The following is a 53,101-nucleotide window of genomic DNA, read 5'->3' on the forward strand; positions in this document are numbered from 1 at the left end:
CACGTGGTAGCGGCGCACCTCGGCGGGCGCGCCGTCGAAGTCGGTGACGGTGACGCCTTCCCGGGTGAGGGCGACCACCTGGTCCTGGCCCAGCTCGATCGCCTCGCGGGTGTGCTCGATGAACGCGGCGACGTCCGAGGCGAGAAACGCCTCCTCGTCACCGACGCCGACGACCAGCGGCGAGTTGCGCCGGGCGCCGACCACCGTGTCCGGCTCGTCCGCGTGCACCGCGACGAGGGTGAACGCGCCCTGGAGGCGGCGGCACACCTGCCGCATCGACTCGGCCAGGTCGCCGCAGGAGGAGAAGGACTCCGCGAGCAGGTGGGAGACGACCTCGGTGTCCGTCTCGGAGTTCAGCGTGTGCCCGCGCTCGGCCAGCTCGGCGCGCAGCTCGGCGAAGTTCTCGATGATGCCGTTGTGGACGACGCTGACCCGGCCCGCGTTGTCCAGGTGGGGGTGGGCGTTGGCGTCGGTGGGAGCGCCGTGCGTGGCCCACCGGGTGTGGCCGAGGCCGGTGGTGCCGCTGGGCAGCGGGCGCTCGTCCAGCAGCTTGGTGAGGTTGGCGAGCTTGCCCGCCTTCTTGGCCGAGGCGAGGCCGCCGTCGGCGAGCACGGCCACTCCGGCGGAGTCGTAACCCCGGTACTCCAGCCGCTTCAGACCGGCGATGACCACTTCGAGGGCGGACTGCCCTCCCACGTATCCGACGATGCCGCACATGGGCGGCAGCCTACGCGGTGCGCGCTCCGCCAGGGACGACGGCGCCGCCGGGGCCGGGGCGCGGGTAGCCGAGGCCCCGGGGGCCGCGCGTCCCGGCCCGTCGGCACGGTGCGGGCTCGGGCGGTGGGCGGTGGGCGGTGGGCGGCGGGCGGGCCGGGGGCCAGCGGCTGGCCGGGTGCCGGGGCCTGCCGTGCCCCCGGATGAGGGTGCGGGGGCGGCGGGCGGACAATGGGCGCGTGTCTGTCCCCTCCGGCTCTCCCGCCACCGCGACACCGCCCGTGGGCGGACGCCGCCGCCCCGCCGACGTCACTCCCTACGTGGACCTCAGCCGCGCCGAGTGGAGTGCGCTGCGCGAGCGCACGCCGCTGCCGCTGACCGCCGCCGAGGTCGAGGAGCTGCGCGGCCTGGGCGACGTCGTGGACCTGGACGAGGTGCGTGACGTCTACCTGCCGCTGTCGCGCCTGCTGAACCTGTATGTGGGCGCCACGCACGGGCTGCGCGGCGCGGTGAACACCTTCCTCGGGGAGGAGGCGCAGCCGGGTACCCCGTTCGTGATCGGGGTGGCGGGCAGCGTCGCCGTCGGCAAGTCCACGACCGCCCGGCTGCTGAAGGCGCTGCTCGCGCGCTGGCCGGAGCATCCCCGGGTGGAGCTGGTCACCACCGACGGCTTCCTGCTGCCCAACGCGGAGCTGCACCGGCGCGGGCTGATGGCGCGGAAAGGTTTCCCCGAGTCCTTCGACCGGCGGGCGCTCACCCGGTTCGTCGCCGACGTCAAGGCGGGCCGGGCGGAGGTCACCGCACCGGTCTACTCGCACCTGATCTACGACATCGTCCCCGGTGAGCGGCTGACCGTGCGGCGTCCGGACATCCTGATCGTGGAGGGGCTGAACGTGCTGCAGCCCGCGCTGCCGGGCCAGGACGGCCGCACCCGGGTCGCCGTCGCGGACTACTTCGACTTCTCGGTGTACGTGGACGCGCGGACCGAGGACATCCAGGGCTGGTACCTCGACCGCTTCCGCAAGCTGCGGCAGACGGCGTTCCAGAACCCGTCCTCCTACTTCCGCAAGTACACCCAGGTCTCGGAAGAGGAGGCGCTGGAGTACGCGCGCGGCACGTGGGCCGAGATCAACGGGCCGAACCTGGTACAGAACATCGTCCCCACCCGGGGCCGCGCCAGCCTGGTCCTGCGCAAGGGCCCGGACCACACCGTCCAGCGCCTGTCGCTGCGCAAGCTGTAACCCGCACGGGGACGGCTTCGCGCCGGGGCCGCACGGCTCCGCGGGCAAGCCGGTGGCGGGCCGCCCCCGCCGGCTTCCGGAAGGGGCGGGGAGCGCTCAGCCCAGCGCGGACTTCACCGTGTCGGCCAGCCGCTCCGCGACCGCCCGCGCCTGCTCCTCGTCGGCCGCCTCGACCATGACCCGCACCAGCGGCTCCGTGCCGGAGGGCCGCAGCAGCACGCGCCCCGTCTCGCCCAGTTCCCGCTCCGCGTCGGCGACGGCGGCGGCCAGTTCGGCGGAGGTGGCCACCCGCGACTTGTCCACGTCCCGGACGTTGACCAGCACCTGCGGCAGCCGCCGCATGACGCCCGCCAGCTGGGCCAGCGGCTTGTGGGTGGCCGCGACGCGGGCGGCCAGCAGCAGGCCGGTCAGCGTGCCGTCGCCCGTCGTGGCGTGGTCCAGCGCGATGACGTGGCCGGACTGCTCACCGCCGAGCGAGTAGCCGCCGCGCTTGAGTTCCTCCAGCACGTAGCGGTCACCGACGGCGGCCTGGAGCAGCGTGATGCCCTCGCGCTCCATGGCCAGCTTGAAGCCGAGGTTGGACATCACCGTGGCCACCACGGTGTCGCCGCGCAGGGTGCCGTTCTCCTTCATGGCCAGTGCGAGGACGGCGAGGATCTGGTCGCCGTCCACCTCGTTGCCCTCGGCGTCCACGGCCAGGCAGCGGTCGGCGTCGCCGTCGTGCGCGACGCCCAGGTCCGCGCCGTGCTCGACGACGGCCGCGCGCAGCCCGTCCAGGTGGGTGGAGCCGCAGGCGTCGTTGATGTTCAGCCCGTCCGGTTCGGCGCCGATGGTGACGACGTCGGCCCCGGCTCGCGCGAACGCCTCCGGGGAGACGCGGGCGGCCGCGCCGTGCGCCCCGTCGATGACGACCTTCAGCCCGTCCAGCCGGTTCGGCAGCACGCCGATCAGGTGGGCGACGTAGCTGTCGAACCCGGCGTCGTGGGTGCGCACCCGGCCGACCCCGGCGCCGGTGGGCCGGTTCCACGGCTCTGCGGCGGCGTGCTCGCGGTAGACGGCCTCGATGCGGTCCTCGATGTCGTCGGGGAGTTTGTGCCCGCCGCGCGCGAAGAACTTGATGCCGTTGTCCGGCATGGGGTTGTGGCTGGCCGACAGCATGACGCCCAGGTCGGCGCCGAGCGAGCCGGTCAGGTAGGCGACGGCGGGCGTGGGCAGGACGCCCACCCGCAGCACGTCCACGCCCGCGCTGGCCAGGCCCGCCACCACGGCCGACTCCAGGAACTCACCGGACGCGCGCGGGTCCCGCCCGACCACGGCCACGGGGCGGTGGCCCTCGAACGTGCCCACCTCACCGAGCACGTGTGCCGCCGCGACGGACAGCCCCATCGCCAGCTCAGCCGTCAGGTCCGCGTTGGCGACGCCGCGCACGCCGTCCGTTCCGAAGAGTCGTCCCACCGTGGTTCCTCCGAGAGTGTGGTGCGGCCGCCGCAGCGGGCGGGCGTGGTGCGGGGTACGCCAGGAGTGGCGCGGCGCCGCGCAGGCGCTCTACCGGTGTATGCCCGGAACGGGATGGTTCCGACCGCCGGGCCAGGTGCGCCGGGGGCCGCGCGTTCAGCCGGGGGGCCGGGCGCCGCCGGGCCAGGCGCCGCCGGGCCAGGCGTCCCCGGGCCGGGCGTCCCCGGGCCGGGCGGAAACGGGAACGCCCCGCGGCACGCAGGGTGCCGGCGGGGCGTCCGTTGGGCGCAGGCGCCGGGTCAGCGCTTGCTGTACTGCGTGCCCTTGCGGGCCTTCTTCAGACCGGCCTTCTTGCGCTCGACGGCGCGAGCGTCCCGGGTGAGGAAGCCCGCCTTCTTCAGCGGGCCGCGGTTGTTCTCGACGTCGGCCTCGTTCAGCGCCCGGGCCACGCCCAGACGCAGCGCACCGGCCTGGCCGGAGATGCCGCCGCCGTTGATGCGGGCGACGACGTCGTAGCGGTCGTCCAGCTCCAGCACCTTGAACGGCTCGTTGACTTCCTGCTGGTGCACCTTGTTGGGGAAGTAACCCTCCAGGGTGCGGCCGTTGATCTTCCACTTGCCGCTGCCCGGCACGATGCGGACGCGGGCGATGGCGTTCTTGCGGCGACCGGTGCCGGCACCCGGCTGCGGGTCGCCGAAGCGGGACGCCATCGACTCGGTGCTGTACTCGCCCTCGACGCCCTCGGGGGTCTCGGTGCTGTAGTGCTCGGTGTTCTCGGCGTTCTCGGCGTTCTCGATGCCGTCGACGGGGATCTCAGCGGTGGTCTCGGCCACGATGCTCCTCGGTTCTCTTCGTTCCGGTAGTGGCCGGACTTACTGGCTGATCTGGGTGATCTGGTACGGCTGGGGCTGCTGCGCGCCGTGCGGGTGCTCGGCGCCACGGTAGACCTTCAGCTTCGAGAGCATCTGCCGGCCCAGGGTGTTCTTCGGGAGCATGCCCTTGACGGCCTTCTCGACGGCCTTCTCCGGGTTCTTCTCCAGCAGCTCCTCGTAGCGGACGCCGCGCAGACCACCGGGGTAACCGGAGTGCCGGTAGGCCAGCTTCTGGGTCCGCTTGTTGCCGGAGAGGTGCACCTTGTCGGCGTTGATGATGATGACGAAGTCACCAGCGTCAACGTGCGGCGCGTACACCGGCTTGTGCTTACCCCGCAGGAGAGTGGCGGCCTGCGAGGCCAGACGGCCCAGGACCACGTCCTGCGCGTCGATGACGTGCCACTGGCGCTTGATGTCGCCGGGCTTGGGGCTGTACGTACGCACGGTCGTATGCCTTCGCTTCTTCTGGGTGAGTCCTGACTGGGCCACCAGACAGATCACGACAGCCTTCTACCGCGCGGGCTGACGCGGGCCACGCGCGGATGCTGGTCATCGACCGGTGAGCCGGTGTAGGCCCCCCTCACGTGAGAATGAGGCAGACCGGTACACAACGATCTCGCAGAATACCGGCCCACCCCTGACCGGGTCAAAGCGAGCCCGTCACGGGGCAGTGGGGAACGCCGACGTGTCCAGCTCCACCGCCTGCCCGTCACCGAGCCGCAACCACACCGGCTCCCCGAACGGCGTTTCCCCCCGCGCCCCGTACCCCGTCGGCCCCGGATTCTCCAGCAGGACGCACGAGGCGGCGTAGGGATCGATGATCAGGCAGGCGCTCACGCCGAAGCGAGCGTAGACGGCCGGTTTGGTCCCAAAGTCGAATACGTCTTGCCGTACCGAGGCGTACTCGACCACCGCACGCAGATCCACGCAGGAGTAGGTGTGGCCGTGGGGCGTTGCCCCGGGCGCCAGGACGGCGAGGTCCGGGGCCAGAGCCGTGTCCTGGGTGAAGTCCACGAGCACGTGGGAGATCGTGTCCGCCTCCGGCCCCAGTCGCTCGTGCAGCTGACCACGGACAGCGAACAGGGTGCGGTCCTGGTCCGGGGTGTTCGGCGTCATGACGACGCGGCCAGCGATGACATCCACCACATACCCCTCCGTGGGCAGCGCCGCCGCCGGATTGGTTCGCAGCACGTTCAGGAGGGTCACGGGGTACTTCTACCACTCACCGCGCCCGGGTGACGCGGGATTCGTCCCAGACGGGGGCGGGGGTTTCGCGGACGTGGCCGTCGGCGCCGAAGACCAGGTAGCGGTCGAAGGCGCGGGCGAACCAGCGGTCGTGGGTGACGGCCAGCACCGTGCCCTCGTACGCCTCCAGCCCGGCCTGCAACGCCTCCGCGCTCTCCAGGTCGAGGTTGTCCGTCGGCTCGTCCAGCAGCAGGGCCGTGGACCCGGCCAGCTCCAGCAGGAGGATCTGGAAGCGGGCCTGCTGGCCACCGGAGAGCCGGTCGAAGGGCTGCTCCGAGGCCCGGTCCAGCTCGTAGCGGCGCAGCGCGGACATGGCCGCGCCCCGGTCCAGGGCGTGCTCCTTCCACAGGATGTCCCGCAGCGGCCGGCCCGCCAGCTCCGGGTGGGCGTGGGTCTGCGCGAAGTGCCCGGGGACGACGCGGGCGCCGAGCTTCCAGGCGCCGGTGTGGGCCACGGGCCGCTCGGGGTCGCCCGCCAGCAGCCGCAGGAAGTGCGACTTGCCCGACCCGTTGGAGCCCAGCACCGCGACCCGCTCGCCGTAGAAGACCTCCAGTGAGAACGGCCGCATCAGCCCCGTCAGCTCCAGCTCCTGGCAGGTCACCGCCCGGACGCCGGTGCGGCCGCCGCGCAGGCGCATGGTGATCCGCTGCTCGCGCGGCGGCTCCTGCGGCGGCCCGGCCTCCTCGAACTTGCGCAGCCGGGTCTGCGCGGCCTGGTAGCGGGAGGCGAGGCCGTCGTTGAAGGCCGCCTTGGTCTTCAACGTGTTCACCAGCTGCTTGAGCTGCGCGTGCTTCTCGTCCCAGCGGCGGCGCAGCTCCTCGAACCGGGCGAACCGCTCGCGCCGCGCCGCGTGGTAGGTGCCGAACCCGCCGCCGTGCACCCACACGTCGGAGCCCGCCGGGCTGGGCTCGACGCTGATGATCTTCTGGGCCGAGCGGGCCAGCAGCTCGCGGTCGTGGGAGATGAACAGCACCGTCTTGCGCGTCTCGCGCAGCCGCTCTTCCAGCCAGCGCTTGCCGGGCACGTCGAGGTAGTTGTCCGGCTCGTCCAGCAGCAGCACCTCGTCCGGGCCGCGCAGTAGCGCCTCCAGTACCAGGCGTTTCTGCTCGCCGCCGGACAGCGTGCGCACCTCGCGGAACTGGGCGCGCTCGTAGGGGGCGCCGAGCGCGGCCGTGGTGCAGATGTCCCACTGGGTCTCGGCCTCGTAGCCGCGCGCCTCGGCCCAGTCGCTGAGCGCCTGCGCGTAGTCCAGCTGCGCCGTCTCGTCGTCCCGTTCGATGATCGCCAGCTCGGCGGCGTCCACGGCGGCGGCGGCCTCGCGGATGCGGGCCGGGGCGACGGAGACCAGCAGGTCCCGCACGGTGCGCTCGTCGCGGACCGAGCCCACGAACTGGGGCATCACGCCGAGCCCGCCGGAGACGGTCACCGTGCCGCCGTGCGGCTGCACCTCCCCCGCGATGATCCGCAGCAGCGTCGTCTTGCCCGCGCCGTTGGCCCCGACCAGCGCGACGGCCGCGCCCTCCCCGACGCGGAAGGAGGCGTCGGCGATCAGCAGCCGCCCGTCCGGCAGGTAGTACTCGACGTGCGCGACTTCGACGTGACCCATGGCCCGGATTGTGGCCGCCACCGCCTGCCGGAACCAACCGGTTTTCCCCGGCGGTCCCCGGCCGCCGTCGCCCCTGGCCGTCCTCCCGGTCCGGCCCGACGCCCGCACACCTGCGCGAAGACGGCGGTTTAGGATGCCGCCCATGAGCTATGGGCACGGGGGGCCGGGCTGGAACCCCGGGGGCGGGCAGACGCCGGACTGGAACGCGCTCGCCGAGAATCAGGAAGCGAGCCGCGCGCGGCGGCGGCGCTGGCTGCTGATCGGCGGTGGCGCGGCGGCGACGGCCGCGGTGGCCGCCGTCGTGGCGTTCGCCGTGGCGACCGAGGGCGGCGGCAGCCCGTCGGACGGGCCCACCACCGCGCTGCCCACGCCCGAGAACCTGCCAGCGAGCCCCGACCAGCCGGACCCGGACTTCACCGAGGCGCCCCCGCCGCCCAACCCGCGCGAGTTCATCACCGACCCCGAGCGGGACACCGCGCCGCGCAGCGCGCAGACGCTGTTCCCCGCGGCCTCGGTGCGGGCCGACGGCGGCTCCTTCGCGCGCACGGGGCTGGAGTCCACCGAGGAGTGTGCCTCGGCGGCGTCCAACGCGCTGGCGGCGGTGCTGAACGAGGCGGGCTGCACTGAGCTGCACCGGGCGACGTTCACCCGGGACGGGGTGGCCGTCACCGTCGGCATCGCCGTGCTGCCTTCGCAGGAAGCCGCCACCCGGGTCAAGGAGGACGCACAGCCCTACGTCTCCCCGCTCACCGGCGGCGGCGTGCCCACCGACTTCTGCCGGTACAGCGCGTGCCGCTCCAGCGCCAGCTCCCTGGGCCGCTACGCCTACTTCACCGTGGCCGGATACCTGAACGGCACCAGCGTCACCGCCGAGGAGGAGCAGGCGCTCGCCGCGAGCCGTGCGCTGGCCACCTACGCGGCGGACCGCCTGTACGCCCGCGCCGAGGAGCAGGCCGAGGCCGCCGCCACGGCGACCCCCGCGAACTGACGGCGACCCGCCCCCCAGTTCGCGGGCCAGCATCCACCACCTGCCGGGGCCGTCCTCCGTCGCCGGTGCTTCGGGCGGGGAAGGCGCGGGAAGGGGCCGGAAAGAGCGGACCCTCAGCGGATGGGGGACAGCGTGCGCAGGCGGCGGGCGGCGGCGTTGCGGGCGGCCAGTTCGGCGTCGGCGGGGTAGCCGACCTCCTCCAGCGTCAGCCCGTGCGGACGCACCACGTGCACCGCCGAGTCGCGCACCCCGGCCGCCAGCACCGCGCCGGGCCACTGTGGCGAGCGGTGGCCGTCGCCGACGAAGAGCATGGCCCCGACCAGCGCGCGCACCATGTTGTGGCAGAACGCGTCGGCGCGCACGGTGGCTTCCAGAACGCCGTCGGCGCGGCGCTCCCAGTGCAGGTCCAGCAGGCGGCGGATCGTCGTCGCGCCGTCGCGCCGCTTGCAGTAGGCGGCGAAGTCGTGCTCGCCCAGCAGGCGCTCGGCGGCGGCGTTCATCGCGTCGAGGTCCAGCGGCCAATTGTGCCACAGCACGTGGCCGCGCCGCAGCGGATCGACGCCGCCGGGGTGGTCGCTCACGCGGTAGCGGTAGCGGCGCCAGATCGCGGAGAAGCGGGCGTTGAAGTGGGGCGGCGCCTCGCTCACGCGCCACACCCGCACGTCCTGCGGCAGGCGCCCGGCCAGGCGGCGCAGCAGGTGCTCACCGTGCTCGGCCCACAGCTCGCGCGGCAAATCGACGTGGGCGACCTGGCCCCGGGCGTGCACCCCGGCGTCCGTCCGCCCGGCGACGGTCAGCTCGTGCGGCTCCGCCGAGCGGGTGACGACGCGCAGCGCCTCCTGTACCTCGCCCTGCACCGTGCGGCGGCCGCGCTGCACCGCCCAGCCGGAGAACTCCCGCCCGTCGTAGCTCAGGTCCAGCCGCACCCGGACGAACCCGGGCTCCACCTGGTCACTCACCTCTCGCGTCCTCTCCACTGCGGCTCGGGGCGGCGGTATACGAAGCAAGCCCGCCCCTGCGTCACAGGGACGGGCTTGTTCGCTCCTGCGGCGCTCAGGCGTCCTTGGACTCCTCGGCCGGAGCCTCGGCGGACTCGTCCGACTTGGTCTCCTCGGCCTTGGTCTCCTCAGCCGCCGGGGCCTCCTTGGCCTCGGGGGCCTCGGTGGCCTGCTCGGCGTCCTTGGCGGAGCGCTTGGTCGCGGCCTCGGCCTCACCGACAGCGGCCTGCTGCACGGTCAGGGCCTCCACCAGCTCGATGACCGCCATCGGCGCGTTGTCGCCGCGACGGTTACCGATCTTGGTGATCCGGGTGTAGCCGCCCGGGCGGTTCTCGTAGCGCGGGCCGATCTCGGTGAAGAGGGTGTGCACGACGGACTTGTCGAGAATCGTGCGCATGACCTGGCGACGGTTGTGCAGGTCGCCCTTCTTCGCCTTGGTGATCAGGCGCTCCGCGACCGGACGCAGGCGACGGGCCTTGGCCTCGGTCGTGGTGATGCGGCCGTGCTCGAAGAGGGCCGTGGCGAGGTTCGCCAGGAGGGCCTTCTGGTGCGCGGCGCTGCCGCCCAGACGGGCGCCCTTGGTGGGCTGCGGCATGGTGTTTCTCCTCGTGGTCTGCACCGGCCGTATCAGGTACCGGTGTCAGGGTCCGGTCGGGCTTGTGCCCGCCGGAACCCGGGACCCGCCTCGCGACGGGTCCCGGTCGTATCGCGGAAGCGGTACTGGGCTCAGTACTGCTCGGTCTCGACGAAGCCCTGGTCGGCGTCGTCGTCGGCGCCGTAGGCGTCGGCGGCGGCGGTCGGGTCGAACCCGGGGGGGCTGTCCTTGAGCGCCAGGCCCATGCCGTGCAGCTTGGCCTTGACCTCGTCGATGGACTTCGCGCCGAAGTTGCGGATGTCCAGCAGGTCCGCCTCGGAGCGGGCCACCAGCTCGCCCACCGAGTGGATGCCCTCACGCTTAAGGCAGTTGTAGGAGCGGACGGTCAGCTCCAGCTCCTCGATCGGCAGCGCCAGGTCGGCGGCGAGCGCGGCGTCGGTCGGGGAGGGGCCCATGTCGATGCCCTCGGCGTCCACGTTCAGCTCGCGGGCCAGGCCGAACAGCTCGACCAGGGTCTTGCCGGCGGAGGCGACGGCGTCGCGCGGACGCATCGACTCCTTGGTCTCGACATCGACGATCAGCTTGTCGAAGTCGGTGCGCTGCTCGACACGGGTCGCCTCGACCTTGTAGGTGACCTTGAGCACCGGGCTGTAGATGGAGTCCACCGGGATGCGGCCGATCTCCTGGCCGGCGGCCTTGTTCTGCACGGCGGAGACGTAGCCACGGCCGCGCTCGACCGTCAGCTCCATCTCCAGCTTGCCCTTGCCGTTCAGCGTGGCCAGGACCAGGTCCGGGTTGTGCACCTCGACACCGGCCGGCGGCGCGATGTCGGCGGCGGTGACCAGGCCCGGGCCCTGCTTGCGCAGGTACATCACGACCGGCTCGTCGTGCTCGGAGGAGACGACGAGCTGCTTGATGTTCAGGATGAGGTCGGTGACGTCCTCCTTGACGCCCGGCACGGTGGTGAACTCGTGCAGGACGCCGTCGATCCGGATGCTGGTGACAGCCGCACCGGGGATCGAGGAGAGGAGCGTGCGACGCAGGGAGTTACCGAGGGTGTAGCCGAAGCCCGGCTCCAGCGGCTCGATCACGAACCGGGAGCGGAACTCGTCGACGACCTCTTCGGTCAGGGAAGGACGCTGAGCGATCAGCATGGGGATGTGCCTCCAGTCTTCGGCAACCGCTATTTGATGCCGGACTCCCCGGGCCGGTACCGGAACCCGGGGTCTACTGCAAGGGTACGGGCGGCCCGCCGTGAACGAACACGCGGCGGACCGCCCGGACCGCGAGCGCTACCCGGATTACTTCGAGTACAGCTCGACGATCAGCTGCTCCTGCACCTGGGTGTCGATCACCGGGCGCTCGGGCAGGCTGTGCACGAGGATGCGCAGGCGGGAGGGGATGACCTCCAGCCACGCCGGGACGGTCTTGTCCCCGGCCTCCGCGACGGCGACCTGGAACGGCGTCATGTTCCGGGAGGCTTCGCGGACCTCGATGATGTCGTTCGGGGTGACCCGAGCCGACGGGATGTCCGTCTTGCGGCCGTTCACGTTGATGTGGCCGTGCCGCACCAGCTGACGGGCGTGGTCGCGGGACTTGGCGAAGCCAGCCCGGTACACCACGTTGTCCAGCCGGGTCTCCAGGATGCGCAGCAGGTTCTCACCGGTCTTGCCGGACTTCCTGTTGGCCTCGTTGTAGTACCCGCGGAACTGCTTTTCGAGGACACCGTAGATCCGCGCGCACTTCTGCTTCTCACGCTTCTGCAGCAGGTACTCGCTGTCCTTGGTGCGCCCGCGTCCGTGCTCACCCGGGGGGTAAGGACGGATCTCGATCGGGCACTTCGCGCTCTCGCACTTAGCTCCCTTGAGGAAGAGCTTCTGCTTCTCCCGACGGCAACGCTTGCAGTCGGCCCCGGTGTAACGCGCCATTGTCGATGATCTCCTGTTTCAGCTGGTCAGACGCGGCGACGCTTCGGCGGGCGGCAGCCGTTGTGCGGGGTCGGGGTGACGTCCTGGATGGAACCGACCTCCAGGCCGGTGGCCTGGAGCGAGCGGATCGCGGTCTCCCGGCCGGAGCCGGGACCCTTGACGAACACATCGACCTTGCGCATGCCGTGCTCCTGCGCGCGGCGGGCGGCCGACTCGGCGGCCATCTGCGCGGCGAACGGCGTCGACTTGCGCGAGCCCTTGAAGCCCACGTGACCGGCCGAAGCCCAGGAGATCACGTTGCCGGTGGGGTCGGTGATGGACACGATGGTGTTGTTGAACGTGCTCTTGATGTGAGCGTGCCCGTGGGCGACGTTCTTCTTCTCCTTGCGGCGCACCTTCTTGGCGCCGGCCGTACGGCCCTTCGGAGGCATAGAGGTTTACTCCCGTGGAGGTGGTCGGTCCTACAACTCGGACCGCTTGTCAGCGTCCGGTGCGGACTACTTCTTGCCCGGCTTCTTCTTGCCGGCGATGGCGCGACGCGGGCCCTTGCGGGTGCGGGCGTTGGTCTTGGTGCGCTGGCCGCGGACCGGCAGGCCCCGGCGGTGGCGCAGACCCTGGTAGTTGCCGATCTCGACCTTGCGGCGGATGTCGGCCTGGATCTCGCGGCGGAGGTCACCCTCGGTGCGGAGGTTGGCGTCCACGTATTCGCGGATCTTGACCATCTCCTCCTCGGAGAGGTCACGGACGCGGGTGTCGGGGTTGATGCCCGTCGCGCCCAGAATCTCCCGGGACCGGCTGCGGCCGATGCCGAAAACGTAGGTGAGACCGACCTCCACGCGCTTTTCGCGCGGAAGGTCAACGCCTTCGAGGCGTGCCATGGATGTGGCTCCTGATGTGTGTCTCGGAGGTCTTCCGCAGCACCGTTCCCGTAAGGCCCGCACGGGGGCTCACGAGCCGGGTCCCCGGCCTCCGACCGGGGGTGTCGTCCCCACGCGCTGGACGCGGGGGGTCGGGTGACTGCGTATGTACGTGTCGCGTGCGTCGCGCGAAGAACTGCGGGTGCGAGGTAACGGCGGCGTGCGTCAGCCCTGGCGCTGCTTGTGGCGCAGGTTGTCGCAGATGACCATGACCCGGCCGTGGCGGCGGATCACCTTGCACTTGTCGCAGATCTTCTTGACGCTCGGCTTGACCTTCATGGAATTGAGGTTCTCCGGGTCAGGCCACCACCTCGTGGGCGAGGTGAGGGCACGATCTACTTGTAGCGGTAGACGATCCGTCCACGCGTCAGGTCGTAGGGAGACAGCTCCACCACGACCCGGTCGTCAGGAAGGATACGGATGTAGTGCATCCGCATCTTGCCGCTGATGTGCGCGAGGACCTGGTGACCGTTCTGAAGCTCCACCTTGAACATCGCGTTCGGCAGAGACTCGACAACGGTGCCCTCGATTTCGATGGCCCCTTGTTTTTTGGCCATGCTTGAGGCTTTCACCTTCCGGGATCGGCTACCTGGGCTCGGCCCCGGGCATACGGGTACACCGGGACCGACGCATCAGTCTACGCCACCGCCCCGCGATTCCCGAAATCGGGAGTATCCCCACCGCAGGGGCCGCCGAAACGGGAAGCCCGGGGCCGGGAGCCGCCGACCGGGGCACTGGGGGCGGGCGCCCGCAGGCCGGGGAGCTGGGGGCGGGCGCCCGCAGGCCGGGAGCCCCCGCCGCAGGCTGGGAAGCCCGGGTGGTCAGCGCGCCCCGGGCTTCCAGCGCACGCCTTAGCCCAGCGGGTCGGGCGCGGCCGTCACGCCCAGCTCCGCCAGCTTCGCCTTGCCGCCGTCCACGGCGGTCAGCACCAGCGGCCCCCGCTCGGTCAGCGCCACCGAGTGCTCCCAGTGGCTCGACCACGACCCGTCGTCCGTCTTCACCGTCCAGTCGTCACCCAGGACGTGCGTCTTCGGCGTCCCCAGTGACAGCATCGGCTCGATCGCCAGGCACATGCCGGTGACCAGCTTCGGGTTGTGCCGCCCGACCAGGCGCCGCCGGTCCACGTAGTTCAGCAGGTGCGGGTCCATGTGCATCTCGCTGCCGATGCCGTGGCCGCCGTAGTCCTCGATGATCCCGTACTTGCCGCTGGCCGGACGCGGCTGCCGCCGCACGTAGCCCTCGATCGCGCGCGTGACCTCCATCAGCCGCGCGCCCCGCCGGAACGCGGCGATCCCGGCCCACAGGCTCTCCTCGGTGACGCGGCTCAGCTCCACCAGCTCCGGCGCGTGCCCCTCCCCCACGAACACCGTGAGCGCGGCGTCCCCGTGCCAGCCGTCCACGATCGCGCCCGCGTCGATCGAGACGATGTCACCGGACTTCAGTACCGTCTCCCGGTCCGGGATGCCGTGCACGACGACGTCGTTCACCGACGTGCAGATGTTGCCGGGGAAACCGCCGTACCCCAGGAAGTTCGGCTTGGCCCCGTGCTCGGCCAGCACCTTCGCCGCGACCTCGTCCAGGTCCTTCGTCGTGGCGCCCGGTACCGCGGCCTCCTTACAGGCCCGGTGCATGGCGGCGACCACCAGCCCCGCCGCCCGCATCTTCGCGATCTGCTCCGGGGTCTTGATCTCCACCATCGCGGCTGACGCCTTCCTGCTCACTCACCACGGCCGCGCTCGTTTGGCGGCCACATTCTCTCCACCATACGGCGCCCCGCCCATCCGCCCCTCCCCGGAACCCCGGGGGCCGCCGCAGTCCCGGGCTCCGACCGCTCGGGGGTGTCGCCCCGGCTGTGGTGCGCAAACGCCGGACGGGCTGAACACCGCGTGGTGTTCAGCCCGTCCGGCGTGCGGGAGCGACGGCGCGGTCAGTCCCGCAGCGCCTTCAGCGCGCGCTGGGTGACGTCGGCCACGGGGCCGAGCGCGGAGAGGGTGGTGACCAGGCCCTGGGCCTTGTAGTAGTCGATGATCGGCTCGGTCTCGCTGTGGTAGACCTCCAGCCGGCGCCGCACCGTCTCCTCGCGGTCGTCGTCACGCTGGTACAGCTCGCCGCCGCACGTGTCACACACGCCCGGCTCCTTCGGCGGCGTGTACGCGACGTGGAAGATGTGCCCGCTGTCGTTGCGGCACATGCGGCGGCCCGCGATGCGCTTGACCACCTCGTCCTCGGGGACCTCCAGGTCCAGCACGGAGTCCAGCGCCTGATCGGCGTCCCGCAGCAGCCCGTCCAGCGCCTCGGCCTGGACCAGGTTGCGGGGGAAACCGTCCAGCAGCCAGCCGGCGGCGGCGTCCGGCTGCTCCATGCGGGCCTTCGCCATGCCGATCGTGATCTCGTCCGGCACCAGGTCACCCGCGCGCATGTACTCCTGCGCGCGGCGGCCCAGCTCCGTGTCCTGCGAGATGTTCGCGCGGAACAGGTCGCCGGTGGAGATGTGCGGAATGCCGAGATTCTTGGCGAGCAACGCGGCCTGCGTGCCCTTGCCCGCACCAGGCGGCCCGACGAGGACGATACGCATCAGCGGAGGAACCCTTCGTAGTTGCGCTGCTGGAGCTGGCTCTCGATCTGCTTCACAGTCTCCAGGCCGACACCCACGATGATGAGGATGCTGGTACCGCCGAAGGGGAAGTTCTGGTTGGCGCCGAAGCCAATGAGCGCAATCGTCGGGACCAGGGCGATCAGACCGAGGTAGATCGACCCGGGCCACGTGATGCGGTTCAGTACGTAGCTCAGATACTCCGCCGTGGGGCGACCGGCCCGGATACCCGGGATGAAGCCACCATACTTCTTCATGTTGTCTGCAACTTCTTCGGGGTTGAAGGAGATGGCGACGTAGAAGAAGGCGAAGAAGACGATGAGCAAAAAGTACACACTGACGTAAATCGGCGACTCCTGGCTCGTCAGGTTCCGCTGAATCCAGTCCGCCCAGCCCGATTGCGACCCGCTGAACTGAACGATGAGCGCCGGGATGTAGAGCAGCGACGAGGCGAAGATGACGGGAATCACACCCGCCTGGTTCACCTTGAGCGGAATGTAGGTGGACGTCCCACCATATGAACGGCGGCCGATCATGCGCTTCGCGTACTGCACCGGAATGCGGCGCTGCGCCTGCTCCACGAAGACCACCAGGCCGACCATCGCCAGGCCCACCAGGATGACGACGCCGAACTCGATCCAGCCGTTCGCCAGCTCGCCCTGTTCCTTGATCGCCCACAGCGCGCCGGGGAAACCGGCCGCGATGGAGACGAACATCAGGATCGACATGCCGTTGCCGATGCCGCGGTCCGTGACCAGCTCACCCAGCCACATGACGAGCGCGGTGCCGGCGGTCAGGACGATGACCATGGTGACGATCGTGAATACCGAGTCGTTCGGCACGATCTGGTCGCCGACGGGGCAGCCCTGGAAGAGGGTGCCGCTGCGGGCGGTGGCCACCAGGCCGGTGCCCTGGAGGACGGCGAGGGCCACCGTCAGGTAGCGGGTGTACTGGGTGATCTTGGCCTGACCGGCCTGGCCCTCCTTCTTCAGGGCCTCCAGCCGGGGAATGACCACGACCAGCAGCTGCAGGATGATGCTCGCCGTGATGTACGGCATGATCCCCAGGGCGAAGATCGTGACCTGCAGCAGTGCGCCGCCGCTGAACATGTTCACCAGGCCGAGCAGATCGCTACCGCCGTTCTGCGCGGCGTCCAGACAGATCTGAACGTTCTGGTAGCTGACCCCGGGGATGGGGACCTGGGCCCCCAGCCGGTAGAGCACGATGATGCCCAGCGTGAACAGCAGCTTCTTGCGCAGGTCGGGCGTCTTGAACGCCCGGGTGAACGCGCCGAGCACGGTACCTCCTGCGGCTCCCGCGCGGCGGAGCGCGAGAGGGTGACGGTCTGTTAAGAACGGATACGACGGTGGTGACTGCGGCGGCCCGCGACGGGCGGCCGCGTGCCGTCAAGGGCAGTGCCCGTCACCTTACCGGCGCGGAGCCCGCCCGTGGAACGACCAACCGGGGATGCCTGTTCCCAGACATCCCCGGTCGCGTCATCGTGTCACCGTGCTCAGACGAGCTCGGTGACGGTACCGCCCGCGGCGGTGATCTTCTCCTTGGCGGAGCCCGAGACCTTGTCAACGGTCACGGTCAGCGCCACGGAGATCTCGCCGGTGCCCAGCACCTTGACGAGGTTGTTCTTGCGCACGGCACCCTTGGCGACCAGGTCGGCCACGGTGACCTCGCCACCCTCGGGGTAGAGGGAGGCGAGCTTGTCCAGGTTGACGACCTGGTACTCGGTGCGGAACGGGTTCTTGAAGCCCTTGAGCTTGGGCAGCCGCATGTGCAGCGGCATCTGCCCGCCCTCGAAGCGCTCGGGAACCTGGTAACGGGCCTTGGTGCCCTTGGTGCCACGACCAGCCGTCTTACCCTTGGACGCCTCACCACGACCGACGCGGGTCTTGGTGGTCTTGGCACCCGGGGCCGGACGGAGGTTGTGGACCTTCAGCGGCTTGCCATCCTGAGCAGCCATCTTCAGTCAACCTCCTCGACCGTCACGAGGTGACGCACGGTGTGCACCATGCCGCGCACCTCGGGGCGGTCCGCCTTGACGACCACGTCGTTGACGCGCTTGAGCCCGAGGGACCGCAGCGTGTCACGGTGGTTCTGCTTCGTGCCGATCACGGAACGGCTCTGAGTGATCTTGAGCTGAGCCATCACGCGTTCACCCCGGCACGGGCCCGCAGCAGGGCGGCGGGCGCGACGTCCTCCAGCGGCAGGCCACGGCGGGCGGCGATCTCCTCGGGACGCTGCAGGCCCCGCAGAGCGGCCACCGTGGCGTGCACGATGTTGATCGGGTTGGACGAGCCGAGCGACTTGCTCAGCACGTCGTGAATGCCCGCGCACTCCAGCACGGCACGCACCGGGCCACCGGCGATCACACCGGTACCGGGGGACGCCGGCTTGAGCAGCACGACACCGGCCGCCTCCTCACCCTGGATCGGGTGCGGGATGGTGCCCTGGATGCGGGGGACCTTGAAGAAGTGCTTCTTGGCCTCCTCAACGCCCTTGGCGATGGCGGCCGGCACCTCCTTGGCCTTGCCGTATCCGACACCCACGGTGCCGTCACCGTCGCCCACCACGACCAGCGCGGTGAAGCTGAAGCGACGACCACCCTTCACAACCTTGGCGACGCGGTTGATCGCGACGACCCGCTCGACGTACGCGGTCTTCTCGGCGGCAGCGCCACCGTCCCGCCGGTCCTTACGGTCCCGCCGCTCGCCGCCACCGGCGCCGCCACCGCGGCGCTGGGGTCCAGCCATTGGAATTACCTCTCTCTTTGTCCGCTAGCTACGGAAGCGACCCGCGGTCGCTGCCGAGACGGGCGGCTTTAGAACTTGAGCCCGGCTTCGCGGGCGGCGTCGGCCAGGGCGGCGATGCGCCCGGCGTACTTGTTGCCACCGCGGTCGAACACGACGGCCTCCACACCGGCGGCCTTGGCCCGCTCGGCGACCAGGGCGCCCACCTGCTTGGCCTGGGCGCTCTTGTCGCCCTCGGCGCCGCGGATGGAGGCGTCCATCGACGAGGCGGAGGCCACGGTGTGGCCCGCGATGTCGTCGATGACCTGCGCCACCATGTGCCGGTTGGACCGGGTCACGACCAGGCGCGGACGCTCGGCAGTTCCGGAGACCTTCTTGCGGACGCGGATGTGGCGCCGCTTGATGGCGGCCCGCTTGTAGGCGTCGCCCTTGGCGATCTTCACGCCGAATGCCATGGCTTACTTACCAGCCTTTCCGACCTTGCGGCGGATGACTTCGCCCTCGTACTTGACGCCCTTGGCCTTGTACGGGTCGGGCTTGCGCAGCTTGCGGATGTTCGCCGCGACCTCGCCGACCTTCTGCTTGTCGATGCCCTCGACCTGGAAACGGGTCGGGGACTCCACCTTGAAGGTGATGCCCTCGGGGGCCTCGACCAGCACCGGGTGGCTGTAGCCGAGTGCGAACTCCAGGTTGGAGCCCTTGGCCTGGACGCGGTAACCCACACCGCTGATTTCCAGCTTCTTGACGAAACCCTCGGTCACGCCAGTGATCATGTTCGCCACCAGCGTGCGGGACAGGCCGTGCAGGGCCTTGTTCCGGCTCTCGTCGTTCGGGCGGGAGACGGCGACCGTGCCGTCCTCGCCCTTGGCGACCTCGATGGGCGCGGCGACCGTGTGCGTGAGGGAGCCCTTGGGGCCCTTCACGCTGACCGTCCGGCCATCGATGGTGACGTCCACACCGGCGGGAACCTGGATGGGGAGCTTGCCGATTCGCGACATGGCTTTTCCTCCGTTCCCTTCCGTTACCAGACGTAGGCGAGGACTTCCCCGCCCACGCCCTTCTTGCCGGCCTGCTTGTCGGTGAGGAGCCCGTGCGACGTGGAGATGATCGCCACGCCCAGGCCGCCGAGCACCTTCGGCAGGTTGGTGGACTTTGCGTAGACCCGAAGACCCGGCTTCGAGATCCGCTTGATGCCGGCGATCGAGCGCTCGCGGTTCGGCCCGAACTTCAGCTCCAGGACGAGGTTCTTGCCCACCTGGGCGTCCTCGACCTTCCAGCCGGTGATGTAACCCTCCTGCTGGAGGATCTCCGCGATGTGCGACTTGATCTTGCTGTGCGGCATCTCGACGGTGTCGTGGTACGCCGAGTTCGCGTTCCGCAGACGCGTCAGCATGTCTGCGATCGGATCGGTCATGGTCATGTGATGGCCTTCGGCCTCTCTCGCCGGGGTTTCCTGTCTGCTCCATCCCTCTCCCCACTCAGTGGCGGGACGGGTGCGGTGCGGGGACCTACGGCGTAGTAAGCGTTCATAGCGGGCTCCGCCCGCGGGCGGCCCGTGCGGCGGGCGCCCAACCCGCACAGCCTAAGCCATGCGGGCCGGGCCCCCGCCGTCCAGATGCTTACCGAGAGCCCTGGGGAATCCCGTGCGGGATTACCAGGAGCTCTTGGTCACGCCCGGCAGCTCGCCGCGGTGCGCCATCTGGCGAAGGCACACGCGGCACAGGCCGAACTTGCGGTAGACGGAGTGCGGACGGCCGCAGCGCTGGCAGCGGGTGTACGCGCGCACACCGAACTTCGGCTTGCGAGCGGCCTTGGCGATCAGAGCCTTCTTCGCCATGTCAGTTCTCCTTGAACGGGAAGCCGAGGTGACGCAGCAGGGCGCGGCCCTCCTCGTCGTTGGTCGCCGTGGTGACCACGGTGATGTCCATGCCCCGGACCCGATCGATCTTGTCCTGGTCGATCTCGTGGAACATGACCTGCTCCGTGAGACCGAAGGTGTAGTTCCCGCGTCCGTCGAACTGCTTCGGGGACAGACCGCGGAAGTCGCGGATGCGCGGCAGCGCGAGCGACAGCAGGCGGTCGAGGAACTCCCACATCCGGTCGCCGCGCAGCGTCACGTGCGCGCCGATCGGCTGGCCCTCGCGCAGCTTGAACTGCGCGATGGACTTGCGGGCCTTGGTCACGGCCGGCTTCTGGCCGGTGATCGTGGTGAGGTCGCGGATGGCGCCCTCGATCAGCTTGGAGTCGCGGGCGGCGTCGCCCACACCCATGTTGACCACGATCTTGGTAAGACCCGGGATCTGCATGACGTTGCCGTAGCTGAACTCGTCACGCAGCTTGTCCTGGATCTCGCTGCGGTAGCGCTGCTTGAGGCGCGGGGCGTTCGTGGTGGTGGCAGCCATCAGATGTCCTCACCGGTCCGCTTGGCAACGCGGATCTTGTTGCCGTCCTCGTCGAAGCGGTAGCCGACGCGGGTGACGACCTTCTTGCCGTCGGCCTCCACCACGAGCTGCACGTTGCTCACGTGGATGGGGGCCTCGGTCGTCACGATGCCGCCGGTCTTGGAACCGCGCGCGGTCTGGCCGGCCTTCGTGTGCTTCTTGACCCGGTTGACACCCTCGACCAGAACCCGGTCCTCGCGGGGGAAGGCCCGGATGACCTTGCCCTGCTTGCCCTTGTCCTTGCCGGTGATGACCTGAACCAGGTCGCCCTTCTTGATCTTCATGCTCACAGCACCTCCGGCGCGAGCGAGATGATCTTCATGAACTTCTTCTCGCGCAGCTCACGGCCCACGGGGCCGAAGATACGGGTGCCGCGGGGGTCACCGTCGTTCTTGAGGACGACGGCGGCGTTCTCGTCGAAGCGGATGTACGAGCCGTCCGGGCGGCGGCGCTCCTTGACGGTGCGCACGATGACCGCCTTGATGACGTCACCCTTCTTCACGTTGCCACCGGGGATCGCGTCCTTGACGGTGGCCACGATGACATCCCCGATGCCCGCGTAGCGGCGACCCGAACCACCGAGCACACGGATGCAAAGGATTTCCTTCGCCCCCGTGTTGTCGGCGACGCGAAGTCGCGACTCCTGCTGGATCACGTCTTTCTCCTGATCGTCTGCCGGTTCCCGGCGGGGGACGCCCTACGACGTCCCCCGCCGAGCCTGGCGGAACTGTCCAGAAGGCTGCTGCCTTCGGGAATTACTTGGCCTTCTCGAGGATCTCGACGACGCGCCAGCGCTTGGTGGCGGACAGCGGCCGGGTCTCCATCAGGAGAACGCGGTCGCCGACACCGGCGGCGTTCTGCTCGTCGTGCGCCTTGAGCTTGTTGGTACGGCGGATGACCTTGCCGTACAGCGCGTGCTTGACGCGGTCCTCGACGGCGACGACGACGGTCTTGTCCATCTTGTCGCTGACGACCAGACCCTCGCGGGTCTTGCGGAAGCCGCGCTGCTCGTTGCCCGCGGCGGAGCCGCTGTTGTTCTCAGTCACATTCGTCTCGCTCATCAGGCGCTCTCCACCGTCTCGATGCCGAGCTCGCGCTCCCGCATCAGGGTGTAGATCCGGGCGATGTCCTTGCGGACGGCCTTCAGCCGGCTGTTGTTCTCCAGCTGACCGGTAGCCGCCTGGAAGCGGAGCTTGAACAGCTCCTCCTTGGCGTCGCGCAGCTTTCCAACGAGCTCCTCGTTGTTCAGCTCACGCAGCTCGCTGGCCTTGGTACCGGCCGCCATCACGACTCACCTGCCTCGCGCCGCACGATCCGGCACTTCATCGGAAGCTTGTGAGCAGCGCGGGTAAGCGCCTCACGAGCAATCTTCTCGTTCGGGTAGGACAGCTCGAACATCACCCGGCCGGGCTTGACGTTCGCGACCCACCACTCCGGCGAACCCTTACCGGAACCCATGCGGGTCTCGGCGGGCTTCTTGGTCAGCGGACGGTCCGGGTAGATGTTGATCCAGACCTTGCCACCACGCTTGATGTGACGCGTCATGGCGATACGAGCGGCCTCGATCTGCCGGTTCGTCACGTAGGCGGGCGTCACGGCCTGGATGCCGAACTCGCCGAACGCGACCTCGGTACCGCCCTTGGCCATTCCGGACCGCTTGGGGTGGTGCTGCTTGCGGTGCTTGACCCTGCGGGGGATCAGCATGGCGGTCAGGCCTCCTGTCCGGTGCTCTCAGCCGGAGCGGCGGCGGCAGGCGCCTCGGCCTTGGGGGCCTCGGCGGCAGCCTGCTGCTGCTGCGGCTTGCGGCCACGGCGCTCGCCGCCACCGCCACCCCGGCGCGGACGGTCGCTGCCGCCACGGGAGGGACGGTTACCGGCGCGCGCGGCGGCGTTCTCGGCACGGACCTCGGCGATGTTCTTCACGTCGCCCTTGTAGATCCACACCTTGACGCCGATGCGGCCGAAGGTGGTCTTGGCCTCGAAGAAGCCGTAGTCGACATTCGCGCGGAGCGTGTGCAGCGGCACCCGGCCCTCGCGGTAGAACTCCGAGCGCGACATCTCAGCACCGCCGAGACGGCCGCCGCACTGGATCTTGATGCCCTTGGCCCCGGCCTTCATCGTCGACTGCATGCTCTTGCGCATGGCGCGACGGAAGGAGACGCGGGAGGACAGCTGCTCGGCGACGGCCTGGGCCACCAGCTGAGCGTCCAGCTCCGGGTTCTTCACCTCAAGGATGTTGAACTGGATCTGCTTGCCGGTGAGCTTCTCCAGCTTGCCCCGGATGCGCTCCGCCTCGGCGCCACGGCGGCCGATGACGATGCCCGGACGCGCGGTGTGCACGTCCACGCGCACGCGGTCGCGGGTGCGCTCGATCTCCACCTTGGAGATGCCGGCCCGCTCCATGCCCTGCGTGAGCAGGCGGCGGATCTCGACGTCTTCCTTGATGTAGTCCTTGTAGAGCTTGTCGGCGTACCAGCGGGACTTGAAGTCCGTGGTGATGCCGAGGCGGAACCCGTGCGGGTTAACCTTCTGGCCCATTACCGGGTCCCTTCCTTGGCTCCGACGACCACCGTGATGTGGCTGGTCCGCTTGCGAATCCGGTAGGCGCGACCCTGGGCGCGCGGACGGAAACGCTTCAGGGTCGGGCCCTCATCGACGTAAGCCTCCTTGACGAACAGGGTGCTGGCGTCGGTGTGGTCGTAGTTGTGCGCGGCGTTGGCGATGGCGCTGTCGAGCACCTTGCCTACCGGCACGCTCGCGGCCTGCGGAGTGAAACGCAGGACCGCCTGAGCCTCCGTGGCGTCCATGCCACGGACAAGGTCCACCACCCGGCGGGCCTTCATGGGCGTGACGCGCACATAGCGCGCCTGGGCCCTGGCTTCCATGGTTGTCCCTTCGGTGTCAGTCATAGTCGTTGCACTCCGCCGATCAGCGACGACGCGACTTGCGGTCGTCCTTCACGTGGCCGCGGAAGGTGCGGGTCGGCGCGAACTCGCCGAGCTTGTGGCCGACCATCGACTCGGTGACGAACACCGGGACGTGCTTGCGGCCGTCGTGCACCGCGATCGTGTGGCCGAGCATGGCCGGGACGATCATCGAGCGGCGGGACCAGGTCTTGATGACGTTCTTGGAGCCTGCGTCGTTCTGCGTGTCCACCTTCTTGATCAGGTGGTCGTCGACGAAGGGCCCCTTCTTGAGACTGCGCGGCATCGAAAACCCGCCTCCTAGCGCTTCTTGTTCGTCTTGCGGCGGCGGACGATGTACTTGTTGCTGGCCTTCTTCGGCGAGCGCGTACGTCCTTCCTTCTGACCCCACGGGGACACCGGGTGGCGTCCACCGGAGGTCCGGCCCTCACCACCACCGTGCGGGTGGTCGATCGGGTTCATCACGACGCCGCGGACGGTCGGGCGGACGCCCAGCCAGCGCTTGCGGCCCGCCTTGCCCCAGTTGATGTTCGACTGCTCGGCGTTGCCGACCTCGCCGACGGTGGCGCGGCAGCGGACGTCAACCAGGCGGATCTCACCGGACGGCATGCGCAGGTGGGCCATGGAGCCCTCCCGCGCCAGCAGCTGCACGGCGGCACCCGCGGAGCGGGCGAACTTCGCGCCGCCGCCGGGCCGCAGCTCGATGGCGTGGATGGTCGTACCGACCGGGATGTTGCGCAGCGGCAGGTTGTTGCCCGGCTTGATGTCGGCCCCGGGGCCGTTCTCCACCCGGTCGCCCTGCTGGATGCCGCGCGGCGCGAGGATGTAGCGCTTCTCGCCGTCGGCGTAGTGCAGCAGCGCGATGCGCGCGGTGCGGTTGGGGTCGTACTCGATGTGCGCGACCTTGGCCGGCACGCCGTCCTTGTCGTGCCGACGGAAGTCGATCACGCGGTAGGCGCGCTTGTGGCCACCGCCCTGGTGGCGGACGGTCACACGACCGGCGTTGTTACGGCCGCCCTTGCTGTGCAGCGGGCGGACCAGCGACTTCTCCGGCGTGGACCGCGTGATCTCGACGAAGTCGGCGACGCTGGCGCCACGACGGCCAGGAGTCGTCGGCTTGTACTTGCGGATACCCATTTCTCAGTCCTCGTCCGATATCGGACGACTCGACCTCCGTTAGGAGACCGGGCCGCCGAAGATGTCGATACGGTCGCCCTCGGCGAGGGTCACGATGGCGCGCTTGGTGTCGGCGCGCTTGCCGTAGCCGGTGCGGGTGCGCTTGCGCTTGCCCTGCCGGTTGATCGTGTTGACCCCGGTGACCTTGACCGAGAAGACCGCCTCGACGGCCTGCTTGATCTGGGTCTTGTTGGCACGCGGGTGGACGATGAACGTGTACTTGTTCTCGTCCAGCAGCGCGTAGCTCTTCTCCGAGACCACGGGCTTGAGCAGGATGTCCCGGTGGTCCGTGAACGTCGCGCTGGTCACCGCGGTGGTGGTTGCCTCGCTCATCAGGCGTCGCTCCCTTCAGAGCCGTTCAGCTCGGCCTCGGAAGCGGTGGCCTTGGCGGCCTTGGCGGGCCCGGCGACGAAGGCGTCGTAGGCGGCCTTGGTGAAGACCACGTCGTCGGAGACGAGCACGTCGTACGTGTTCAGCTGGCCCGGCTCCAGGATGTGCACCTGGGGCAGGTTGCGGGCGGACAGCCACGCGGCCTCGTCGGACCGGTCGGCGACCAGGAGCACGTTCTTGCGCTCGGTCAGCTTGCCGAACAGGGTCTTGGCGGCCTTGGTGGACACGTCGCCTTCGACCACGCCGGAGACGACGTGGACGCGGTTGTGGCGGGCCCGGTCGGAGAGGGCACCGCGCAGGGCGGCGGCCTTCATCTTCTTCGGGGTCCGCTGGGAGTAGTCACGCGGCACGGGACCGTGCACGACGCCACCGCCGGCGAACTGCGGCGCCCGGATCGAACCCTGGCGCGCGCGGCCGGTGCCCTTCTGGCGGTACGGCTTCTTGCCACCGCCGCGGACCTCGCCACGGGACTTGGTCTTGTGCGTGCCCTGGCGGGCAGCGGCCAGCTGGGCGACGACGACCTGGTGGATCAGCGGAACGCTGACCTTCGCGTCGAAGATCTCCGCGGGGAGCTCGACGGTCCCGGCCTTGTCGCCTGCCGGCGAAAGGATGTCAATGGTGCTCATTACCTCAGGCCCCCTTGGCCGCAGTACGGACCAGGACGAGGCCGCCGTTCGGACCGGGGACGGCGCCCTTGATGAGCAGCAGTCCCTTCTCCGCGTCAACGGCGTGGACGGTCAGGTTCTGGGTGGTGACCCGCTCGTTACCCATGCGGCCCGCCATCTTCATACCCTTGAAGACGCGGCCGGGGGTGGCGCAGCCGCCGATGGAGCCCGGCTTGCGGTGCACGCGGTGCGCGCCGTGGGACGCCTTGCCGCCGTGGAAGCCGTGCCGCTTCATGACACCGGCGGTGCCCTTGCCCTTGGACTTGCCGGTCACGTCCACCTTGATGCCGGAGTCGAACACCTCAGCGGTGATCTCCTGGCCCAGGGTGTACTCGGACGCGTCCTCGGTACGGATCTCCACGAGGTGGCGCCGGGGCGTGACGTCGGCCTGGGCGAAGTGGCCCTTGAGGGGCTTGTTCACCTTGCGCGGGTCGATCTCGCCGAAGGCGATCTGGACGGCGCCGTAGCCGTCACGGTCTGCGGTGCGCACCTGGGTGACGACACACGGCCCGGCCTTGACGACGGTCACTGGGACGACACGGTTGTTCTCGTCCCAGACCTGGGTCATGCCGAGCTTCTCGCCCAGGAGGCCCTTGATCTGCTTAGCCATCTTCCCGCACCCCTCAGAGCTTGATCTCGATGTCAACGCCGGCCGGGAGGTCCAGGCGCATCAGCGAGTCAACGGTCTTGGGCGTCGGGTCGAGGATGTCGATCAGACGCTTGTGGGTGCGCATCTCGAAGTGCTCGCGCGAGTCCTTGTACTTGTGCGGCGACTTGATGACGCAGTACACGTTCTTCTCAGTGGGCAGCGGCACCGGGCCTGCGACCGACGCACCGGTGCGGGTCACCGTCTCGACGATCTTCTTCGCCGAGTTGTCGATGACCTCGTGGTCGTAGGCCTTGAGCCGGATGCGGATCTTCTGTCCCGCCATGGCTACTTCGTAGTCCTGTCTCTCGTAACGCTCTGGAACCCGGCGGCTTCCTCGGCCCCCTGCCCGCGACCTCCGACCCACGCGGTCGGGCGTGTCGCAACCCCTCTCGTACGTCACCGCTCACGCGGAACCCTCGATGGGGAGGAGCCGGGGGAAAGAGACCCACCGGGTGCCTGGTTAAAAGCCCCTCCCGCGCTTCCCGGAAGATTCCCGTACTTCCGCCCCTGACGAGGGGCGACGAATACGTGGGACTCGCTTCCAGTCCTCCCGGCGGGAGGCGCACGGCATCGGCACTCAACCGAGCAACCGGAACAGTGTGCCATACAGGACAGAGGGGTTGCCAATCGGCCCGGGGTGGCCCTCCCCACCCGCCCCGACCCCTGCCGGAGGCAGGCCCGCCCCGCGCCCGCCCGCCACCCGGCGGCGGGCGGGGGCCGCCGGTGGCGGGGCGGGGTGGCCGGGGGCCGGGGGCGAAGGGGCGGGGGGCCGGGGTCGAAGCGACGAGGCCGAGGGCGCCACCCCCGGAGGGCGGGAGCATGGCCGTCCTGCCTGGCCGCTACACCTCCGCGCAGCTGTGCCCTCGTCGCGGACGGAACCGTGCGCGACAGTCCAGAGGCGGCAACGGGTTCACCCGGCCCCGCAGCGCCTCACGGCTCCGCCCTCAAGAAGCCAGCGGCACTTTTCACAGGCTCACCGGCTCGGGGTTCCTCCGGTCCCGGGTCCCCGCTCCCGGGTTCCTCCGGCAACCGCAGGTCGGTACACCCCTCCCGCCGTACCTGATCCTGCGCGAACGCGGTGACGTACTCACGCAGCAACTCCCGCGCGTTCTGCTCCTCCGCCTCGGACAATCGTTTGCGCCCCTCGCTCTCCTCTTCTTCCAACTCCGGGAAGTAGGACTCGCCCCAGCCAGCGGCGTAGGCGGTAGTCTCGCCGTCACAATCGGCGACGGCCCATGCCTGGCTGTGCCCCAGGTACGGTTCTCCCGGGTCATCGTGCCCCGTGAGCAGCCGGAGAGGCGACTGCTGCACACCGAGCGCCCCGGCCAGGTGACCACGCCACGTGGTGAGCTCCACCAGCGCTTCCCCCACGCCCCGGTGGTCGTTTCCAGCGGCAGCCCCCTGCCCGCCCTCGTCCGGCGCGAACAGAGTGCACCGCCCGATCACTCCGCCCTCGGCTATGGCCATGCGCACCGTGCCTTCCCGGCCCTCAGCGGGCACACGGGCAGTGGCGAGGGCATCGCAAGCGGTGCCCTTGGTCTCAGCCCGGGCCACGTAGGTCCCCGGGTCCGGAAGTTCATCCTGGGACGGCACGGTCAGCGGTTCGCCCCCGCATTCGAACTTCTCCGCGACCATGTTGGCCATGCGGACCGCGAGCCGCAGCGTGGCCGCCCGTTCGGCATCGCTCTCGATCGAGTCCACCTGAGTCTCCACCAGCAGTCTGGAGCGATCCCCCGCTGAATCCTCCCGAGCACCCGGACACGTGGGCATCAGGTACACCCTGTGGTGGCGTCCCTCCACACCGGGCAGCTCACCCGGCAGCAGGGCAAGAGGCGCGTAAGCCAAGCCGTAAAGAGGTACGCGAATCGGAACATCTGCTTCGGCGCGGTACGCCGTCACCCTCACAACGGCACGGTTCTCCTCATTTCCCAGCCAGCACTGGTACGTCCCTTCCTCCTCATCGAAGGACTCGCGCTGCGTCTCGAACGACTCCTCCGTGCGCACCGTGTCAAGGTCATCCCACGACAGCTCGCCCCCGCACGCCTGGCGCACCACCCACCATTCCTTCATGTGGCCACCCCACCCCGGGAGCACCCCCACGAACAACAAGATCGACACACACAGAAGGGGCAACCACCACTTCTGATTCCGCCGAGCCCAGTCCCCGCCCTCTTCTTCACTCACTCCGGTATCACTTTCTCCCCAGCGCGATCCCCACACCCGCCCACCTACTCGCCTATCGTGCCACACTGCGCTCGCCCGCAAAGTCACATTTTTACGTGCAGGAGGAGATCACGACAGCGGTGTTCACCACTGCCAAATTCACAGCTTTCTCAAAGTGCTCCACCCTGAAGCCCCTCTCCCGAATCTTAGGCCCCTAGCAGGCTATAGCGCCTCGCCATTACTTCACAGAGGGGCACTCCAGTTCCTGCAGAGCTCCAGCCATGTAGTCCACAAGGAACCGGGATACATCAGCAGGCGGAGCAGTGCGCGGGGTCCCGTACGGCGGCGCCAGGCTTACTTTTCCGATGACATAGGGCCGTTCCGCAAGACCACACTTGGCGATAATCACCGCATCGTCGCTATCGACTCCTCCTTTTCCTGTGAATTCTAGAGCAATATCTTCCCCATTGTTGAATTTTTCCGAATATTCTTCGAGGGGATGGTGGAATTTTTTTTCCCGGCTGAAGGTGATGCGAACCTCTGGATCGCCGTCAACCTCCAACGTGCAGTTATCCCACTGCACCGGCAGCGCGTGCCCTCTTTGCGTGAGCTCCTCTCCATCGGTCAGAAGCGCACGGACCACTTCCTCCCGCATCGGCACGCCACACACCCGGTCCGGAACCGCGTATTTGTCATCCTCGAATGCACAACTCGTTATACCGGGCAGCGAAAAAAGTGCCATCGCCCACCCCGCTCTGCGCTTCATGTTCGCCTGTCTCCAGCCTTCCCAGTGAAGCGACTGAATAGCCCAAGAGTTCCGCCCACCTGTAGCCTACTGGGCCGCAGGGCTCGTTTCCTCTCCGAGGCTTCCCTCAGCGCCGCACTGGAGCTTCTTCCAAGCGGCATGAGTAAACTGCACTGTGAATTCTTCGATGTACTCACGCCGCTCCACCATACCCTCCGTCGGCGTTTCCCAGAAACGGGTGTCCACAATGAAGTATTTATCGAGCAGACCTGCACATTCAGCAATCACCATCGCACTATCATCGCCGAATGCTGCTTTCCCCGGAAAAGGCAACCGCTCCACCACTTCCCGGTTTTTGAGTTTTTTCTTCGCCGGGTCATGAAAATAATTTACTGCCGGACTGAAAGTGAGATGAGCATCCAGTTTATCCTTAATTCCGATGAGGCAGGTGTCGCGAACACTGGGAAGCCCTGGACCTGCTTCTTCAAATTCCTCACCGTCTTGAAGTGGTGCAGGGAATAGATTCTGATCCATAGTGACACCACAAACAGAAACCGGTTCCTCAGGCTGCCGATTTTCACCACAGCCAGTCGCGAAGTTGGCCGAAAACAACACCACCAGGATGCCAGTTGTAAAATTCCGAGTATGCCAATTCCGGCTGGAAACCGCTTCCACCGCACCATGCGAGCCATAGCGCACTGGTCATGACTCCGCAGAGGGGCAGTTCAGTTCCTGCAGAGCTCCGGCCATGTAGTCCACGGCGAAACGCTCCAAGTCACTTCGAGGAGCAGAGGCGGTTACTCCGCCCGGAGGGGGAACCTGTATATGGGTGATAACGTAGGGGCGTTCAGGCAGTCCACACTCGGCGATAATTATCGCATAATCATCATCCAGTGCGCCAGAACCAGTAAAACTCAGAGGAATATTCTCACCGTTGTGAAAATTTCTCGAATATTCATGCAACGGGTCATAAAACTTTTCTTCCTTACTGAAGGAAAATCTGACCGCTGGCCTATCGTCTACCAGCAGGCCACAGATGTTGTACTTCTCCGGCAACGACTCACCGTACTGAACTAGCTTTGCTCCGCTCGGCAGGACAGCGCGGACGACGCCCTCACGCAACGGCACACCACACACGTACTCTGGTACGGCGTACTGCTCGTCTCCACGCGAACAACCGGAGACCCCTACCAGAAGGGCCAGAAACAGTAGCCCGCTCGCACTCCTACGCTCCGCTGAGATCACTGGTCACCCGCCACACCATCAGCATGGTCATTGCCATTGTAGGCGGCTGTGCCGATCTCATCATATACGCCGTCATGGGGAGAGAATCCCGTCTGATTCTCCGCCCAGTCTCCGTTATACGCGTACCAAGCATCAGCGAGGAGAACCAACTGTTTAGTCCGGAGCCTATACGTATCTTTATGGTCCTCAACCGCTTTCCCATTGATGCGCTCTTGCTCTGATTCCAGCCAATCCGTTTCGAGAATATCGAGTCCACGCTGCGCGGCGTCGCCTACACCTGGTATGCCCGTTATCAACACACCCAAGCCATGGTACTTCCAGTTCTTATCCCATCCCACTTCCGCCAACTCATCCCCCACACGGTTCCCGATAGCATTGTGTCGGGCCTCCTCCAAGAACCCCATCGTGCGGCCCGCACGATGCAGGCTATCTTCAGGGTGGTTTTTTTCGGTTGCGAAATCCTGCATAATGCTATATTGCAACCCCTCGCTCAGGTAGGTGTGCGCATCTTGATCCAGGGAGACCTGCGTCGTCACCTCCAGGAGATGGTCTGAGTTCAGCAGAGGTTCCGCATTCGGAGCAGGGCGGTTGTCGTTGTCGCTCATCGTCGCGTGGACTGAAACGCCGTGGTTGACGAGAACCTTCGCCATATCGTCACGAATCTCGGCGGGGAAGTTCTTTTCGAGATCAGATTTACGCGCGGCAAGGTGCTCCAGAGATTTCTCCAGTACCTTGCGGTGCTGGTCAGTATGGTCAGGAGCCTGGGCCATCTCGCCGCTCGGGTCCATACCCGTGGCCCCGGCTACGAGCGCTTCCCCGACGGCCTCGTATACGGCACTCGGCCCCTCGTAGTCTTCTACATACTCGCCGTAGTGAGGAGTCTCGGGCGCAAAGTCATTAAATTCCGGACGGTCTTTCAGGACCCAAGCGGAGTTGTCGTGTGGCTCTTCGGAGCTAAAGAATTCCGTAGAGGCATCCGGGTTCTTGGATAGGGCAGTCATGAAGCCAGTCATGGGGTCTGTGCCTGCGTCGTTTTCGTCCCCGTAGTGAAGTTGCCCGAAATTGCTATAGGGCAAATCGTCTTTACGCGGCCCGCCACCGATAGTCTTAGATTCTCCCTTTCCGATGTTCTCCTTCTCGTAGGTGACCAGCGCGTCGCCGTAATCGTTGAGGAAGTCCTTCTCGTAGGTGCCGTTACGCATCAGGTTGCTCATGGCCTGGAAGCCAAGCACCGTGTGGTGAGGGCCGGATCGGGGTCCTCCGCCTACGTCCTGGGGGCCGAGTTCCACCACGCGGTCCTTCCACTTCTGCATGGCCTCACTGTCGGAGTGAGAGGCTGTTGCCAGCGTGGCACCGAGGTGGTGCTCGGTGAGCGACAGCAGGTCCATGCGCGCCTCGCGCGAGTCCTGACCATCCTCATCACTTGGTTTCCAGTCATCAAGGGTGGCCGCGTCAGCGTAGAATCCCAGGGTACCTTCCGGACCCATTTCGAGGGCGAAATACTCCGCGAAAACCGGGTCCTCCTCGTTCCGCTTGAGGAGGTCATTGTAGCGACGGAGTTCCTCGTTGCTCAGATCGTCCGGGTCTCGCTTGCTGAGGGCGATGAGTTCGTTCGCGTCCATGATGACTCGCTGCGGATTATCGTAGGTTCCATCGAAACCCTCACTGCGGAAGTTATATTTCTCCTGCGCGTGATAGCGCAGGGCGTCCGCAGTCGCCTGGTCCGTCTCGGATGCGGCAGTCAAGATGGCTCCGATAGCCTCTGCCGCCCCATCGATTTCCGCCTGCGTGGCTTGCTGGTCTTCGCCGTCTCCGGCCCCGTTTGCCGAACAGAAAGCGGGGATCGCTGTACCGTCGGCCGTGATATAGATGTTTTTCTTTTTGGCGTCTTCTACGGCTTCATTCAGATCGTTCTTGTGCCGTACGAACGCCTCGTGTGCTTTTTCGAGGATGGTGTGAATACTTTTCGCCGCAGTAGCCGCGTCACCAAACTCTGCGGCTGTTTTGGTGACGAACTCCTTCGTTACCGTCGCATTCTGCCCGCTCCACTCCGCACCGTCAGCCTTCTTTGCCAGACCTGCCGCGCTGAGGTCACCTCCCTCAGCATCGGCCAGGGTTTTCAGCTTGTCGGTCATATCGCTCCAGTCGGTCACCGCAGACTGGAGCTTGTCCAACCGCAGCTCGCTGAGCTCCGGTACGTCACCATAGTGGCTGTCCCCCGTGCTAATCAGATGAACTCGGAGATGCGCGAGACGGTCATGAGCTTTCCTTCGGCGTCCCGCATGGAGGTGGAAATCTTTTCCTCCTCCTTGGCGTGTGCCGCCTTGGTGTAGTCCAAGTGGTTGGAGATGTGAGCGCAGGCCTCTTTCAACGTGCCGACCTTCGTCTCCCACGCGTCCTGCAACTCCTGCAGTGCGGAGCCCGTGGCCAGGCCATCGGACTTCAGCGCCGTAGCGGCCGCTGTCGTGGCATCGTCGGCGTGAGTCCCGTCCTTGGCCAGGCTCTCGCGTAGCTGGTAGGCCGTCGAACCCAGCGCACCGAGCTCATCGCTGCGGACGATGAGGTCGCGCTGGCCTCCCCCGCCGCCCGTGCCCGCGTCCACGGTGTTCAGGCGTGTCTGGGCGGCCTTTTCCGCCGCCGACGCCTGTGCCTGCTCCCATTCCGTCCACGCCATCTGTGCCCCCGCGTAGTGCTGTTGTGATCCGGCACGAGGTTACAGGGGGGTGAGGTGCAGCGGTCTGGGTGGGGTGAGATTTAGGGCAAGTGGGGTATAACGGGCTTGGCTTTGCGTGCTGGGCGGTGGGGGTGTGGGGGTGAAATGGTGGTGAAGAAGAGGGTGAAACCAGCACAGAGGGTGTGGGGGCTCCCTATAGTGAAGCGGGGATTCCGGTGGCCGTGACTCCTGTGGGGTGCTGACGCCGGGGTCCGGCCCGCCCGTGACCGGGGCGGGTGGCCGACACGGTGGGGGCACTGTGCTTGAACTCAGTTTCAGCGACCGGGCGCTGGCCCGGCTGCGGGTGGCCAAGAGCGTGGACCCGATGTGGGAAATCGCGCTCAGCCTGCATCTGTTGCAGAACCAGGAAGAAGCGCTGGTCTTCGGGCCGTGGCGGCGGGAGGTGCGGGCCGCGCTCCAGGCGGCGGGGCTGACGGCGGCGGTGCGGGGCTTGGCGCTGATCTGCCCCGCCACCGGTTACTTTCCTGATTTCCTCACCCCGGGCCGGGGCGATCCGGATGTGGCCACCGGGGTGGACCGGGTGCTGTCCACGCCTCGGAGCCGGTTGTGCGCGGAGCTCTCCCGGCTCTACCCCCGGGGGCCGGTGCCGCGTGGCGTCCGTGCCCTGGCTCTGGGGGACCCGTCGGCGCTGCGCGGACTGGGCGGCGTCCTCCAGCGGTATCACCAGGTGGCGGTGGCCCCTTATACGGCGGCGATGCGGGGCCAGGCCGCCACGGACCGGGCCCGGCGTGCGGAGGCCGCCCTGGACCGTGGTGCCGAGGGCCTGCTGGCCAGTTACGCCCAAGCGCCGGGGTGGGAACACGAGGGCGGCTACCTGCGCGCGCCCTATCCGCGTGAGCGGTCGGTGGACGTGCAGGACCGGGCGCTGACGGTGGTACCGAGTTTCTTCTGCGTGCGCACCCCGCTGGCGCTGGTGGACGACTCCCTGCCGCCGGTGCTGGTGCACCCCCTGTCCCCGGCGCTGGGCTGGCTCACCCGGCTGCGCGAGGCAGAGGTGAGGCCACCGGTCACACAGCTGGTCGGCTCCTCGCGGGCGGAGATGCTGGAGATTCTGGAGCGGCCGATGACGACGACGGCGCTGGCGGCGGCGCTGCGGCTGGCGCTCTCGACGGCCAGTCGGCACGCCTCGGTGTTGCGGGAGGCGGGGCTGGTGGCCACCCGCCGCGAGGGGAACCGGGTGCTGCACGAGCGCACGGCGCTGGGGCGGGCTCTCCTGGACGGGTCCGCCCCGGCGCCGCGCACCGCTTCCCGCGTCGGCGCCCCACTCCGGGAGCGGGGCGCCGAGGGCGCGGGGCGGGTTCCCGCCGGGCGTCTGGCTAGCAGCGGGGAACGCCAGGCAGCCATGCCTCCTTCACGTCGATGAAGATGTTGGAGATGTACCCGCCGTAGTCCGGCAGGTAGGACCAGGCGTCGTTCTCCCACTCCCGGTAGCGCACCAGCTCGCCCCGCTTCTGGCAGCGCACCCGTACCGTCGTGGGCCGGGGCAAGGTGGCGACGACGGCGGACTTGGTGGTCGCCTGCTGGCGGATGCGCACGTCCGTGCCCCAGGTGGGGAAGGGCGTGGTGTCCCCGCCGTCGGTCCACAGGTAAGTGACCGTCACCCAGCCGTTGCCGCGCAGGCCCACGTTGGCGAAGGTGCCGTCGGCGAGGTCGATGCCGGCCGGGTTGGAGACCTTGCGCCCGTACTGGTCCCGGCCGCCGTTGTAGCCGTCCTGGTAGGCGGCCTGGGCTTCGGGGACGCCGCGCGGGAGGTCCTTCCACTCCTGCCGCTGGCTGGAGGGGTTCCAGTAGTCGTCGCGGGTGTTCCAGGGGCCGACGTCCCACACCGGGGCCGTCTCGCAGCGGGCGGGGCCGCAGACCCGGACCGCGTACTGGTGGCTGCCCTTGGGGGAGAGCGCGCGCCGGGAGGGGAGGGCGACGAAGTGGTCGTTTGGCTGGATGACGTGGCCGTTGGCGGTGGTGTGGCCCACCAGTCCTTCCCGGGTGGCGAAGACCCGTGCGGTCAGCGGCGCCTGCTGGGCGTCCAGTTCGGACCGGGGCACCTCGGGCGGCGTCCCGGCCGCGTCGGCGGTGAAGCTCAGGCCGTGCACGGCGGGGCCGGGGCCGTCCTTGGCGTGGTGCAGCGTCAGCCGGGCCTGGACGGCGGTGGCGGCGCTGGGCAGCGTCACCGCTTCCCCGGAGGTGGCCTCCCGCCACTCGCTCCAGGAGCCGTCCGGGGTGAGACCGCGCACGTCCACGTCCAGCTCCGCTCCCGGCGGGACCTGGGCGTCCACGTCGGCGGTGACGCGGGTGACGGTGGAGCGGGTGCGGTGTTCGGGCAGGGTCTGGGAGCCGTAGCCCCGGCCGGTGCCCAGAGAGGCGGGGCTGAGACCGTCGTCGTGGACGCGCAGCGCTCCCCCGGTGTGCTGGACGTTGACGTCATCGGCGTCCACCTGGGTCAGGTCGGCCTGCCAGGTGTCGCTCTGGCCCGTCGCCGCCCGTGCCGTCGCTGCCTCCGAGGCGGGTGCTCCGGCGGCGGTGGCGGTCTGACCGGTCATCAGCAGGGCGGGCAGCAGGAGCCCGATGGCGCTCAGGACGGCGCGTTGCCGCGTTCTTCCACCACGCATGCGCGGTTCCTTCCGTGGGTGTGGTCGGTGGCGTGCGAGCCGGTGGTGTGCGTGTTCCGGTCGGGGCGGCTCGCGGCGGGTTCCGGTGCCGGCCGGGCAGGGCTCAGCCGCATTCGGGGACGCCCGGCAGCCGCTCGTGCGGGGTGTCCACGTAGACGTTGGTCAGGTAGCCCCCGTACTGCGGCAGGTAGGCCCACCATTCGCTGCTGTAGGGCGGCACTTCGATGCGCTTGCCGCGCTGCTGGCAGGTGACCAGGACGTCCACCCCGGCCGGGAGCTTGGTGACGATGGCGGACGCGGTGGTGGCGTCCGCGCGTACCCGGACGCCCGAGCCCCAGGTGCCGTACCAGTCGCCCGGTGGGCGCTGGGCTCCGGGCACGTTCAGTGAGCTGGCCAGCCGGGTGAGACGGGAGTAGGCGGTGCCGTAGGAGGTGCCGTTTGGGTGGAGGGTGAAGACGGCGACGATGGCCCGGTCGTCCGCGCCCACCGTGCCGGTGGTGTGCAGGGCTTCGCGGACGAGGTCCACTCCGCCCGCCTCGGCCGCCGCGCGCCCAGCGCCGCCGGAGCGGGAGGGGGCGTCGGCCGCGCGGGCGGCGGCGTCCGGGGTGACGGGGGTGTCCGCCGTGCAGCCGCCGGAGCGGAAGCCCGACCATCCCTGCTTGACGGCCCTGGGGTGCTCGAACGCCGAGGCGATGCCGAAGCCCTGGTCGTAGCCGTCCGCCGCGCAGCGTGTCGCCTGGTGCAGGCTGTCCATGATGAGGTCGCGCACCGCACGGGACGCGTCGTCCAGGATGTGCCGGTAGACGCGCACGGTGTCGGCCGCCGTCAGGGCGGTGTACCCCCAGTAGCCCGGGTATCCGGCGGGCGGCGGCGCTGTTCCGGTCAGCCCGAGCCGGGTGACCATGCGCTGGATGATCTGGCTGCCGCCGCGCCGCGCCCAGTAGTGGCTGGCCTGCCGGTCGTCGCTGCTGGTGAGCATGGCCTCCAGCCGCGCGCGGTCCGCCGCCGGTACCTTCTCGCCGGGCCCGAGGTCGTCCAGGACGTCCAGGGCCAGGAGCAGTTTGACGACGGACGCCGACCGGAACTGCCGGTCGGCGTCGTGCTGTTCGGTGAACTCACCGCGCTGGCGGTCGTAGACGGCGATGCCCGCGGTGACACCTGGTGGAAGGTTCACCGCCGGGGGCGCCGCCGCGCGTTCACCGTCACCGGGTCCGGCGGGGGGCTGGGGTCTGGGGGCGCCGCTCGCGGCCAGGGACAGCGATGCGCCGACCAGTCCCAGGGCGAGAGCCAGCACGGTGACCGGTCCCAGGCACCGGCGGGCCGTACGGCGGGGAGCGTGAGGTCTGGTCAGGGCAGCACGGACGCGGGAGAACAGGGGATGCATGAGTCTGCCGTTCCTCATCCGGGAGAGGGAGGACACCACTGCGGAGGCGGTGGTCGCAGGCTCATGCTGAGCCGAACGCACAAGCCTCGCCAAGACATTGCGTCTCAGACGAAACACCGCTTCCCCGGATTGTGGCGGCGCGGTCAGCCCTGCTTTCGTTTCCGCGTCCGGCAGGCACGAAAGCCGCCGGTCACCGCACGCTGCTTCCGTCACGAAGGAGCCCCATGAAACACCGCGGCCGATTGACGGCCCTTCTCGCCATGGCGCTGACCACGCTGCTGGCCCTGCTCGTCACCCCCGCCCAGGCGGAGGACCAGGACGACGCGGCCACGCGGGCTGCCGCCGCCGCGCGCCCCAACTTCAAGGCCCCCTACCCCTGCGGGCAGAAGTGGACCTACAGCCACCACTCCCGCGAGGTACGGCGCGCGCTGGACTTCGTGCGCGCTGACGGCGGTTCCACCGCGGGCAGCCCCGTGCTCGCCTCAGCCGGTGGCACCGCCACCCGCCACAACCAGCCCAGCGGCGCGGGCCGCTACATCGTCATCGACCACGGTAGCGGCTGGAAGACGTACTACTTCCACCTGGCGTCCTACTCGGTGGCCAGCGGCACCCGGGTCAGCCAGGGCCAGCAGATCGGCACCACGGGCAGCACCGGCAACTCCAGCGGTGCGCACATCCACTACGAGCAGCTCCTCAACGGGGTGGGCCAGAACATCACCATCAACGGCAAGGGCCTGCCCTACCCCGGCAGCTACCACCGGAACTACCTGACCAGCGACAACGGCTGCGGTGGCACGGGGAAGCCGTTCACCACCTGGGGCACCGGCGTGCGGGTGCGCGCCGACGCCTACCTGAACTCCCGCATCGTCACCACCCTGTCCGGCCCCACCTCCGTCCGGGTGCTGTGCCAGAAGGAGGGCGACACGGTGCGCGCGGAGGGCTACGTCAACAAGTGGTGGAGCAAGCTGCGTGACCAGCGCGGCTTCGTGAGCAACATCTACATCGACCACCCGGCGTACAAACTCCCCGGCGTCCCCGTCTGCTGACCACCGCCCCAACCCCGGCGGGGCCGCCCCCAGCGGCCCCGCTCCGGCGTTGGCCACTCCGCCGCCCCGGCTCGGGGCAGCGGCGGGTGGCTCGTGCTGATGCGCTGGTCTGGGGTCGGCAGGACGCCGACGGTAGGGGCGGGGGAGAACGCGATCCGGGACATGCGGGGCGGGGCAGCGGGTGGGCTCAGACGCGGGTGACCGTGCCGCATTCGTCCGGAGCGCGGTTCTGCGGGTCCGTCAGGGGGCGGCTGCGGTCGTAGGGGTCCGTGGACGGGCCGGAGGGGGTGGGGTCACCCCGTATTGCCCTTGCCGCTCGTGCGACGCGTGCGCGGTCGGGTCGTACGCCACTCGCTCGCCGTGAAGCATGGGGAGGACGTTGGTGCGTAGGCAAGGTGTCCTACAGCGGGGCCGATACGCGACAGCGGGGATGCGACGCATGCCTGGCGCTCGTATGGAGAGTACGACGCTTCTGCTCAGGCCAACAGCACATTCCGCGCGCCGGCGTACGCCCTCAGGGACGCACCCGCTGGGGAAGACGCGATTGGCAACGCTATGCGCCTGTCTACCGCGTCGGCGCCTGTTTACCGTTGCATCACGTTCTCCGCCGAAGTCATAGCAGGTCTTAGGGCTCTGCCAACGAAAGTGATCCCTCACAAGTTGTAGCTGCCAGCCGCCACCCGTGTTGAGATCACCGTATCCGGCAGCGTCTCCGCGTGCTGCGACGTCGGTGACGAGAACGTGAGGTCGGACCCGTCCGGCCCCTCGGGACCTCCCCTCCGTCCAGACCATTCCTTCATGGCCCGCGCCGGACACCGGTCGTCCTGTGTGCGCCGATCCACCTTGCGCCCCGCCCGATCCAGGAGGCCGATCATGACGGCAGAAGCAGCGGACGTGCCAGAGGCAGTCCACGGCACCGCTCACGCCATGCCGGATTTCCAGCACCCCTTCATACCCCGTGTCCATCCGCGCGCCGCAGAGGCCAACCAGGACGCGGCCCGCTGGGTCAGGGGCCACGGGCTCATCGACGACGACGCATTCACCGACTTTGCCAACATCGCCTTCGGGTATCTCGCAGCCCGGGTTCTGCCCGAGGCCCCGTACGAGCGCGTGCTGACCCTGGCCCGTTGGATGGCCTGGTCCTTCGTCCTCGATGACCAGCACGACCACCTCATCCGCACCGGTGAGCTCGACGCCTGGACGGCCGTGGCCGCGGTCGTCGCCGGACGGCAGGAACCGTCACCCGACGACAACCCGCTGATCCGTGCGTTCGTCGAAGTCAAGAGCCAGGTCCTGGCCGGTCTGCCCGCCTCTGTCCACCCCCGCTACCGCCATCATCTGGCCCAGATGATGGACGCCATGGACCGCGAGGCCGCCCACCGCACCGCCCCGCAGCCGCCGAGCATCGCCGCCTACGTGCTCACGCGTAGGCACAGTTCCATGCTCCCGGCGATGATGGACATCACCGAGGGCGCCCTCGGCGTGGAGGTGCCGCCCGAATCGCATGGCCTGCCCGCGTTCCAGGAACTGCGGTGGAGCGCGATCGACATCGTCTCCTGGACCAACGACATCGTCTCGTACCGCAAGGAGTCCTCCTGCGGCGACGTGAACAACCTCGTTCTGCTCCTGGTACACCAGCACGGCCTGTCTCTCCCCGACGCTGTCGGGCTCGTCACCCAGCGCATCAAGGACCGCGTCCAAGACCTCCTGCACGCCCGCGAACGTCTACCCCGCGCTCTGCAGGTGCTGGGCCTGACGGCGTCCGGTCTTCAGGAGGCCGCACTGACCTGCGCCGACAACCTCCAAGACTGGGTCATCGGCACGGACCTCTGGGAGCGCACCGACTGCACCCGCTACCGCGAGAGCCGGTGGATCAACGGTCACGAAGGCGCCTACAACCGGCCCGATCTCCTCGTCACCAGGACGGCGAGTTCCCCGCCCAGCTCATCGGCCTGACTGCTGCCGCCGAGACCACCCCTTCGGATGCCGCCTCCCGTCGCTCAGGAGCGGACGAAGCAGAAGGGGTGGCCTGCCGGGTCGGCGTAAACGCGGTAGTTGCGCTTGCCGCCGTGGTCGTCGGCGTCCAGGACCTTCGCGCCGAGGTCGAGCGCTCGCACCTGAGCGGCTTCCATGTCGTCCACCAGGAGATCGAGGTGGAGCTGCTGGGAGTCGTGATCGGCGGCGGGCCACTGCGGCGGCCGGAAGCCGGGTGCCCGCTGGAACGCGAGCCGCGAGCCGTCGGGGAGGTAGAGGTCGATCCAGTCGGCGTCGTCCGCGCCCTTGACCTGGCCGCCCAGCAGCTCCGCGTAGAACCGTGCCAGCGGCCTCGGCTCCGGGCAGTCCAGCACCACGACCTGCAAGGTAGCCACAGCCATACGTCCTCCTCGTCTCCTCGGATACCCCTCTCCCGGGTACCCGCTCACGCGCTGCGAGGCGTCAGCCGCCCCGGGTGTACGAGACGAACTCCGCCCATGAGTCGGGGGAGAGCGACAGGAGCGGCCCCTCCGTGTGCTTGGAGTCGCGGACGTGCACCGCCCCGGGCGACGCGGCGATCTCCACACAGTCTGAGCCATGCTCGTTGCTGCTGTAGCTGCTCTTGAACCACGCCAGCTCTGTCATCGCCTCACCTCTCGACTGCGTAGCTCACGAACTCCGCCCACACCGCTGGCGTCAGCGAGAGGAACGGTTCCTCCGTGCGCTTGGAGTCACGGACGTGCACCGCCGTGGGATCAGACGCAACTTCGACACAATCTGTGTCATGTTGGCCGTTGCTGTAGCTGCTCTTGAACCACTTGAGGTGCCTACCTCCAGCGGTCTTCGCTTCGGTGCTCATGTCTCTCCCAGCACTTTCTCGATGAAGGCCAGCGACTCCCTGGGCGTGAGAGCCTGAGCTCGAATGGTCCCATACCGCAGTTCCAACGACTGGACTTGAGGCGGCTTCGAGATGATGCGGGTGAGGTGCTGTACCTCGCAGTATCCCAGCGTGACGCCCCCTCGAAGCTTGAACAGCCTGAAGCTGCCGTCGAGTCCAGCATGTTCCTCTCGGCCTGTCGGCATGACCTGGATTTCGACGTTCCGGAGGTGCCCCACCTCTAGCAGACGCGTCAGCTGCCTGCGGTGCGCATCCCTTCCCTGGAGAGGACGGCGGAGCGTTACCTCTTCCAGGACGAAGCTCATGGCGGGGACCGTTCTCGACCCGTCAAGAATCTCCTGCCTCGCCATGCGAGCGCTGACGTTCCGCTCGATGAGGTCCGCCGCGAGTAGTGGACGTTGCTCTGCGAAGAGGCCGCGCATGTACTCTTCCGTCTGCAAGAGAGCGTGCACAACGTGGGCGCTGTACACTCCCATCTCCACCGAGTCCGCTTCCAGCCTGGCGATGTTGCGGACCTTGCGTGGGTAGCGGGCCTCCTCGACCTCCGTCGTCATCGCCTTGATCTTGCCGCCCGCGTTCAATACCACGTCGGCGCGTGCGAGCATCGTCGCCTTCGGAAGACGTCTGCCGCGTTCGACCGCTGAGATCATCTCCTCGCTGTAGCCGAGCTCGGTGCCCAGCTCGGTCTGGGTCAGGCCCGCGTCCTCGCGCCACAGCTTGATCTGGCGGCCGACCGCACGCATCACCGCGCCGGAGTCGTCCTCCACCTCGTCGTCCAACAGGCCGTCATCGTCCATAACCGCCCACCTCCGTCGTACCGAAGTCAACGCCGCCGCAGAGCACCCGGACACCCCGGACAGGCCGGACAGGCCGGACAGGCCGGACAGCACCCGGACAACCCCCGGACAGCATCCGGACCATTCACCCTCCGTGCGGGCTACGTCACTATTCACGGTACGCCCCAGCACTGACAGTGGGTCAGGTGAACGCAGAAACCACCACCACGACCGAAGACCGCACCCCAGCACACCAGTTCAGCACGCTGCTCTCCCCCACCCGGCGCGGGGCACGGCTCGCACGGCTGCTGACCGTCGCCCACCTGGGCTGTCGGGGCCTGCCCACCGAGCAGGCCGCGACCATCGTTGCGGAGCTGGCCGCCAACGCCGTCCTCCACGGCCGCGTACCAGGCCGGGACTTCCGGCTGGACCTGACCCTCACCGGCCCCACCTTGCGCATCGAGGTCACCGACACCCGCGACGACCAACTACCCGACACCAGCCCACAACCACCCACCCCCCACGCGGAATCCGGACGCGGCCTCCTACTCGTCGCAGCCCTCGCCGACCGCTGGGGCGTCCACACCGGCCCCACCCCGCGCAAAACCGTCTGGGCCGAACTCACCCTCCCCACCTGACCGCCTCCTCACCCCGCTGACGCCAAAGCGCACCCCATGCCATTCTAGAAAGCCCCCGTCTCGGGAGTATCCAAGCCTTGCGGCCGACGCCACGGTCATCGGGATGGACCGAAGAACTATCGGATGCGCTACAAGCACTGCGGTAGCGACGCATATGACATCGCTACCGCAGTGCTCACGCTCCCTTGACCGCTATCGCCGCAACGACACCGATTAGCACGACGGAGAGAAATACCAGATACTGGGTACGGGAGAGAACACGCAGGTTTTCAGGACTGCGTGATCGACGGTAAATGAGTACACTGAAGGCCAGCACGGCACCCAAGGCCAGCAACCATACTTCATAGACCACAGAAAAAATGGCGATCAATGCCAGAATGGTTAGCACGATGGTGATGTTCCGAGAATCGACCTTCACTGTGCACCGTCTCATTCGAGATTGCCCGGTAAGTCTCTCCGGGGCATTGACGGGGTCAGCTCGTTGCCAGATGTGACCCCGTCACCGCAGCTCTTAGATCTTCTTGTACTTACTGCACTTGAAGTACCATGTTTTTTCGGGCCTCTTGGTTCACAACGTTTGCCAGGAGAACCGTACTCCCTTCACCCTCGTGCGTGGTTACCGCGATATTTCCGTTCGCGCGCTTGGGAGCAGATGCAACGATTCCCTCAGAGCTAGAACCGATGACAGACCGGGCAGCATCAGATGGAGTGGCGACGGATTCGGCGATATCCGTGGCTCCAGTAACTTTCTCCACGACAGATGCTGCTCGGGTCACGTCCCGTGAATCAGAGGGCTTCCCCCTGTCACGGCGGCTGGCGATATAGAAGCGAGAATTGCTGCTGTGGTCAGCGCAGCCACCCCGCCCCCAGTACGCAGGCGTGGCATGTTTTCCCCTCCGGAATCAGCCGTGCTCTCTCCGGCCGACCCCATCCCAAGATATACGGCAGACCAGTTCCAAGGTCCCCATGGTCAGTACTTCACCCCGGCCCGATACTGTCGAATCCCCTAGGTCTACAGCAGCGTCTCGCGCCAAGCCGGAGTAACAAGCATGGATACTACAGGTATGTAGCGTGAGTGGACGACCACCCCCGTGCAGGGTTTTGGCCGGTCGTACGCCCCGCGTATACCGCGTATAGCTGACGCGCTGGACGCGGCTGTGGTGTCCTTGTGCGACTACAGCCTCGGTACCCGGGTGGCGCAGGCGTTGGACGGCACACTCGTCACCTACGACGGCAACTGACGCTCAGCGCACGCCGAAGGTGGGCTGAGCAGCGCCACGCGGCGGGGCTGCGCCATACCCCGCCCGGCTGGAGCGCACCTCCCACCGGAACGCGGTTTGCCGCGTCCCGGTCGGCCAGACACCGGCACGGCACGACGCCAACCCGTAAAGCACGTCTGGGGAAGAACCACCCATCCCGCCCACCCACCACGCGCGTTGACCCATCCGGGTGAACACCGCCGCAGGCAACTGGACTTGGGCGCAGTTGGCTGGCATAGGCTCGGGGGGGGATCGCACAACCGCACATGCGTCGGCCCCCGCCGGGACGGCAATCCCGGGCGAGGGCCTGACCACCGAGGAAGTAGGGCTTCCCGTGGCTTCACCGCAGCCTACCGCGCCGCCGTGCGCCCCGTCCGGAGTTCCGCACGCGGGTGTCACCCACGTGAAGGCCCGGCACACCGAGCGCTTCACGGTCGTCGGCAACCACCTCGCACAGCACCGCGAGCTGTCCGCGACGGCGATCGGGCTCGCTGTCCACATCCAGTCGCTGCCCGAGGGTGCCCGGGTCGATATCAAGAGCCTCGCGTCCCGGTTCCGCGAGGGCGAGACTCGGGTGGCCGCCGCGCTGCGCGAGCTGGAGAGGCACGGTTACCTGGTTCGGAGCCGTCACCGCACGGCGGCGGGCCGGATCGTCACCCGCACCGTCTGTCATCACCGGCCCGGGCAGGGGTCCGGCTCCACGGCTGGCCCGCGCTCCGGGCAGGTGGCTGGACGTCAGCTGGGGCGGGGGGCCGGGCATCGCTCCGGTTCGGCGTCCGCTCCGGCGCCCGGCTGTGTGCCGCCGCCGCTCCCCGCTCCGCGCCGGGCGCCCTGCGCTCCGGCGCGGGTGGCACGGTCCGGCCCCGCCACCGTCGTCACGCCGCCCGTGGCCGTGCCGCCCCTTGGCACGCCGCCCGACGCCAGCCCATCTGACGCCGCGCGGTCCGGCAGCGCGGCACCGGGCGCCGCGTCAGCGGAGGCGGGCACGCCCGCAGGGGTGGGGGCCGGGCGCGTACCGGCCTCGCCGCTGCCCGCGCCGCGTACGGCGAACCTCGGGCGGCACCGCATCGCCGCTGATCTCCTCATCGGCCTGCATCGCGCCGATCCCCGGCTTCTCCTGTCCGAGCGCGACGTCCGGCGCCTCACCCCGGCTGTCGCCGCCTGGCTGGAACGCGGTGCCGCGTCCGAGACCGTTCGCGTAGCCCTGGTGACCGGCCTGCCCGATCCCCTGCGTCATCCGGCGGCCCTGCTGGCCCACCGGCTCACCGCGCTGCTGCCCCCGCCCCGGGCCGCCGCGCCCCCGTCCGCGCCGCGCCCGGACCCGTTGCAGAACTGCGACGGCTGCGACCGCGCCTACCGCGCGCCCACACCCGGTGGCCGCTGCCGCGACTGCCGGACGGGCGCGTAGGTCACGGCCCCCAGGGGGCGCCGTGGACACCGGGGTGGGGCGCGGTGGGGTCAGTCGCGGCGCCACTGGGCGGGGGAGTTCCGCGTCGCCGGGTCCTCGTGGGAGCCGGGGGTGCCGCGGTCGATGTGGAACGTGGTCAGTGTCGTCACCGGGGAGGCCGGGTCGCGGCGGTCGGCGATGACGCGCAGGTGGGCGCTGAACCGACGCGGGGTGACCTCGTAGACGTCGTAGCCGTAGCGGTTGCCCTCGAAGTACTTCAGGTGCGGGTTGGCGGCGCCCATGCGCGGGCCGTTGGTCTCGTTCCACTGGGGCGAGTAGGCGCCGGAGGTGACGGAGTGGGCGGTGAACTCGGTGCCGAGCACCGGGGAGGAGGGGTCGTCGAAGTCGGGGCGGAGGTCGTCGACGAAGGCCGAGTGCCAGTCGCCGGTGACGACGACGAGGTCTTCCAGGCCGCTGTCGTGGACGTGGTGCAGGACCTCCTCGCGTTCGGCGCGGAAGCCGTCCCACTGGTCGGTGAACATGTACCAGCCGCCGGGGCGGGCGCGCAGCTGGCTCAGCATGATCGAGTTGGCCCACACGTGCCAGGTGTCCGGGGCGCGGTCGATGGTGTCCTTGAGCCAGGTCTTCTGCGCGGTGCCGAGGATCGTGCCGTCCGGGAGGTTCTGCGCCGAGCGGTGCGAGCGCAGGTCCAGGACGGTCAGCTCCAGCAGGTCGCCCCAGCGGCGGACGCGGTGAATCTCCGGGTCGGGCAGTGCGGCGTGGGCGCCGTCGCGGTGCGGCATGTGCTCGTACCACGCCTGGTAGGCGGCGGCGCGGCGCTGCATGAACGGCGCCCCTCCGCCCGTCCCGGAGTAGTCGTTGACGACCTCGTGGTCGTCCCAGGTGAGGAACCACGGGTGGGCGGCGTGCGCGGCGCGCAGGGAAGGATCACCCTTGTAGAGGGCGTGGCGGCGGCGGTAGTCGGCGACGGTGAAGACGGCCGGGCCCTCGTGGTCGCGCACGTGGTCGGCCGGGACGCCGCCGACCTGGCCGTGCTCGTAGAGGTAGTCGCCCAGGTGGACGACGAAGTCCAGGTCCTCGCGGGCGATGCCACGGTGCGCGGCGTAGAAGCCGTCGTGGAACGCCTGGCAGTTGGCGGTGGCGAAGCGGGCGGAGGCGAGGGCGCCGACCGGTGCCGTGCGGGTGCGGCCGGTGCGGCTGCGCTGGCCCAGCGCGGTGAAAGCGTACCAGTAGCGGGTGCCGGGGCGCAGGCCGGTCACGGGCACGTGCACGCTGTGGCCGAGCGTCGCGGACGCCGGGACGGTGCCCCGGGCCACGACGCTGCGCAGCCCCGCGTCCGTGGCCACCGCCCACTCGACCTCGACGATCTCCGGCAACGGCTGTTCGGCGGCGAGCGGTTCGGGGGCGAGCCGGGTCCACAGCAGCACGCTGTGCGCCTGTGGGTCGCCGGAGGCCACGCCGAGGGTGAAGGGGGCCGGGTCGTAGTCCGCGCCGAGTGCTTCGGCGGCCTCGCGGGCCTGGGCCGGGGAGAGCCCGGCGCTCAGCGGCCAGGCGAGGTTCAGCGCGCCGGCGGCTCCGGCCGCCTTCAGCAGGTCACGTCGGTTGAGGCGGGTCATGCGCGTCCCCCCGGGGTGGTCGCGGTGGCGGTGGTCGCAGTGGCCGTTGGCGTGGGGGCGGTGCTCGCCGGGGCGGTCAAGGTGAGGGAGACGGCGTCGGCGTAGCCGTCGTTGGACGTTCCGCCGCTACGGGTGAAGACCAGCAGCACGCGGGCCGTGCGGGCGCCGGGCGGCACCGTGGCCGTGGCGGTGCGTTCGACCAGCCCGGTGCGCGCGCCGCGCTCGTCTGCGGTGACGGGGCCGAGCACGCTCAGCGCCACCGGCGTGCCGCGCGCGTCCCGGAACTCCACGGACAGCCGCGCCCCGTCCTCCTGCCCCGCGTAGCCGCCGAGCCACCCGGCGAGCGTGTACCGCACCCGCCCGGCGTCCACGGCCGAGCGCCCCGTCGCACCCCGTGCGGGCAGCTCGATGTCCTGGGCGAGCGCGGTGCGGGTGCTGTTGCCGCCGGAGAAGAACCGGCTGCCGCGCTGGGCCGGGCCCGGGTCGGACGGCGTCGGGTAGCCGCCGCCGTGGCGGTAGGCGATCAGCGCGGGCGCGCCCTCTGCCACCTCCCAGCCGGTCACCGTCGTGATGGGCTCGGCACTGCCTCCGGGTCCGCTCTCCGCGTCACCGTTCACTACGAGATTCACGCGCGCCTCCCCTGCTCGGACTGGACGTGCGCATCTCACCAGCCGCCCGTGAACCCCGGAAGACCGCGCGTCGAACACCGGCCCGGCTGGCGGGAAACCAGCGGACGCGGGGGCGCGGCTCGGGCCGCCCGGGGGCGGCGCCGTTCACCCGGTCCGGTCGAAGGGACGCGTCAGGCCGGGGTGGATAAGGCCCCGGCACCCGGTGCTCCGCCGTCGTGGCGAGGCACCGGGTGCCGGGACGGGACGTACGGGGTGGGCAGGCGGGCGGGAGCGGCCGGGAGGCGTCAGTGGGCGGGGGCCGCCCAGGTGACGGGCAGGGCCGCCAGGTTGTGGTTGACGTCGCCGGGGTGCCAGACGAGGTCGCTTTCCGGGACGGCGAGCCGCAGTCCGGGGAAGCGGCGCACCAGTCCGTCGAGCGCGATGGTGAGTTCCAGCCGGGCCAGCGGGGCGCCCAGGCAGCGGTGGATGCCGTGTCCGAAGGACAGGTGCCGGGAGTCGGTGCGCCGCAGGTCGAGGCGGTCGGGGTCGGCCACCAGGGCGGGGTCCCGGTTGGCGGAGGAGAGCACGATAAACACCGGCTCCCCGCGCGGCACCGTCACGCCGCCGATCTCCACGTCCTCGGTGGCCAGCCGGGGGAAGCCGGTGGTGTCGGTGGCGAAGAGGTTGACGGCGCGCAGCAGTTCCTCCACGGCGGCGGGCACCTCCTCGGGGTGCTCGCACAGCCGCCGCCACTGCTCCGGGTGGTGCGCGATGAGCGCGAGCACCGAGTTGGCGAGCTGGCAGGCGGTGGTGTCGAAGCCCGCGCCCAGCAGGGTGTAGCCGAAGACGATGAGCTCCTGCTCGCTGAGCCGGTCGTCCTCGTCGCGGGCGGCGATCAGCGCGGACAGCAGGTCGTCCGCCGGTTCCTCGCGCTTGACCGCGATCATCTGCGCCATGTAGCCCGCGAGCCGCCCGGCGCCCTCCCTGGCCCGTTCCGGGTCGCCCGTCACCGAGGCGAACTGCCGCGCCCAGAGACCGAACTGCTCCTGGTCGTCCGCCGGGACGCCCAGCAGTTCGCAGATGACCGTGATGGGCAGCGGGGAGCTGAGAGCCGCCACGAGGTCGGCGCTGTCGCCGCCCGCCGCCATGGCGTCCAGAAAGCCGTCCACCAATTCCTGGATGCGGGGGCGGAGTCGCTCGACGCGCCGGACGGTGAACGCCTTCGTCACCAGCTTGCGCAGCCGGGTGTGCTCCGGCGGGTCCATGGAGGCGATCATCTCCGGCGGTGCCTTGAGCAGGCCGGGGAACTCCGGGGCGTCCGCGCGGTAGAAGGCCGCCCGGCTGAGCCGGGGGTCGCTGAGGGCGGCACGGGCCTCCGCGTAGCCGGTGACCACCCAGGTGTGGCCGCCGGTGGCGACGGGCACCCGGGCGACGGGCTCCTCGGCGCGCAGCCGGGAGTAGCCGGGGGCCGGGCCACGGTAGGAGGAGTGCGGGAAGGGGAAGGCCACGGCTTCCGGCGCCACTGGGCACGCCGGTGCGTCCGGCTCGGGGTGCGCCGGTGCGTTCGTCGTGGGGTGCGCCTGAGTGTCCGCCTGGGGGTGCGTCGCCGGGGCTGCGCCGGGGCACGTTTCGGGGGCTGTCGCGGCAGTGGTCTCGGGGGCTGCGCCGAGTGCCGTTCCGGGGGTCGCTTCGGAAGCTGTCGGGTGTGCCGTCGTCATCGCGGATCAGCTCTCTGGCCCGGCGAGGACGGCCGAGTAGTTCTTGCGGGCCGCCGTGTCGTACTGGAGGGCGATGTGGCTGGTGGCGGTGGTGACGTCACGCCAGAACCGCTCGACGGGCCGCCCCTGGGCGAGTCCCCCGGTGCCGGATGCCCGCACCACGAGGCCGACCGCCTCCTGGAGCAGTTCGGCGGCGAAGGTAGCGTTGCGCTCGTTGCGGGCCATCAGTTCCGGTGTGAAGTGCCGGTCGTCGATTACCTCGGCGTTCTGCGCTACGAGGTGACGAGCCGCGTCGATACGGCCCGACGCGCGCACGAGGGCGAGTTCGGCCGCCTGCGTGCGGCGGCGCGCTCCCAGTGCGGCGGCCCCCGCCGCCAGGCAGCCAACCGCCGCGCCGAGCGCCGGGGCGATGAACGTCAGCCCGCCGACGGCCTGGAAGGGCACGTTGTGCGCGGGCACGGTGGAGTGCGCGTTGTGGCCGGAGAGCATCGCCCGCCGGGAGAAGGACAGGTGGGCCGGTACCCGGGCGTCCTGGACGGTGAGGGTGTGGCTGCCGGTGGCCCGCATGCCGGTGGCGTCCCAGGTGGGGGTCACCTGGTAGCTGCCGCGCGGCAGCGCGAAGAACCGCGTCTCGGGCGGTCCGGCGGCCGGGGCGGTACCGGAGGCCGGATCGGCCACCGGCGCGCAGACCAGGGCCCAGTCCGCGTCGTCGATCCCGCTGACGTAGCCCCAGCTTCCGCTCAGCGACCAGTCGTCGCCGCTGGCCTCCGCCCGCCCGGACGGCACCAGGCCGGTCGCCACCAGCGTGTCGGGGTCGCGCCCCCACAGCTCCTCGTGCCCCTGCGGGGGGAGCAGGCTCGCGAAGCGGGAGGAGTAGGCGGCCAGGGAGGCGCACCAGGCGGTGGCCGCGCAGCCCTCCCCGACGGTGGACACGGCCCGGGTCAGCGCGGCGAAGGTGCCCTCCGCGCCGCCGAGGTGGCGGGCCACGAAGTGGCGGCCGAACCCGGCCCGGCGGACGGCCCGGACGACCTCGGGGTCGAGGGCGCCGGAGCGGTCCGCCTCGGGGGCCCGGTGCGCGGCGAGTTGCCGGACCTCATCGGCGGCCGTCTCCAGGCCGGTGTCCGGTGGTGTCTGGGTCAGCATGCTGGTACCTCCAGGGCGGGGGCGGGAGAGTCCGTCGGCTGTCCAGCGTTTCGGCACCGGCTAGAGGGGGGATGCACGCACGCTGGACCACCGCGGGCTCCCCGCCCGGTGTCGCCTCCGGCTGGCTCAGAACAGCCTGCCGAAGCGCTCCAGGGTGTCCCCCGGGCTGGGTCCCTGAAGGGCCTGGTGAATGCGCTCGGCGCCCTCGCCGTGCTGGTGCAGTTTGACGTGCGCGAGTTCGACGCGGGTGTGGTGTGCGTCCACGGGCGTGAACTCGACCTCGATCTCGCTGGCGAACTCGTCGTCGTCCAGCGGCTGCCAGGTCGGCGAGATGCGCCACGTCATGGCGAGGCGGTGCGGCGGCTCCCAGGTGAGGACACGTCCCCAGTCCTGCTGCCGCCCCTCGGCGTCCCACTCGTAGTACCGGCCGCCGACCACGGGCTCGAAGGCCAGGCCGACGCGCGCCGTCTTCAGCAGGACGTGGTGGTCGGGCCACCAGTCGGAGGGACGCTCGGTGAAGACCTGGAACGCCTTCTCGGGAGTGGCGGCGACGACCACCGACTTGCGGACGTCCGGCAGGGGTTGCACGGGCATGGCGGCTCCTTGGTTCGGCTTGGCTGGCACGTGCCCGGCACGCTCGCCGCCCCGGCTCGACGCCCCGTCGAGCCGGGCTGGACCCGTCCCCTCCAGAACGGTTCAAGGCCCCGCCGAGACCGGCGCGAGGTGCCGTTGTCACGGTCGTCGCCACGTCAGCCCCAAGCCGTCCGGCAGCGGGCACCCACAGGAGGTCACGATGGCTGAAACGGAACGACGGGTCGCGTTCATCACGGGGGCGACCAGCGGCATCGGTCTCGCCGTCACCGAGCTGCTGGCCCGCCAGGGCGTCGCGGTGTTCGGCTGCGCCCGCTCGGGGGAGGACGTGCGGACGCTGGTCAAGCGGCTGCGCGCCGAGGGGTTCGAGGCGGACGGCGCCGCGTGCGACGTCTCCTCCGCCGAGCAGGTGTCAGCCGCCGTGGCGGCGGCCGTCGCCACGTTTGGCCGGGTGGACATCCTGGTCAACAACGCGGGCCGGGGCGGCGGCGGGGTGACGGCGACCCTGGCGGACGACATCTGGTACGACGTCATCGACGTCAACCTCAACGGCGTCTTCCTGGTCACCCGCGAGGTGCTGCGGCACGGGGGGATGCTGGAGAACGGCTGGGGGCGGGTCATCAGCATCGCCTCTACCGGCGGCAAGCAGGGCGTCGCCCTGGCCGCCCCCTACTCCGCCTCCAAGCACGGCGTCATCGGCTTCACCAAGGCCGTCGGCAACGAGCTGGCGCGGTCCGGGGTGACGGTGAACGCCGTCTGCCCCGGCTATGTCGAGACGCCGATGGCCGGGCGGGTCCGCCAGGGATACGCCCATCACTGGGGCGTCAGTGAGCAGGAGGTACTGGAGAAGTTCCAGGCGAAGATCCCGATGGGCCGCTACTCCACCCCCGAGGAGGTGGCCGGGCTCGTCGGCTACCTGGCCTCGGACACCGCCGCGTCGATCACCTCGCAGGCCCTCAACGTCTGCGGCGGCCTCGGTAACTACTGACCGCCGCCCGGAAGGAATCACCATGCCGAACGCCCTGCCCGTGCTGGCCGAGACCGATGTCGCCACCTTCCGCACCGCCATGGGCCGCTTCCCCACCGGCGTCACCCTGCTCACCCAGGGCAGCGGCCCCGACACCGCCATCATCACCCTCAACAGCCTCACCTCGGTGTCCCTGGACCCCCTGTTGCTGTCGGTCTCCGTCAAGGCGGACGGCCGGATGCGGCCCCGGGTGGAGCGCCACGGCAGCTTCGCCGTCAGCGTCCTCGCCGCCTGGCACCGCGAACTGGGCGGCGAGTTCGCCCGCCCCGACCGGCCGGAGGGCGAGGCCGCCATGCTGCGCTGCGGCGCCGTTACGGGAGCCACCGGCAACGCGGTCATCCCGGACGCGGTCAGCGCCTTCGAGTGCCACCTGAGGGCGGTGCACCCCGCCGGAGACCACGCGGTGCTCATCGGAGAGGTGGTGGCCGTGCACGGCGGCAGCCCCGGCGCCGCGCCCCTCGTCTTCCACCACGGCCGGTTCACCACGCTCCCGGAGCGTGCCGCGTGAACGCCCCGGCCGCTCCGGCCGCCCCGGAAGCACCGGCACCGGCGCGGGGCGCACCCGGCGTCCTGACGGAAGTCGCTGACGGCGTACACGCCTTCGTCCAGCCCCACGGCGGCTGGTGCCTGAACAACGCCGGGCTGGTCCTCGGTGAGACGGCGCTGCTGATCGACACCGCCGCCACCGAGTCCCGGACGCGCCGCCTGCGCGAGGAGGTGCTGCGCCTGGTACCGGACGGGCCGGACCTGCTGGTCAACACGCACTTCCACGGCGATCACGTCTTCGGCAACTCCCACTTCACGCCCCGCGCCCGGGTCCTCGCGCACGCCAGCGCCCGCTCGGACATGGCCGAGTCCGGACTCGGGTTGTGCGGCCTGTGGCCGGACGTGCCCTGGGGCGATCTGCGCCTGGTGCTGCCGGACCTGACGTTCCGGGACGCGCTGACGGTGCACACCGGTGACCTCAGCGTCGAACTCCTGCACTTCGGCCCGGCGCACACGGCGGGCGACGTCGTCGCCTGGGTGCCGGAGCGCGGGGTGCTCTTCACCGGCGACGTGGCGTGGTCGCAGGTGACCCCGTTCGTCCTGATGGGCTCCTTCGAGGGCTCCTTCCGGGCGCTGGACCGGATGCGGGCGCTGCGTCCGCGCGTGGTCGTCGCCGGGCACGGCCCGGTGGCCGGGCCCGAGGTGCTGGACGAGACCGAGCGGTACCTACGCCACGTCCTGGCGATCGCTGACGACGGACTCCGGGCGGGGCTGACGCCGCTGGAGGCCGCGCGGGCGGCCGGACCCGGCCCGTATGCCGAACTCCCGGACGCCGAGCGGCTGGCGGCCAACCTGCACCGGGCCTACGCGGAGCGGAG

The 53,101-nt window shown here is 69.5% G+C and carries 67 protein-coding genes (2 of these 67 only partly in view); 11 read left to right on the forward strand and 56 right to left on the reverse strand.

Translation table 11 applies throughout. The features are described 5' to 3' along the window. On the reverse strand, positions 1-717 hold the beginning of the coding sequence (glmS, locus tag JJV70_RS09885; protein ID WP_219047449.1) for a glutamine--fructose-6-phosphate transaminase (isomerizing). 1,131 nt of this gene lie to the left of the window's left edge; 717 of the gene's 1,848 nt are visible here — the first part of the coding sequence; the start codon lies at positions 715-717; its stop codon lies off the left edge, out of view. 236 nt (positions 718-953) lie between these two features. On the opposite strand from glmS, the gene coaA reads away from it, so the two are divergent. Then, the gene (coaA, locus tag JJV70_RS09890; protein ID WP_374227271.1) at positions 954-1,955 is read left to right on the forward strand and encodes a type I pantothenate kinase; all 1,002 of its coding nucleotides are present in this window, start codon (positions 954-956) and stop codon (positions 1,953-1,955) included. 96 nt (positions 1,956-2,051) lie between these two features. Here the strand turns inward: coaA and glmM are convergent, their stop codons facing one another. The 5 genes from glmM to JJV70_RS09915 form a co-directional block, all read right to left on the reverse strand. Continuing rightward, positions 2,052-3,410, reverse strand: a complete 1,359-nt coding sequence (gene glmM / locus JJV70_RS09895) for a phosphoglucosamine mutase (RefSeq protein ID WP_219047451.1) — start codon at positions 3,408-3,410, stop codon at positions 2,052-2,054. 299 nt (positions 3,411-3,709) lie between these two features. Further along, a complete protein-coding gene (gene rpsI / locus JJV70_RS09900; RefSeq protein WP_219047452.1) occupies positions 3,710-4,243 on the reverse strand; it encodes a 30S ribosomal protein S9 in 534 nt (177 codons plus the stop codon). A gap of 39 nt (positions 4,244-4,282) precedes the next feature. Beyond that, positions 4,283-4,726 carry a 50S ribosomal protein L13 gene (gene rplM / locus JJV70_RS09905; protein ID WP_219047453.1) on the reverse strand — a complete coding sequence of 148 codons (444 nt, stop codon included), beginning with the start codon at positions 4,724-4,726 and terminating at the stop codon, positions 4,283-4,285. A gap of 216 nt (positions 4,727-4,942) precedes the next feature. Further along, a complete protein-coding gene (locus tag JJV70_RS09910) occupies positions 4,943-5,488 on the reverse strand; it encodes a Uma2 family endonuclease (protein WP_219047454.1) in 546 nt (181 codons plus the stop codon). A 16-nt stretch (positions 5,489-5,504) separates the two neighbouring features. Beyond that, on the reverse strand, positions 5,505-7,133 hold the full coding sequence (locus JJV70_RS09915) for an ABC-F family ATP-binding cassette domain-containing protein (protein WP_219047455.1): 1,629 nt from the start codon (positions 7,131-7,133) through the stop codon (positions 5,505-5,507). Positions 7,134-7,275: 142 nt separating this feature from the next. Between JJV70_RS09915 and JJV70_RS09920 the strand changes: the two genes are divergently transcribed. Then, on the forward strand, positions 7,276-8,121 hold the full coding sequence (locus JJV70_RS09920) for a hypothetical protein (RefSeq protein ID WP_257573691.1): 846 nt from the start codon (positions 7,276-7,278) through the stop codon (positions 8,119-8,121). A 113-nt stretch (positions 8,122-8,234) separates the two neighbouring features. Here JJV70_RS09920 and truA read toward each other — a convergent pair whose 3' ends face one another. The 38 genes from truA to JJV70_RS10110 all read right to left on the reverse strand — a co-directional run bounded on the left by truA (position 8,235) and on the right by JJV70_RS10110 (position 32,985). Beyond that, positions 8,235-9,080: a tRNA pseudouridine(38-40) synthase TruA gene (gene truA, locus JJV70_RS09925; RefSeq protein ID WP_219047457.1), complete on the reverse strand. Its 846-nt coding sequence runs from the start codon at positions 9,078-9,080 to the stop codon at positions 8,235-8,237. Between the two features lie 94 nt (positions 9,081-9,174). Further along, complete coding sequence (gene rplQ, locus JJV70_RS09930; protein ID WP_219047458.1) at positions 9,175-9,714, reverse strand: 50S ribosomal protein L17; 540 nt, start codon at positions 9,712-9,714, stop codon at positions 9,175-9,177. A 131-nt stretch (positions 9,715-9,845) separates the two neighbouring features. Continuing rightward, positions 9,846-10,868, reverse strand: a complete 1,023-nt coding sequence (locus tag JJV70_RS09935; RefSeq protein WP_219047459.1) for a DNA-directed RNA polymerase subunit alpha — start codon at positions 10,866-10,868, stop codon at positions 9,846-9,848. 147 nt (positions 10,869-11,015) lie between these two features. Continuing rightward, positions 11,016-11,642, reverse strand: coding sequence for a 30S ribosomal protein S4 (gene rpsD / locus JJV70_RS09940; RefSeq protein WP_219047460.1), 627 nt, complete (start codon positions 11,640-11,642; stop codon positions 11,016-11,018). Positions 11,643-11,668: 26 nt separating this feature from the next. Next, positions 11,669-12,073 (reverse strand): 30S ribosomal protein S11, encoded by a 405-nt coding sequence (gene rpsK / locus JJV70_RS09945; protein ID WP_004571845.1) that lies wholly within the window; start codon positions 12,071-12,073, stop codon positions 11,669-11,671. Between the two features lie 66 nt (positions 12,074-12,139). Next, positions 12,140-12,520: a 30S ribosomal protein S13 gene (gene rpsM / locus JJV70_RS09950; protein WP_219047461.1), complete on the reverse strand. Its 381-nt coding sequence runs from the start codon at positions 12,518-12,520 to the stop codon at positions 12,140-12,142. A 204-nt stretch (positions 12,521-12,724) separates the two neighbouring features. Further along, on the reverse strand, positions 12,725-12,838 hold the full coding sequence (rpmJ, locus tag JJV70_RS09955) for a 50S ribosomal protein L36 (protein ID WP_003956441.1): 114 nt from the start codon (positions 12,836-12,838) through the stop codon (positions 12,725-12,727). Between the two features lie 56 nt (positions 12,839-12,894). Next, entirely contained in the window at positions 12,895-13,116 is a 222-nt protein-coding gene (gene infA, locus JJV70_RS09960) for a translation initiation factor IF-1 (RefSeq protein ID WP_003948620.1), read from the reverse strand. Positions 13,117-13,410: 294 nt separating this feature from the next. Continuing rightward, positions 13,411-14,256, reverse strand: coding sequence for a type I methionyl aminopeptidase (gene map / locus JJV70_RS09965; protein ID WP_219047462.1), 846 nt, complete (start codon positions 14,254-14,256; stop codon positions 13,411-13,413). A 230-nt stretch (positions 14,257-14,486) separates the two neighbouring features. Further along, entirely contained in the window at positions 14,487-15,134 is a 648-nt protein-coding gene (locus JJV70_RS09970) for an adenylate kinase (RefSeq protein WP_219047463.1), read from the reverse strand. Beyond that, positions 15,134-16,450 (reverse strand): preprotein translocase subunit SecY, encoded by a 1,317-nt coding sequence (gene secY, locus JJV70_RS09975; protein WP_219047464.1) that lies wholly within the window; start codon positions 16,448-16,450, stop codon positions 15,134-15,136. The genes JJV70_RS09970 and secY overlap by 1 nt, the downstream gene beginning before the upstream one ends. 215 nt (positions 16,451-16,665) lie before the next feature. Further along, positions 16,666-17,127, reverse strand: a complete 462-nt coding sequence (rplO, locus tag JJV70_RS09980; protein WP_219047465.1) for a 50S ribosomal protein L15 — start codon at positions 17,125-17,127, stop codon at positions 16,666-16,668. 2 nt (positions 17,128-17,129) lie between these two features. Continuing rightward, entirely contained in the window at positions 17,130-17,312 is a 183-nt protein-coding gene (rpmD, locus tag JJV70_RS09985) for a 50S ribosomal protein L30 (RefSeq protein WP_219047466.1), read from the reverse strand. Next, the gene (rpsE, locus tag JJV70_RS09990; RefSeq protein WP_219047467.1) at positions 17,312-17,917 is read right to left on the reverse strand and encodes a 30S ribosomal protein S5; all 606 of its coding nucleotides are present in this window, start codon (positions 17,915-17,917) and stop codon (positions 17,312-17,314) included. The genes rpmD and rpsE overlap by 1 nt, the downstream gene beginning before the upstream one ends. Before the next feature lie 68 nt (positions 17,918-17,985). Then, positions 17,986-18,369 (reverse strand): 50S ribosomal protein L18, encoded by a 384-nt coding sequence (gene rplR, locus JJV70_RS09995; protein ID WP_219047468.1) that lies wholly within the window; start codon positions 18,367-18,369, stop codon positions 17,986-17,988. Between the two features lie 3 nt (positions 18,370-18,372). Beyond that, on the reverse strand, positions 18,373-18,912 hold the full coding sequence (gene rplF / locus JJV70_RS10000) for a 50S ribosomal protein L6 (protein ID WP_219047469.1): 540 nt from the start codon (positions 18,910-18,912) through the stop codon (positions 18,373-18,375). A 23-nt stretch (positions 18,913-18,935) separates the two neighbouring features. Then, positions 18,936-19,334, reverse strand: a complete 399-nt coding sequence (gene rpsH, locus JJV70_RS10005; protein WP_219047470.1) for a 30S ribosomal protein S8 — start codon at positions 19,332-19,334, stop codon at positions 18,936-18,938. Positions 19,335-19,565: 231 nt separating this feature from the next. Further along, the gene (locus tag JJV70_RS10010) at positions 19,566-19,751 is read right to left on the reverse strand and encodes a type Z 30S ribosomal protein S14 (RefSeq protein ID WP_219047471.1); all 186 of its coding nucleotides are present in this window, start codon (positions 19,749-19,751) and stop codon (positions 19,566-19,568) included. A 1-nt stretch (position 19,752) separates the two neighbouring features. Next, positions 19,753-20,316 carry a 50S ribosomal protein L5 gene (gene rplE, locus JJV70_RS10015; RefSeq protein ID WP_219047472.1) on the reverse strand — a complete coding sequence of 188 codons (564 nt, stop codon included), beginning with the start codon at positions 20,314-20,316 and terminating at the stop codon, positions 19,753-19,755. Continuing rightward, complete coding sequence (gene rplX / locus JJV70_RS10020; RefSeq protein WP_219047473.1) at positions 20,316-20,639, reverse strand: 50S ribosomal protein L24; 324 nt, start codon at positions 20,637-20,639, stop codon at positions 20,316-20,318. Before rplX ends, rplE begins: the two co-directional genes overlap by 1 nt. 2 nt (positions 20,640-20,641) lie before the next feature. After that, positions 20,642-21,010 (reverse strand): 50S ribosomal protein L14, encoded by a 369-nt coding sequence (gene rplN, locus JJV70_RS10025; protein ID WP_006376015.1) that lies wholly within the window; start codon positions 21,008-21,010, stop codon positions 20,642-20,644. A gap of 100 nt (positions 21,011-21,110) precedes the next feature. Next, positions 21,111-21,416, reverse strand: coding sequence for a 30S ribosomal protein S17 (rpsQ, locus tag JJV70_RS10030; protein ID WP_219047474.1), 306 nt, complete (start codon positions 21,414-21,416; stop codon positions 21,111-21,113). After that, positions 21,416-21,640, reverse strand: a complete 225-nt coding sequence (gene rpmC / locus JJV70_RS10035) for a 50S ribosomal protein L29 (RefSeq protein WP_219047475.1) — start codon at positions 21,638-21,640, stop codon at positions 21,416-21,418. The genes rpsQ and rpmC overlap by 1 nt, the downstream gene beginning before the upstream one ends. Continuing rightward, positions 21,640-22,059 (reverse strand): 50S ribosomal protein L16, encoded by a 420-nt coding sequence (rplP, locus tag JJV70_RS10040; RefSeq protein ID WP_219047476.1) that lies wholly within the window; start codon positions 22,057-22,059, stop codon positions 21,640-21,642. Before rplP ends, rpmC begins: the two co-directional genes overlap by 1 nt. A gap of 5 nt (positions 22,060-22,064) precedes the next feature. Beyond that, a complete protein-coding gene (rpsC, locus tag JJV70_RS10045) occupies positions 22,065-22,892 on the reverse strand; it encodes a 30S ribosomal protein S3 (protein WP_219047477.1) in 828 nt (275 codons plus the stop codon). Next, on the reverse strand, positions 22,892-23,239 hold the full coding sequence (rplV, locus tag JJV70_RS10050; protein ID WP_219047641.1) for a 50S ribosomal protein L22: 348 nt from the start codon (positions 23,237-23,239) through the stop codon (positions 22,892-22,894). Before rplV ends, rpsC begins: the two co-directional genes overlap by 1 nt. A 43-nt stretch (positions 23,240-23,282) precedes the next feature. Beyond that, the gene (gene rpsS, locus JJV70_RS10055; protein WP_111601023.1) at positions 23,283-23,564 is read right to left on the reverse strand and encodes a 30S ribosomal protein S19; all 282 of its coding nucleotides are present in this window, start codon (positions 23,562-23,564) and stop codon (positions 23,283-23,285) included. Between the two features lie 14 nt (positions 23,565-23,578). Next, positions 23,579-24,415, reverse strand: a complete 837-nt coding sequence (gene rplB / locus JJV70_RS10060) for a 50S ribosomal protein L2 (protein WP_191209741.1) — start codon at positions 24,413-24,415, stop codon at positions 23,579-23,581. A 39-nt stretch (positions 24,416-24,454) separates the two neighbouring features. Continuing rightward, on the reverse strand, positions 24,455-24,787 hold the full coding sequence (gene rplW / locus JJV70_RS10065) for a 50S ribosomal protein L23 (protein WP_219047478.1): 333 nt from the start codon (positions 24,785-24,787) through the stop codon (positions 24,455-24,457). Beyond that, entirely contained in the window at positions 24,787-25,470 is a 684-nt protein-coding gene (rplD, locus tag JJV70_RS10070; RefSeq protein ID WP_219047479.1) for a 50S ribosomal protein L4, read from the reverse strand. Before rplD ends, rplW begins: the two co-directional genes overlap by 1 nt. Before the next feature lie 4 nt (positions 25,471-25,474). Continuing rightward, positions 25,475-26,119 carry a 50S ribosomal protein L3 gene (rplC, locus tag JJV70_RS10075; RefSeq protein WP_219047480.1) on the reverse strand — a complete coding sequence of 215 codons (645 nt, stop codon included), beginning with the start codon at positions 26,117-26,119 and terminating at the stop codon, positions 25,475-25,477. Positions 26,120-26,132: 13 nt separating this feature from the next. After that, complete coding sequence (rpsJ, locus tag JJV70_RS10080) at positions 26,133-26,441, reverse strand: 30S ribosomal protein S10 (RefSeq protein WP_016473429.1); 309 nt, start codon at positions 26,439-26,441, stop codon at positions 26,133-26,135. Between the two features lie 647 nt (positions 26,442-27,088). After that, positions 27,089-28,228, reverse strand: coding sequence for a hypothetical protein (locus JJV70_RS10085; protein ID WP_219047481.1), 1,140 nt, complete (start codon positions 28,226-28,228; stop codon positions 27,089-27,091). 331 nt (positions 28,229-28,559) lie between these two features. Continuing rightward, a complete protein-coding gene (locus JJV70_RS10090) occupies positions 28,560-29,087 on the reverse strand; it encodes a hypothetical protein (RefSeq protein ID WP_219047482.1) in 528 nt (175 codons plus the stop codon). A gap of 66 nt (positions 29,088-29,153) precedes the next feature. Beyond that, the gene (locus JJV70_RS10095) at positions 29,154-29,741 is read right to left on the reverse strand and encodes a hypothetical protein (protein WP_219047483.1); all 588 of its coding nucleotides are present in this window, start codon (positions 29,739-29,741) and stop codon (positions 29,154-29,156) included. A gap of 27 nt (positions 29,742-29,768) precedes the next feature. After that, positions 29,769-30,122: a hypothetical protein gene (locus tag JJV70_RS10100; protein ID WP_219047484.1), complete on the reverse strand. Its 354-nt coding sequence runs from the start codon at positions 30,120-30,122 to the stop codon at positions 29,769-29,771. Positions 30,123-30,307: 185 nt separating this feature from the next. Continuing rightward, the gene (locus tag JJV70_RS10105) at positions 30,308-32,446 is read right to left on the reverse strand and encodes a DUF6571 family protein (protein ID WP_257573692.1); all 2,139 of its coding nucleotides are present in this window, start codon (positions 32,444-32,446) and stop codon (positions 30,308-30,310) included. Between the two features lie 92 nt (positions 32,447-32,538). Next, positions 32,539-32,985 (reverse strand): hypothetical protein, encoded by a 447-nt coding sequence (locus JJV70_RS10110; RefSeq protein ID WP_219047485.1) that lies wholly within the window; start codon positions 32,983-32,985, stop codon positions 32,539-32,541. Positions 32,986-33,283: 298 nt separating this feature from the next. Between JJV70_RS10110 and JJV70_RS10115 the strand changes: the two genes are divergently transcribed. Next, positions 33,284-34,408: a helix-turn-helix domain-containing protein gene (locus tag JJV70_RS10115; RefSeq protein ID WP_219047486.1), complete on the forward strand. Its 1,125-nt coding sequence runs from the start codon at positions 33,284-33,286 to the stop codon at positions 34,406-34,408. On the opposite strand, the gene JJV70_RS10120 is transcribed toward JJV70_RS10115, so the two are convergent. Together JJV70_RS10120 and JJV70_RS10125 are read right to left on the reverse strand one after the other, a co-directional pair. Beyond that, on the reverse strand, positions 34,362-35,651 hold the full coding sequence (locus tag JJV70_RS10120; RefSeq protein ID WP_219047487.1) for a hypothetical protein: 1,290 nt from the start codon (positions 35,649-35,651) through the stop codon (positions 34,362-34,364). The genes JJV70_RS10115 and JJV70_RS10120 overlap by 47 nt on opposite strands. Before the next feature lie 103 nt (positions 35,652-35,754). After that, complete coding sequence (locus tag JJV70_RS10125; RefSeq protein ID WP_257573726.1) at positions 35,755-36,942, reverse strand: hypothetical protein; 1,188 nt, start codon at positions 36,940-36,942, stop codon at positions 35,755-35,757. A gap of 317 nt (positions 36,943-37,259) precedes the next feature. Between JJV70_RS10125 and JJV70_RS10130 the strand changes: the two genes are divergently transcribed. Together JJV70_RS10130 and JJV70_RS10135 are read left to right on the forward strand one after the other, a co-directional pair. Beyond that, positions 37,260-38,081 carry a M23 family metallopeptidase gene (locus tag JJV70_RS10130; protein WP_219047488.1) on the forward strand — a complete coding sequence of 274 codons (822 nt, stop codon included), beginning with the start codon at positions 37,260-37,262 and terminating at the stop codon, positions 38,079-38,081. A gap of 873 nt (positions 38,082-38,954) precedes the next feature. After that, complete coding sequence (locus JJV70_RS10135) at positions 38,955-40,037, forward strand: terpene synthase family protein (protein ID WP_219047489.1); 1,083 nt, start codon at positions 38,955-38,957, stop codon at positions 40,035-40,037. Between the two features lie 44 nt (positions 40,038-40,081). On the opposite strand, the gene JJV70_RS10140 is transcribed toward JJV70_RS10135, so the two are convergent. The 4 genes from JJV70_RS10140 to JJV70_RS10155 all read right to left on the reverse strand — a co-directional run bounded on the left by JJV70_RS10140 (position 40,082) and on the right by JJV70_RS10155 (position 41,750). Continuing rightward, positions 40,082-40,456 (reverse strand): VOC family protein, encoded by a 375-nt coding sequence (locus tag JJV70_RS10140; protein ID WP_219047490.1) that lies wholly within the window; start codon positions 40,454-40,456, stop codon positions 40,082-40,084. A gap of 61 nt (positions 40,457-40,517) precedes the next feature. Next, positions 40,518-40,700 carry a DUF397 domain-containing protein gene (locus JJV70_RS10145; protein ID WP_219047491.1) on the reverse strand — a complete coding sequence of 61 codons (183 nt, stop codon included), beginning with the start codon at positions 40,698-40,700 and terminating at the stop codon, positions 40,518-40,520. A gap of 4 nt (positions 40,701-40,704) precedes the next feature. Then, positions 40,705-40,914 carry a DUF397 domain-containing protein gene (locus JJV70_RS10150; RefSeq protein WP_219047492.1) on the reverse strand — a complete coding sequence of 70 codons (210 nt, stop codon included), beginning with the start codon at positions 40,912-40,914 and terminating at the stop codon, positions 40,705-40,707. Beyond that, positions 40,911-41,750, reverse strand: coding sequence for a helix-turn-helix transcriptional regulator (locus JJV70_RS10155; protein WP_219047493.1), 840 nt, complete (start codon positions 41,748-41,750; stop codon positions 40,911-40,913). The genes JJV70_RS10150 and JJV70_RS10155 overlap by 4 nt, the downstream gene beginning before the upstream one ends. A 185-nt stretch (positions 41,751-41,935) precedes the next feature. Here JJV70_RS10155 and JJV70_RS10160 point away from each other — a divergent pair, with 185 nt between their 5' ends. Then, positions 41,936-42,367 carry an ATP-binding protein gene (locus tag JJV70_RS10160; RefSeq protein ID WP_374227272.1) on the forward strand — a complete coding sequence of 144 codons (432 nt, stop codon included), beginning with the start codon at positions 41,936-41,938 and terminating at the stop codon, positions 42,365-42,367. A gap of 175 nt (positions 42,368-42,542) precedes the next feature. Here JJV70_RS10160 and JJV70_RS10165 read toward each other — a convergent pair whose 3' ends face one another. Further along, positions 42,543-42,785, reverse strand: coding sequence for a hypothetical protein (locus JJV70_RS10165; protein WP_219047495.1), 243 nt, complete (start codon positions 42,783-42,785; stop codon positions 42,543-42,545). Between the two features lie 673 nt (positions 42,786-43,458). Between JJV70_RS10165 and JJV70_RS10170 the strand changes: the two genes are divergently transcribed. Then, positions 43,459-43,608, forward strand: coding sequence for a hypothetical protein (locus JJV70_RS10170; RefSeq protein ID WP_219047496.1), 150 nt, complete (start codon positions 43,459-43,461; stop codon positions 43,606-43,608). 421 nt (positions 43,609-44,029) lie between these two features. Then, a complete protein-coding gene (locus JJV70_RS10175; RefSeq protein ID WP_308294765.1) occupies positions 44,030-45,034 on the forward strand; it encodes a helix-turn-helix domain-containing protein in 1,005 nt (334 codons plus the stop codon). 50 nt (positions 45,035-45,084) lie between these two features. Here the strand turns inward: JJV70_RS10175 and JJV70_RS10180 are convergent, their stop codons facing one another. The 5 genes from JJV70_RS10180 to JJV70_RS10200 all read right to left on the reverse strand — a co-directional run bounded on the left by JJV70_RS10180 (position 45,085) and on the right by JJV70_RS10200 (position 50,713). Further along, complete coding sequence (locus tag JJV70_RS10180; RefSeq protein WP_219047498.1) at positions 45,085-46,650, reverse strand: alkaline phosphatase; 1,566 nt, start codon at positions 46,648-46,650, stop codon at positions 45,085-45,087. Continuing rightward, positions 46,647-47,279, reverse strand: a complete 633-nt coding sequence (locus JJV70_RS10185) for a phosphoesterase (protein ID WP_257573693.1) — start codon at positions 47,277-47,279, stop codon at positions 46,647-46,649. The genes JJV70_RS10180 and JJV70_RS10185 overlap by 4 nt, the downstream gene beginning before the upstream one ends. Positions 47,280-47,563: 284 nt before the next feature. Next, positions 47,564-48,766 (reverse strand): cytochrome P450, encoded by a 1,203-nt coding sequence (locus tag JJV70_RS10190; protein ID WP_308294766.1) that lies wholly within the window; start codon positions 48,764-48,766, stop codon positions 47,564-47,566. A gap of 216 nt (positions 48,767-48,982) precedes the next feature. After that, entirely contained in the window at positions 48,983-50,119 is a 1,137-nt protein-coding gene (locus JJV70_RS10195; RefSeq protein ID WP_219047500.1) for a hydrolase, read from the reverse strand. Positions 50,120-50,245: 126 nt separating this feature from the next. Then, positions 50,246-50,713: an SRPBCC domain-containing protein gene (locus JJV70_RS10200; RefSeq protein WP_219047501.1), complete on the reverse strand. Its 468-nt coding sequence runs from the start codon at positions 50,711-50,713 to the stop codon at positions 50,246-50,248. Between the two features lie 199 nt (positions 50,714-50,912). Here JJV70_RS10200 and JJV70_RS10205 point away from each other — a divergent pair, with 199 nt between their 5' ends. The 3 genes in view from JJV70_RS10205 to JJV70_RS10215 are tightly spaced (at most 22 nt apart) and all read left to right on the forward strand, a layout consistent with a single transcriptional unit that may run on beyond the window. Further along, positions 50,913-51,698 carry an SDR family NAD(P)-dependent oxidoreductase gene (locus tag JJV70_RS10205; RefSeq protein WP_219047502.1) on the forward strand — a complete coding sequence of 262 codons (786 nt, stop codon included), beginning with the start codon at positions 50,913-50,915 and terminating at the stop codon, positions 51,696-51,698. A 22-nt stretch (positions 51,699-51,720) separates the two neighbouring features. Then, on the forward strand, positions 51,721-52,245 hold the full coding sequence (locus JJV70_RS10210) for a flavin reductase family protein (protein WP_219047503.1): 525 nt from the start codon (positions 51,721-51,723) through the stop codon (positions 52,243-52,245). Continuing rightward, positions 52,242-53,101: the 5' portion of an MBL fold metallo-hydrolase gene (locus JJV70_RS10215; protein ID WP_219047504.1), read on the forward strand. 91 nt of this gene lie beyond the right edge of the window; 860 of the gene's 951 nt are visible here — the first part of the coding sequence; the start codon lies at positions 52,242-52,244; its stop codon lies off the right edge, out of view. Before JJV70_RS10210 ends, JJV70_RS10215 begins: the two co-directional genes overlap by 4 nt.

The organism is Streptomyces sp. JJ66 (assembly GCF_019303495.1).
GTDB lineage: Bacteria > Actinomycetota > Actinomycetes > Streptomycetales > Streptomycetaceae > Streptomyces.

Bases quoted from the DNA above. Each gene is read 5' to 3' on its own strand.
- JJV70_RS09935 (WP_219047459.1), bottom strand. From the start codon at position 10,868: ATGCTGATCGCTCAGCGTCCTTCCCTGACCGAAGAGGTCGTCGACGAG.
- rpsS (WP_111601023.1), bottom strand. From the start codon at position 23,564: ATGCCGCGCAGTCTCAAGAAGGGGCCCTTCGTCGACGACCACCTGATC.
- map (WP_219047462.1), bottom strand. From the start codon at position 14,256: ATGGTGGAGATCAAGACCCCGGAGCAGATCGCGAAGATGCGGGCGGCG.
- rplP (WP_219047476.1), bottom strand. From the start codon at position 22,059: ATGCTGATCCCCCGCAGGGTCAAGCACCGCAAGCAGCACCACCCCAAG.
- JJV70_RS10090 (WP_219047482.1), bottom strand. From the start codon at position 29,087: ATGAAGCGCAGAGCGGGGTGGGCGATGGCACTTTTTTCGCTGCCCGGT.
- infA (WP_003948620.1), bottom strand. From the start codon at position 13,116: ATGGCCAAAAAACAAGGGGCCATCGAAATCGAGGGCACCGTTGTCGAG.
- JJV70_RS10105 (WP_257573692.1), bottom strand. From the start codon at position 32,446: ATGACCGACAAGCTGAAAACCCTGGCCGATGCTGAGGGAGGTGACCTC.
- JJV70_RS09970 (WP_219047463.1), bottom strand. From the start codon at position 15,134: ATGCGTATCGTCCTCGTCGGGCCGCCTGGTGCGGGCAAGGGCACGCAG.
- JJV70_RS10145 (WP_219047491.1), bottom strand. From the start codon at position 40,700: ATGACAGAGCTGGCGTGGTTCAAGAGCAGCTACAGCAGCAACGAGCAT.
- rpsK (WP_004571845.1), bottom strand. From the start codon at position 12,073: ATGCCTCCGAAGGGCCGTACGGCCGGCGCCAAGAAGGTGCGCCGCAAG.
- rpsJ (WP_016473429.1), bottom strand. From the start codon at position 26,441: ATGGCGGGACAGAAGATCCGCATCCGGCTCAAGGCCTACGACCACGAG.
- JJV70_RS10150 (WP_219047492.1), bottom strand. From the start codon at position 40,914: ATGAGCACCGAAGCGAAGACCGCTGGAGGTAGGCACCTCAAGTGGTTC.
- JJV70_RS10195 (WP_219047500.1), bottom strand. From the start codon at position 50,119: ATGCTGACCCAGACACCACCGGACACCGGCCTGGAGACGGCCGCCGAT.
- JJV70_RS10110 (WP_219047485.1), bottom strand. From the start codon at position 32,985: ATGGCGTGGACGGAATGGGAGCAGGCACAGGCGTCGGCGGCGGAAAAG.
- rplE (WP_219047472.1), bottom strand. From the start codon at position 20,316: ATGGCTGCCACCACCACGAACGCCCCGCGCCTCAAGCAGCGCTACCGC.
- rplV (WP_219047641.1), bottom strand. From the start codon at position 23,239: ATGGAAGCCAGGGCCCAGGCGCGCTATGTGCGCGTCACGCCCATGAAG.
- rpmC (WP_219047475.1), bottom strand. From the start codon at position 21,640: ATGGCGGCCGGTACCAAGGCCAGCGAGCTGCGTGAGCTGAACAACGAG.
- rplQ (WP_219047458.1), bottom strand. From the start codon at position 9,714: ATGCCGCAGCCCACCAAGGGCGCCCGTCTGGGCGGCAGCGCCGCGCAC.
- JJV70_RS10155 (WP_219047493.1), bottom strand. From the start codon at position 41,750: ATGGACGATGACGGCCTGTTGGACGACGAGGTGGAGGACGACTCCGGC.
- rplF (WP_219047469.1), bottom strand. From the start codon at position 18,912: ATGTCGCGAATCGGCAAGCTCCCCATCCAGGTTCCCGCCGGTGTGGAC.
- rpsQ (WP_219047474.1), bottom strand. From the start codon at position 21,416: ATGAGCGAGACGAATGTGACTGAGAACAACAGCGGCTCCGCCGCGGGC.
- rpmJ (WP_003956441.1), bottom strand. From the start codon at position 12,838: ATGAAGGTCAAGCCGAGCGTCAAGAAGATCTGCGACAAGTGCAAGGTG.
- JJV70_RS10130 (WP_219047488.1), top strand. From the start codon at position 37,260: ATGAAACACCGCGGCCGATTGACGGCCCTTCTCGCCATGGCGCTGACC.
- JJV70_RS10200 (WP_219047501.1), bottom strand. From the start codon at position 50,713: ATGCCCGTGCAACCCCTGCCGGACGTCCGCAAGTCGGTGGTCGTCGCC.
- rplX (WP_219047473.1), bottom strand. From the start codon at position 20,639: ATGAAGATCAAGAAGGGCGACCTGGTTCAGGTCATCACCGGCAAGGAC.
- JJV70_RS10210 (WP_219047503.1), top strand. From the start codon at position 51,721: ATGCCGAACGCCCTGCCCGTGCTGGCCGAGACCGATGTCGCCACCTTC.
- JJV70_RS10010 (WP_219047471.1), bottom strand. From the start codon at position 19,751: ATGGCGAAGAAGGCTCTGATCGCCAAGGCCGCTCGCAAGCCGAAGTTC.
- rplW (WP_219047478.1), bottom strand. From the start codon at position 24,787: ATGAGCGAGGCAACCACCACCGCGGTGACCAGCGCGACGTTCACGGAC.
- rpsD (WP_219047460.1), bottom strand. From the start codon at position 11,642: ATGGCGCGTTACACCGGGGCCGACTGCAAGCGTTGCCGTCGGGAGAAG.
- rplD (WP_219047479.1), bottom strand. From the start codon at position 25,470: ATGAGCACCATTGACATCCTTTCGCCGGCAGGCGACAAGGCCGGGACC.
- JJV70_RS10140 (WP_219047490.1), bottom strand. From the start codon at position 40,456: ATGGCTGTGGCTACCTTGCAGGTCGTGGTGCTGGACTGCCCGGAGCCG.
- JJV70_RS09915 (WP_219047455.1), bottom strand. From the start codon at position 7,133: ATGGGTCACGTCGAAGTCGCGCACGTCGAGTACTACCTGCCGGACGGG.
- JJV70_RS09920 (WP_257573691.1), top strand. From the start codon at position 7,276: ATGAGCTATGGGCACGGGGGGCCGGGCTGGAACCCCGGGGGCGGGCAG.
- JJV70_RS10085 (WP_219047481.1), bottom strand. From the start codon at position 28,228: ATGAAGGAATGGTGGGTGGTGCGCCAGGCGTGCGGGGGCGAGCTGTCG.
- rpsM (WP_219047461.1), bottom strand. From the start codon at position 12,520: ATGGCACGCCTCGAAGGCGTTGACCTTCCGCGCGAAAAGCGCGTGGAG.
- rpsE (WP_219047467.1), bottom strand. From the start codon at position 17,917: ATGGCTGGACCCCAGCGCCGCGGTGGCGGCGCCGGTGGCGGCGAGCGG.
- JJV70_RS10205 (WP_219047502.1), top strand. From the start codon at position 50,913: ATGGCTGAAACGGAACGACGGGTCGCGTTCATCACGGGGGCGACCAGC.
- JJV70_RS10135 (WP_219047489.1), top strand. From the start codon at position 38,955: ATGACGGCAGAAGCAGCGGACGTGCCAGAGGCAGTCCACGGCACCGCT.
- rplC (WP_219047480.1), bottom strand. From the start codon at position 26,119: ATGGCTAAGCAGATCAAGGGCCTCCTGGGCGAGAAGCTCGGCATGACC.
- rplB (WP_191209741.1), bottom strand. From the start codon at position 24,415: ATGGGTATCCGCAAGTACAAGCCGACGACTCCTGGCCGTCGTGGCGCC.
- JJV70_RS10120 (WP_219047487.1), bottom strand. From the start codon at position 35,651: ATGCGTGGTGGAAGAACGCGGCAACGCGCCGTCCTGAGCGCCATCGGG.
- rpmD (WP_219047466.1), bottom strand. From the start codon at position 17,312: ATGGCTCAGCTCAAGATCACTCAGAGCCGTTCCGTGATCGGCACGAAG.
- rpsC (WP_219047477.1), bottom strand. From the start codon at position 22,892: ATGGGCCAGAAGGTTAACCCGCACGGGTTCCGCCTCGGCATCACCACG.
- rpsH (WP_219047470.1), bottom strand. From the start codon at position 19,334: ATGACCATGACCGATCCGATCGCAGACATGCTGACGCGTCTGCGGAAC.
- rplR (WP_219047468.1), bottom strand. From the start codon at position 18,369: ATGGCATTCGGCGTGAAGATCGCCAAGGGCGACGCCTACAAGCGGGCC.
- rplO (WP_219047465.1), bottom strand. From the start codon at position 17,127: ATGGCTGCTCAGGATGGCAAGCCGCTGAAGGTCCACAACCTCCGTCCG.
- JJV70_RS10180 (WP_219047498.1), bottom strand. From the start codon at position 46,650: ATGACCCGCCTCAACCGACGTGACCTGCTGAAGGCGGCCGGAGCCGCC.